This is a genomic window from uncultured Thiocystis sp. (assembly GCF_903866365.1).
Taxonomy (GTDB): Bacteria; Pseudomonadota; Gammaproteobacteria; order Chromatiales; family Chromatiaceae; genus Chromatium.
Map to the genome: position 1 here is coordinate 1 of NZ_CAIPNF010000016.1, position 47,972 is coordinate 47,972.

A 47,972-nucleotide genomic window follows, 5' to 3' on the forward strand; every position below is an offset into this window, starting at 1 on the left:
CCGACGGGTTGACTCAGGTCGAAGGTCTCGGATGGCTTGTCGGGCCGGAAGAAGTCCCGGAAATCGCTGATGGTGGTCGACATCTTGTCGATCAGCCGGTGGGCATCGGCGATTTTCTGCGCCAGGTACTGCGGCGTCAACTCCTGATGTTGTTCGGCATCCTGGAGGTTGCCCAGCACCAGGGCCAGGGCGCTGAGGGGTTGGCGCCATTGATGGGCGATGTTGCCGAGCATCTCGCCCATCGCCGCGAGGCGCGCTTGATGCAGGAGCAGATGATCCTGTTCGCGCACCCGCACCAGTTGCTCGTTCAGCGCCTGGGTTCGGGCCTCCACCAGGGCTTCGAGTTGATGGCGATGTTGGTCGAGTTCCATCTCAGCGTGTTTGCGCTCGGTGATGTCCTGGAAGGTCCCGGAGATCGTAATGGTTCGGCCGCCCTCCCGGACGGCCCGACCCATCGTGTGGACCCACCGGCGATGGCCCTTGGCGGTGACGATCTCCAGTTCCAGGTCATAGGGCTCACCCAGGTCGATGGCGCGCCGCACCGCCTCGCTAATGATCGGGCGTGACTCGGGGGCATAGTAGGCGATGCCTTGCTCCATCGTTGGCATATAGCCCTGGTCCAGCTCGTGGATGTCGAAGATGGCCTCGGTCCAAACGTTTTGACCTGTTTCCACGTCGATTTCCCAGCCGCCAACCAGAGCCATCCGGCCCATCGCGTTCAACAAGTCCCGGTTCTTTTGCAGCCATTCCCGGCTCTCCTTCAGGGCACGCTCGGCCCGCACGAGCTGGCTCACGTCGAAGAAGGTCACCACGATCTGCTCGAGCTGCCCCTGGTCGTCGCGCAGCGGATGGGCCGCGCATTGCACCCAGGTCGGATCGTCGCGGTCGGCCCGCCGTATCCCCAGGATCAGATTCTGCAGCGGGTCGCCGGACGCCGCGACGCGCTCCACCGGGTATTCCTCCTGCGGCATCGGGGTGCCGTCGTCCCGGACGAAACGCCAGGCTGGAGCGACCGCCGCGAGGCCTTGCATCTGCGGCGCGTCCAGACCGAGGAGTTGCGATGCCATGGGATTGGAAAAGCGGATGCGGGTGTCGGGTGCGTGCACCACCACCCCGGCGTTCAGGTTGTCCACCAGGCCCCGGTAATCGCGCTCGCGCTCGCGTAGGGCGGCCTGGTTCTCCAGGCGTTCGATGGCATCGGCCGCGGTGTCGGCGACCGTGCGCAGCATGTCGACCAGCCACGCGGCGTCCGGCCGGCGGCGCCTATCCGCCAGCGCCAGGGTCCCCAACATCCGGGTCCCGAGCGCCATGGGCACGCACACGAAGGTGACGACACCGAGCGCCCGCAAGGCCGCGAAGGCATACTCGGGCCGCGTGTCGGCGGCGGTCTCGACGAGCGCCTCGCCGCGGGTGGCGACCTGGCCGGACAGCGTCTCCCCGACGGGGACGCGCAAGCGGCCGTCGGCGGCGGCGGAGATACCCACGACGCCGGCAAAGACCATGTCACCGCGCACCGCGTCATAGGTCTCCACGGCGACGATCGGGTAGCCGAGCCGGGTCGACAGGAGCGCCGGGAGTGCCTGGCGGAACCCGTCGGCGGAAACGGACGAGACCGCCAAGCGCGCCACCGCGCTCACCGTGTCGCGCACCAGCGTGTCCCGCACCCGCTCGGTGATGTCGGTCATGGCCCCTTGGTAGGCGACGACGGCGCCGGCGGTGTCGCGCACGGCGCTCACATCGGCGGAGATCCAGACCGGCTGTCCGTCCCGCCGCCTGGCCTCGATCTCGAAGCCCAGGACCTGCCCGCGCTCGGCAATCAGTCCGGCGAGGACCTCCCGCTCCCGGGGGTTGGCATAGAGCTGGGCGGCGATGTCGGCGATCTCTGCCATCAACTGTTGCGGGCTTGCGTAGCCGAGAATGCGGGCGAAGGCAGTATTGACATCCAGGTAGCGCCCCTGGGGCGTCGACCGATAAAGCCCCACCGGGGATGACTCGAACAAATCCCGATACCGGCCTTCCGCCTCGCGCAACTCCTGTTCCGCCTGCCGGCGGGCGGCAAGTTCCGCGGCCAGTCGCCGCGCGTGCCGGCGCGCCCGCAAGAACGCGCCGACCAGCGCGGCGAGCAGCACGCTGATCACGATTCCACTGCCGGCGATCAGTGAAACCCGGACATCGTCCTGTGCGAACGCTGACCGGCCGACTTGCGAAAAGCTCAAGGTCCAGCGCTGGCCATTGAAGTCGATGGGGATGTGCAATGCGTTCGCTGACGCCGGGGCGGGTGCTTGCTGGCCTGCGGTCTGACTGTCGTAGAGCAGGGCCGCGGGTGTGACCCGGTCCCCGTCGTAGATCGCGAGACGGATGTGCTTGCCGCCGTCGCGCTCCCCGTTCCCCAACACCCCGTGCATGAGGTCGTTCATCCGGAAGGGGCTGTAGACCCAGGCGAGCAGGGCCGCCCGGCGTTGATCGACCGTCTCCGTCGGCAGCCCAGGGCGATAGACCGGGACATACATCAGGACCCCGGCCTGGACGTCGGTGTCGGTCTCCTGCACCAAGCGGACCTTGCCGGAGAGTGCCACGACGTCCTGGTCGCGCGCCCGCTCCATCGCGGCCCGGCGCACCGGTTCGGTGAGCATGTCGTAGCCGAAGGCGTGCAGGTTGCGGCCCGCAAAAGGCTCCAGATAAACGATGGCGCTGTAGAGCGGACGCTCGCCCTGCGGCCAGACCCGGTAGTCGGGGAAGCCCTCGCCGCGGATCTCCCGCTCGTGCTCGGCGAGTCGGTCCGGGGGGATCAGCCGCGCCACCCCGATCCCCTGAACGCCGGGGAGGTTCAGGTGAATCTGGGCCTGCGCGATGTAGTCGCGCCAGCGTGCGCGATCCAATTCGCCCGACACGCGCAGGAAGGCCGCCGCGTCGCGCAGGACCAAGGCATGGGCATGGAGCCGGGTCTTGATCTTCTGTGCGATCTCGGCCCCGATCGTAGCGAGCGCCTGGCGGTTCTCGGACTCGACCTGCGAGTGGGTGTGCACACTGCCCAGCGTGGTCAGTGCAAGTCCCACGATGAGCGTAACCCAGACGGGCCAGGGCGGGCGAAAGTGGGCGAGGCGATCAAGCACGGTACGAGGCTGGTCCAACGGATGGTGCCCCCTGGGATTGCGAAAGCGGGTCGCGGTCTGCCCTCAAGGCGGCGGGGCCTGCGGTCAGGGCAATAAGCTTGCTCGCGTTAGTTGGTTTGAGCAAGGCAAATCCACCGCCGGGGGCGTCAGTGTGTGTCCCTGCAAGCGCGTCGCGTGAGGTATGCGTTTTTTTCCAGGTTCTCATGGATATCCTGGATCGACGCCTGTGTGCGACTGGCCAGGGTGCGCACCTCGGCCGCGACCACGGCGAACCCACGCCCCTGTTCGCCCGCGCGCGCGGCCTCGATCGCGGCGTTCAGCGCGAGCAGATTAGTCTGCTCCGCAATGCTCCGGATGACGTCGAGCACCGCCCCGGTTTGTCGCTTTCTTCATGGCTCCATACTCTCAAAGGTTGCCAGGGCGAAGCGACACATCAGGTTGAGCCCAATGGCAACCACATATCATAGAGATTGGTGGTTCCGCGTACCTGCCGCTGCGGTTGGATCGCGCTTGCGTCAGGCTCCAAACGCATCGCGGTTGGTCTTGCCGAGAAATGACTCCTGATTTTCTCGCTCTCGCTCGCTATGCTTACTCCTCTTCTTCGGCTATATTGCTGCATAGCAGCATAAACCGCGAGCGCGCTCGTGACCGCCATTTCGGCCGCTGAACCGGCCGCTTCAGAGGCTAACCGATGCTTCGAAAGATTCTGATCGCGAACCGCGGCGAGATTGCGGTGCGCGTGATCCGCGCCTGTGCCGAGATGGGGATCCGCTCGGCGGCCATCTATGCCGAGGCCGACCGTCATTCGCTCCATGTCAAAAAGGCCGACGAAGCCTATAGCCTGGGCAGCGATCCGCTGGCGGGCTATCTCAATGTCCACAACATCGTCAACCTGGCCCTGACGACCGGGTGCGATGCTGTGCATCCAGGTTATGGCTTTCTGTCCGAAAACCCTGAATTGGCCCGCGCTTGTGTCCGACGTGGCCTGGTCTTCATCGGCCCGACCGCCGACGTGATCGCCCGCATGGGCGACAAGACCGAGGCGCGGCTCGCCATGCAGAAGGCCGGTGTCCCGGTCACGCCGGGCAGCCCCGGCAACCTGGAGAGCCTGGACGCGGCATTGCGGTTCGCCGACGAGATCGGTTATCCGATCATGCTCAAGGCTACTTCCGGCGGTGGCGGGCGCGGTATCCGGCGCTGCGACGATGCCTCTGCGCTGCGCAACAACTACGAGCGCGTCATCTCCGAGGCCACCAAGGAGTTCGGTCGCGCCGAGGTGTTCCTGGAAAAGTGCGTGGTCAATCCCAAGCACATCGAAGTCCAGGTGCTGGGCGACCATCACGGCAACTGTGTGCATCTGTTCGAGCGCGACTGTTCGATCCAGCGGCGCAATCAGAAACTGATCGAGATCGCCCCCTCGCCGCAGCTCGACGAGGCCGAACGCCAGTATGTCGGCGGTCTGGCGGTGCTGGCGGCGCGCGCGGTCGGTTACACCAATGCCGGCACCATCGAATTCCTGCGGGATGTGGATGGACGTTTCTATTTCATGGAGATGAACACCCGCATCCAGGTCGAGCACACCATCACCGAGACCATCACCGGGGTTGACCTGGTGGAAGAACAGATCCGCATCGCCGCCGGGCTGCCGCTGCGTTTCCAGCAGCACGAGATCCAGCGGCGCGGCTTCGCCATGCAGTTCCGCATCAACGCCGAGGATCCCAAGAACAACTTCCTGCCAAGCTTCGGGCGCATCTCGCGCTATTACGCCCCCGGCGGTCCGGGCGTGCGCACCGATGGGGCCATCTATACCGGCTACACCGTCCCGCCGCATTACGACTCCATGCTGGCCAAGGTGATCGTCTGGGCGCTGAACTGGGAGGATGTCGTCAATCGCGGCCATCGCGCGCTGCGCGACATCGGCGTGTATGGCGTCAAGACCACCATCCCCTTTTATCAGGAAATCCTGCGCCATCCCGATTTCCGCTCCGGATGCTTCGATACCAGTTTTCTGGAGACCCACCCGGAGTTGCTGGACTATTCCACTAAGCGTCGCCGCGAGGATGTCGCCGCCGTGCTGGCGGCGGCGATCGCGGCGCATGCGGGGCTTTAAAAAGTTGGCAGTTGGCAGTTGGCAGTTGGCAGTTGGCAGTTGGCAGTTGGCAGTTGGCAGTTGGCAGTTGGCAGTTGGCAGTTGGCAGTTGGCAGTTGGCAGTTGGCAAAATGATGGTGTGGATATGGTTGGATTCGTGCAATGGGATTGATACGGTTCGAGGATCTTGATGTTTGGAAACGATCCGCGCGGCTCAGTACCGAGCTGTACAAGACGCTTGTGGGTTTACGTGATTTTGGATTTCGTGATCAGATCACGCGCTCAGGACTCTCCGTCCCCAGCAATATCGCGGAGGGCATGGAACGACGTTCCAGCAAGGATCAGCAACGCTATCTCGACATTGCCCTTGGCTCATGTGGTGAACTGCGCACCCAGATTTATATCGGAATTGAGATTGGCTACATCGAAAAGCACACAGGAAGCCTCTGGGTTTCTGAAACACGAGAGATTTCCGCCATGCTCGTCAGCCTCCGCAACACGCTCGCTGACAACTGACAACTGACAACTGACAACTGACAACTGACAACTTCTTACCAATATGCCAAAGATCAACATCACCGAGGTCGTCCTGCGCGACGCCCACCAGTCACTGTTCGCGACGCGTCTGCGCACCGAGGACATGCTGCCGATCTGCCCCAAGCTCGACGCCATCGGCTACTGGTCGCTGGAATGCTGGGGCGGCGCGACCTTCGATGCCTGCGTGCGCTTCCTGAAGGAAGATCCCTGGGAGCGTCTGCGCAAGCTGCGCGAGGCGCTGCCGAAGACGCGCCTGCAGATGCTGCTGCGGGGTCAGAACTTGCTCGGCTATCGCCATTATTCCGATGACGTGGTGCGCGCCTTCGTCAAGCGTTCCGCCGCGAACGGCATGGACGTCTTCCGCATCTTCGATGCACTGAACGATCTGCGCAATCTCAAGACCGCCATCGAAGCAACCAAGGCCGCCGGCAAGCATGCCCAAGGCACCATCTGCTACACCGTGAGTCCGGTTCACGATATCGCCGGTTTCGTCCAAATGGGACGCGAACTGGCGGCCATGGGGTGCGACTCCATCGCACTCAAGGACATGGCGGGGCTGCTGACGCCCTATGTCACCGCCGAGCTGGTGAAGGCGCTGAAGGACAGCGTGGACCTGCCGCTGCATCTGCACTCGCACGCCACCTCCGGTCTTGCCGACATGTGCCACCTCAAGGCGATCGAGAACGGCTGCGATACCCTGGATACCGCTATCTCTTCGATGGCCGGCGGCACTTCCCATCCTCCCACCGAGAGCCTGGTCGCGGCCCTGCGCGGCACCCAATACGACACCGGCCTGGATCTGGAGGCGATCCAGGAAGTCGGGATGTATTTTTATCAGGTGCGCAAGAAGTACCACCAGTTCGAGAGCGACTTCACCGGCGTGGACACGCGGGTCCAGGTCAATCAGGTGCCCGGGGGCATGATCTCCAACCTGGCCAACCAGTTGAAGGAACAGAATTCGCTGGAGCGGATGAACGCGGTGCTCGACGAGATCCCGCGGGTGCGCAAGGATCTCGGCTATCCGCCGCTGGTGACCCCGACCTCACAGATCGTCGGCACCCAGGCGGTGCTCAATGTGCTGACCGACAAGCGTTACCAGACCATCACCAACGAGGTGAAGCTCTATCTTCAGGGGCGCTACGGACGGGCGCCGGGGGCGATCAACCCGACCCTCCAGCAGCAGGCGATCGGCAACGAGGATCTGATCGACTGCCGCCCGGCGGATCTGTTGAAACCGGAATTGGAGCGGCTCGTCCACGACATCGGCGAACTCGCGAGCTGCGAGGAAGACACCCTGACCTATGCCATGTTCCCCGAGATCGGGCGCAACTTCCTGGAACAGCGTGCCGCCGGCACCCTGCATCCGGAACCGCTGGAGCCGCCGCCCACCGGCACCGGCCCCCGCACCGCGCCCACCGAGTTCAATATCGCCGTTCATGGCGAGACCTACCACGTCAAGGTCACGGGTACGGGCCATAAGAGCCAGGACGAGCGTCACTTCTATTTTGCGATCGACGGTATCCCGGAAGAGGTGGTGGTCGAGACGCTTGACGAAATCGTGCTGACGGGCGGCGCCGAGGGCGCGGTCAAGAAGGCCATCGCCGGCAAGCGGCCCAAGCCGACCCAGCCCGGTCATGTCGCCACCTCGATGCCCGGCAATATCGTCGACGTGCTGGTCAAGGAGGGCGACACGGTCACCGCCGGTCAGCCGGTGCTGATCACCGAGGCGATGAAGATGGAGACCGAGATTCAGGCGCCCATCGCCGGCACCGTCACCGCCATGTTCGTCATCAAGGGGGACGCGGTCAATCCGGGTGAGGTGTTGCTGGAGATCACGCCAGCGGAGGGCTGACCGCCAGGCGTCGGATACACTCGAAACAGCGCATTCCATCGGTTGGGCACACCACGCGGACGCGTCTCACCGCCGCCCTTTGCGCACCGTGCGCTGAATGATCTTGACGGTCTTCACGCCGGCATCGACGGTCTGGATGATCTCCAGCGGATGCTCGTGGAGCTTGAGGCTGGTGCCTGGCTCCGGGATGGTCTCCAGGTATTCGAGGATCAGGCCGTTGAGGGTCTTGGGACCGTCGGTCGGAAGCTCCCAGCGCAGCGCGCGGTTCAGGTCGCGCAGGCCGATCCCGCAGTCGATCAGCAGACTGCCGTCCTCCGCGCGATGGATCTCCTCAATGCTGTCGGACGGATCGGTGGTGAACTCGCCGACAATCTCCTCCAGCAGGTCGGTGAGGGTGATGAGCCCGAGAAAATCGCCGTATTCGTCCACCACCAGCGCGATCCGCCGCTTCAGCCGCTGGAAATTGAGCAGTTGCTGATAGAGCGGCGTCCCCTCCTGCACGAAATAGGGTTCGCGGGCGATCTTGCGCAGATGCTCCTTATCCAGCCCCTTCTCCAGCAGGGCATGCAGGGCATTGCGGGCATGAAAGACGCCGATCACGATCAGGACGAACAGGGCGAAAAACAGGCCGGTCAGGGGAAGGTCGTTCACGGAGTACCGAGATTTGGCGGGCGTTGGCGCTATTCTAACGACATTCCCATGGTCTCACCGAACGCGCGTTCTTGGCGGCTTGTTGTAAAGGGACGCCCGGCTCTGATCGGCGAGTCTCTGTTCACGATTCGACGGCCGCCAAGGCGCTATGACGGCGCGAATAGGTGAAATAGATCACGAGCCCCAGCGCCAGCCATAGCCCGAAACGCAGCCAGGTCACGAGCGGCAGATTCAGCATCAGATAGAGGCAGGAGATCGCGCCAAGCAGAGGAACGACCGGCGACCAGGGGGTCTTGAAAGGGCGCGGCAGATCGGGATGCGTCGCGCGCAGACTGACCACGCCGATGCACACCAGAAAGAAGGCGGCGAGGGTGCCGATATTCACCAGTTCGGCGACCTCGCCGATGGGTGTCAGGCCCGCGACCGCCGCCATCAGCAACCCGCTCACCACGATGACCCGAATCGGGGTGTGGGTGCGCGCATTCACGCGGGCGAAGACCGGCGGCAGCAGCCCGTCGCGCGACATGGCGAGGAAGACCCGCGTCAGCCCGTAATAGAGCACCAGCATGACGGTGGTCAGACCGGCGATGGCCCCGGCCGCGACCAGTCCGGCGGCCCAGGGATAACCGAGTCGCAGCATCACGTCGGCGACCGGGGAGCCGACGTTGAGGCTGGGATAGGCCACGACCGCCGTGAGCAGCCCCGAAACCACGATATAGATCAGGGTGCAGACTCCCAGCGAAACCAGAATCCCGATGGGCAGGTCACGCTGAGGATGGCGCGCTTCCTCGGCGGCGGTCGAGACGGCATCGAACCCGACATAGGCGAAGAAGATCAGGGCCGCTCCGCCCATGACCCCGTTCCAGCCAAAGGGCATGAAGGGACTCCAGTTGGCGGGTTGGACATGGGACGCCGCCACCAGGATAAAAATCGCGATGGCGATCAGCTTGACGACCACCATGATCGCATTGAAGCGTGCGCTTTCGCGCACCCCCAGGCTCAGGAGCGCCGCCAGGATCAACACGATCAGCGCGGCCGGCAGATTCACCAGCCCGCCCTCCAGCGGCCCCTTCGTCAACAGCTCCGGGAGGGCCAGTCCAACCGCCGCCAGGGCGTTGTTGACATAGCCGGACCAGCCGATCGCGACCGCCGAGGTCGCCACGCCATATTCGAGGATGAGATCCCAGCCGATGATCCAGGCGACGATCTCGCCGAGTCCCGCGTAGCTATAGCCATAGGCGCTCCCGCAACCGCCGACGGACGCGGCCAGTTCGGCATAGGCCAGGGCACTGAAGGCGCAGGCGGTGCCGGCCACCAGATAGGACAGGACGATGGCCGGACCCGCTTGGGTCGCCGCCGCGACGCCCGTCAGTACGAAGATCCCGGCCCCGATGATGGCGCCGATCCCGAGCAGGGTGAGGTCCAGCGGGCCGAGCACCCGCCGCAGTTCCCCACCATGCAAGTCGTGACCCGCGTTGATCGTCTTGGTTCGCAATAATTCGGACAACCGCATGGAACCTCCTGAAAACTCAAATGGACTTGGAGATCGCCACCAGTCGAAGCGATATCAAGAATTCGTCGGCGCGGGTTTGCCCGCACCCATCAAGTCCGCGCCTATTTCCGCCAGAACTGCGGCGTAAAGAGGATCAGCAGCGAGAAGACTTCCAGCCGCCCGAGCAGCATGGTCACGCTCAAGACCCAGGTTTCGAAATCGGTGAGTCCGCCGTAATTGGTCGCCGGTCCGACCACGCCCAGGCCCGGCCCGGCGTTGTTGATGCAGGCAATGACTGCGGTGAAGGCCGAGATAAAGTCCAGCCCGCCGAAGATCAGCAGGAAGGTCATGGTCACGATGCTCATGAAATACAGAAAAATGAATCCAAGGATGGCCACGACCACGCTGTTGGGAATCGGCATCCCACCCACCGTCACCGGTGCGGCCAAGTTTGGATGCAGTAGCCGGGTCAGCTCGCGACCGCTCTGGCGGATCAGAATCAGGGTGCGGATCATCTTGATGCCGCCGCCGGTCGAGCCGGAACTGGCGGTGATCGCGGACAGAAACAGCATCCAGAAGGGGACGAAGGTCGGCCAGAGCGCGTAGTCCGTGCTGACGAAGCCGCAGTCGGTCGCGATCGACACCAGATTGAAGCTGACGAAACGCAGGGCAGTCCAGAAGCTGGCATAGACATCGAGAAGCCAGAGATAGGCGGCGCAGCCGACACAACTGAGAAACAGCACGGCCAAGACGCCCTTGGCTTCGGCGTCACGCCAGTAGGGCCGGAAACTGCGCTCGCGCCAGACGGTGAAGTGGGTGGCGAAATTCAGCGCGGCCAGCACCATGAAGACGATCAGCACCGCCTCGATGGCGGGCGAATCGAAGGCGCCGACGCTGGCGTCGCGGGTCGAGAAGCCGCCCAGACTGAGCGCCGCGAAGGCGTGACAGATGGCATCGAACCAACTCATGCCAACCAGCCACAAGCCGAGGATACAGGCCAGGGTGAGCACCAGGTAAATGACCCACAGCACGGCCGCGGTGTCGGCGATGCGGGCGGTGAGCTTGGCGTCCTTGATGGGACCGGGCACCTCGGCGCGAAACAACTGCATGCCGCCGACGCCGAGCATGGGCAGGATGGCGACCGCCAGCACGATGATGCCCATGCCGCCCAGCCAATTGATCGCATGCCGCCAGAGGTTGATGGAGGGGGCGAGGGTATCGAGCCCGACCATGACCGTCGCGCCGGTGGTGGTCAGGCCGGACATCATCTCGAAGAAGGCGTCGGTAAAGGAGAGTTGCTCATGCAGCATCAGCGGCACGGTGGCGATGGCCGAGATCAGGGTCCAGGACAGGGTGACCAGGATGAAGCCATCGCGCGCCTTCAGTTCCATCCGGTAGCGCCGGGTCGCCAGGGTCATGGTGCCGCCCACGGCAACGCAGGCGGCCAGACTGACCACAAAGGTGAGCAGGGTGCCGTCGCGATAGATGATCGCGCAGGCGATCGGCAACAGATAGGTCACGCTGAACACCATCAACAGGTGTCCGAGGACATTCAGGACCGAGAGCAGCGCGCGCATCAGAAAAAGGCCAGACCGACCTGGAAATAGCGTTCGATCCTGGGCACCAGATCCTTGCTCGCCAGGAAGAGAATGACATGATCCTCGGGCTCGATGAGGGTGTCGCCATGGGCGATCAGCACCTGACCGAGGCGCAGGCTGGCACCGGGAATGTCGCGGCTGACCCCGCGCACGATCGCCCCGATGCTGGCGCCCTGGGGAAGTTCCAGCTCATCGATCCGCCGACCGATGACCTTGGAGGTGGTGGGGTCGCCATGGACCACGAATTCCAGCGCCTCCGCCGCCCCGCGGCGCAGACTGTGCACCGCCGCCACGTCGCCGCGGCGCACATGCGCGAGCAATGAACCGATGGAGATCTGGGCTGGGGAGATGGCGATGTCGATGCGGTCGGCCTGGAGCAGCTCCGCGTAGGCGCGCCGGTTGATCAGGGCCAGCACGCGGCGCGCGCCGAGACTCTTGGCCAGTAGCGCGGCCAGGATGTTGGTCTCGTCGTCGTTGGTCAGTGCCAGGAAAACGTCCATGTCGTCGATGTTCTCGGCGGCGAGCAGGGTCTCGTCCGTGGTGTCCCCATGCAGCACCAACGTGTTCGTCAGGGTGGAGCCGAGTTCCCGGGCGCGCGCTTCGTTGGCCTCGATGAGCTTGACCTGATAGCGCTCCTGCGCGACGCCCGCCAGCCGGGAGCCGATATTGCCGCCGCCGGCGATCATGATCCGGCGCGTGGGCTGGTCGCGGCGGCGCAGTTCGCTCAAGATCTGACGGATGTTCTGGGTGGCCGCCAGATAAAAGACCTCGTCGCCCGCCTCGATCAGGGTGTCGCCCTCGGGCGCGAGCGGTTGATCCCGGCGATAGATGGCGGCGATCCGGGCGTCGATCTTCGGCATGTGCCGACGCAGATCGCTGACGGGATGCCCGACCAGCGGGCCGCCCGCCACGGCGCGCGTCGCCACCAGACTGACCAGGCCGTCGGCGAATTTCAGGACTTGCAGTGCCTCGGGAAATTCGATGAGCTTGAGCAGATAGTCGGTGACGATCTGCTCCGGGCAGATGCTGAAGTCCACCGCGAAATTCTTGCCGTCCAGCAGCTCGGGATGCTGGGCGTAGTCGGCCGAGCGCAGCCGCGCGATCTTGGTCGGGATTTTGAACAGGGTGTCGGCGGTGCGGCAGGCACAGAGATTCGTCTGATCGCTCTGGGTCACGGCGATTAAAAGATCGGTATCCTCGGCCCCGGCCTGGCGCAGCACCGAGGGCAGCGCCGCGTTCCCCGCCACGGTGCGCAGATCCAGGCGATCCTGCAATTGGCGCAGACGCCGGGTGTCGGTGTCGATGACGGTGATTTCGTTGGCCTCGGAGACCAGGCTCTCGGCCACCGACGCGCCAACCTGACCGGCACCTAGAATGATGATCTTCACGGCTGATGGCTCCGCGCCAGATCGTCCTCGAAGGCCGGGCTGCCGAAGCCGCGCAGCGTGTCCCCCTCGCGAACGATGAAATAGGCCGCCAATCCCTGGGAGGTCGCGAGCGCTGGCCCCCGCGTCTCTCCGAGGACCATGAAGGCGGTCGCCAGACCGTCGACGACCATGGCGCGGTCACCGACCACCGTGGCCGAACCCAGGTTGCGTTCGATTGGGGCACCGGTACTGGGATCGATCTCGTGAGAATAGCGTTTGCCGTCCTTCACGAAGAAATTGCGATAGTCGCCCGAGGTCGAAATGGCGCGGTCGGAGACAGGGACGATGCGGTGCACGGTGCGCTGGTCCGGCAGCGGCTCTTCGATCGCAATGGCCCAGGGCTGGTTTTTGGCATTGCGTCCCTTGGCGCGAATGGTGCCGGCCACCGCGATCATGTAATGGCTTGCGCCAGACGCGTCCAGCCCGGTCGAGACCCGGTCGGCGCCGACCCCTTCGCCGAGTGCCGAAAGATCGATGTAGAGATCGCCTCGTGCCTTGCGAACGGCCGGCGGCGCAGCGCGCAGTTCCAGCTTACGCCAGCCGACACGCGCTTGGGCCGCCTGGATCTCCGCTGCGGTCGGCAGCGTCTCCGGGCGACCCTCGGGACCGAAGCCCCAGAGGTTGACCAGCGGTCCGATCGTGATGTCGAACGCGCCATCGCTCAGGGCGGCGATGCGCTGGCCTTCGGCGATCGCCGCGTGGAGGTTGGGCGAGAGGGGGATCCAATCGGTGCTGGGATTGCGGTTGAGGCGCGACAACTCGGAGGTCGGCTCATAGGTCGAGAGTTCGGCGATCACCTCGTTGAGCGCCGATTCGACCTGGCGTTTCAGCGTCTCGGCGGTCATGCCGACGGGTGGGCGGGCGACCTTGACCGAGTAATAGGTGCCCATCGTGGGGCCTTCGATCTCGATCAAGGGGGCTGCGCGCTCGCCGCAGCCAGTGAGCAGAAGGGCGCTTAAGGTCATCGCAGGCAGGATCCAGGAACCGCGGCGGCGGTTTTGCCCGGATCGGCGGGGACTGTCCATGACTGTCGGTAGAAATTGCATCGTCCGAGTACGTTTCGCCGTGGTTTAGGTTGGGCGGTCGGACTGCGCATCCTGGGACTGATCTTTCCCAGAGGCGGCCTCGTCCGAACCCGCGAGCCCGCCACTGGTGACGGATCGCCGGAAGTCCCGGATGGCCGCGCCCAGATCCGAGGCGATGGTCGGTAACCGTTTGGACCCGAACAGGAGCAGCACCACGACCAGAATCAACAACAACTCCCCGAAACCGATGCCGGAAAAACCCATGGCCAGGAACCTCAGTAGAGAGAGCGAATACAAGTGTTCGGCGCACGCGTCACTCGAACATGCCCTGGAGCCATCGACAGGTACCCCTCAGGCAATGCGCGCATGATCCTACGGCACGCGCCAATTTGCCAACACCTAATTGATGACGAGACGCCCGCAATGCATTCGCCCAGTTCAGACTCCGGCTGTTCTTCGCGGGCGCTCGCGATCACGCTGACGCTTGGCGCCGCATGCGCGCTGCTGTATCTGCTGCTGTTTCTGTTCTCTGACCGGCATACCGGCATACCGGCATACCGGCATACCGCAAGTCCATTTCCTTCGATAGAACAGATGCCCAGTATATTCATGGCATCCGCATGATGATGCTTGGCCGCGAGTTCCAATCAGGGCGAGCGCGCATAAATCCTCAGCCAAACACCACCTTGGCTCGGTAGTCATCATTCCACGCGGCCTTGCGGCGCTTTTTGGCCAAGCTGATCGCCGACCCCTCCTGATCGAACAGGTTCATGCTCAGGTGGCGCACCGAGGTCATGATGGCGGGGGCCTGACCCTTGCGGATGTGGCTCGCATCGTCACCGAAGACCACGTCCAGGCGCCAGTGCAGACAGTTTTCCACGCCCCAGTGCTCGCGCACGGCGTGGGCAAAACGGGCGGCATCGGCGGCTCGATACGAGGGTCTTCCAAGGACGTGAAATGCTCAAGAATACTCGCTGACATGAGAAACTCCGATCATCGTTTCTCGCTAGGGAGTGTCATCAATTCTCGTCGTGTGGGATTCGCACGGAGATCAAGTGCGCCTCGATTATTTGAGCAGGATGCAGGCCGAAGCCAAGTGGATTCCCGCGAGGAAGTTGCGGGCCAACTTGTCATCGCGGGTGGCAATCGCTCGGAATTGTTTGAGTTTTTCGAAAAAGTTCTCGCTGAGGTAGCGCGCTTTGTACAACGCTTTGTCATCCTCCCGCGCCACGACGCGGTTGCGCTGCGGCGGAATGACCGCGATCACGTCGGCCGCTTCCAGCACCTCCAACACGCGCGCGTCGGCGTCAGACGCCTGATCGGCCAGCAGGGCGTCCGCCTCCAGGCCCGGCAACCAGCGATCGGCGCCCGCCAGATCCGAGGCCTGGCCGCCGCTGAGAAAAAAGCCGGTGGGATTGCCCAAGGTATCCGTAAGGGCGTGGATCTTGGTGCCGAGGCCACCTTTGCCGCGCCCGATGGCTTGGTCGCCCCCGCGCTTGTTGAGCGCGCCCGCGCGGTGTTGATGTGCCCGTAAGAGGGTGCTGTCGAGCATGGCGTACGCGTGGTCCGCGTCCTCTGCCAAGGTCTCGAACACCTGCTGCCAGACCCCGGTGCGCGCCCAGCGCGTAAACCGGGTGTGCACCACGCGAAAATCCCCAAAGCCTCGCCTGCGCTGCGCGAATGCGCCTTGCAGGCGGGATTCTATGTCGTGCGCATCCACGACTCCGTGTTCGAACTAGACGTGCCGCCGGATTTTCAGCCCAAGGCGTTCTGATCCGGCGCCAATAGCCCGGTAGCGAGCCCCGTTGCGACCGCGGTCAAGACCCGGCGTGTCACTGCCATTCTGAGTCCGGCCTTCTGACCGTGTTGAGGAGGAAGTCCGCGATCGCGTCCGCGTCATCGAGCGGCAGGATCGGCGGGTGTCCGTCAGCGGGCAGCGCGTCGGGGGTCGCCACCGCGATGATGTCGTCATCGCCCGGATAGAGCGGGGCCTGGCCGAGAGCGGCGCGATAGATCTCGATCTTGGGATAACGGGCATGCTTGAAGCCCTCGACCAGAATCAGGTCCAGTCGATCCGGCGCGAAGCGCGCAAGCATCGCGTCGAGGTCGGGATCCTCACCCTTCACGGCATTCTCGACCTGCAAGGCCCAGCGTTCGCGCGAGGCCAGAAGGGTCTGGGACGCGCCGGCGGCACGGATTTCGAAGCTGTCCTTGCCCGGCACGTCGAGGTCGAAGGAGTGATGGGCGTGCTTGAGATAACCGACCCGCAGCCCCCGTTCGCGCAGGACCGCAACGAGCCGTCGCAGCAGGGTAGTTTTGCCGCTGCCGCTCGGGGCGACGAAGCCGAATACCGGAAGATTAACGCGCATCGTCTGTTTTTCGTTCCTGTCAAGCGCACTTGAAACGCAAAGCGCGCAGAGAATTTCGATCGTTTCAGCCCGGTCGGTCGCTCGCCACGACGCCTGCCGCGACGGTCGCGGTTCAGGCGCTCCCCTTGAGCATCCCGATCACGGCGGCGAGTTCCTCGCTCGCCTCCGCGATCACATCGACCTTGCCCGCCGACTCGGAGAACCCCAGGCCCAGCTTAAAATAGGCCGGCACTTCGTCATAGCGCGGCACCGGACCCCGCGACTCGGACTGATTCATGCGATAGAGCCGGGCCACCAGCACGATATCGCAATCGTCGGGCCGGTTGCCCTTGTCGCGATGCCAGTGGCCCGATTCGCGCACCACCTCGACCAGCTCGGGGCCAAGCCCCCAATAGCTCATCACCAGTTCGCCCACCATGTCGCGCAGCTTGAGGATGGCCGCGTCCAGTTCGTCATCGTCGATCTCGCGATAATGACGGCTGACAAAATCCAGGATGGGAATCTCGCCGACATCGTGCAGCAGTCCCGCCAGCAGAGCCTCCTCGGGGTTGAGCCCCTTGCAATGCCGGGCAATCACAAAGCTCAACGCGGAGATATGGACACTGCGATTCCAGACCGCCTTCATCCGCTGCTTCATGAGCGGCGATTTGGTCTTGAAGATCTTTTGCATGGCCATGCCGACCACGGCCCCGCGGGTGAGATCCATGCCGAGCCGGATGATGGCGCTGCGCAGGTCCGCGGTCGGCTTGGCGCCGCGGTAGACGGGACTGTTGGCGAGCCGGATCAGCCCCCCGGTCGCGGCCGGATCCATCTGCACGATACGCGCCAGCCGCGCCGAATTGATGTTCGGGTCGCTCATGGCCTCCTGGATCGCCCGCGCCACCTTCGGCAGCGAGGGCAGCGCGAGACTGCCGCTTTTGCAGGCCTGATAAAACCGCATCAGCAGGGCGCTCTCGGCCTCGCTGAGATCCAGATCGTCGAGCGAGCCGCCCGGCGTGGGGCGGTCGCCGCTGAGCGTCTCGTAAAGCTGTCGATCCAGACGCAGCAGTTCGGCCTCGCCGAGGGCGACGGCGGAGTCGCGCAAACGTCCCGGCTCGAACACCGGACGACAGGCCCGCAGCGAACCCGCCTCCACGATGTCCTTCTGGTCGCCCTTGAGCAGACAGAGCTTGCCGGCCAGCACATAATCAAGCCAGGGATATTCCTGGGTCGCGACGAGTTTTTTGCCCGCCGGGAGCGACGCGATCTGACCGCCTCGGGCAAGACGCGCGCGCTGCTCCCGCGTCAATCGATGCACTGGAATCAGGTCTTCCAGGGTCTCCGCGGACAAGCCGGGGGTGGCGGTCAATCCAACATCTCCGCGAGCCGGATCGTCACCTTTGGCAACAGAATCGGCGACAGCGTTTCGTTCATCGTCGGTTTGCGGATCAGAGAGTACTGACCCTCCGCGAACTCGCGATGGACCGTCAGTTCGCCTGACTGCGCGTCCAACAGCCAGACTTCCGGGATGCCGACACGCGCATAGAGCGGAAGTTTCACGTCGCGATCATAGAGCAGCGTGGTGTCGGAAACCTCGACGATCAACCGTATGTCGCTCGGGCCGGGGTGCCGGTCGCTGTAATTGTCGCGGTTGACCAGGGCGATATCCGGCTGGGGCTCGCTGCGGGTGTCGAGCGCAACGGGATTCTGGACACGCACCATATAGTTGGCGCACGGCCCGCCGCCCAGCAGTTCCGCCAGGCGATCAACAAGGAAAGCGTGTTTGCAACCGATCGGCGCCATGTCGATCAACTCCCCTTCGATCAGTTCGACACGGTCGGTCGCGTCCAGCAGACCGGATTGCGCCATCCGCCGATAGTCCGCCACCGACCAGCGGTGGCGCGACGGACTGGGCGCGGTTGCTCGCGAAGACAGCACGGATGACATGCAATACTCCCGACCCTTGGTTGTCAGGGGAAAAGATGCCTGAAGTATATTCGGCGCCGGCTTCCCATTTTGGACATTTCACCTTCGACAGCGCAGAATGCCCATCGACAGCGGGGCGCAATGCCTCCTCCCTGGCATCCGTCGATGCGCATCCCTGACGACATCCCCCAAGCAACCAAACCGCAAAAACCATGGCTCAATACATCTTTACCATGAACCGGGTCGGCAAGATTGTGCCGCCCAAGCGCGTCATTCTGCGCGACATTTCGCTCTCGTTTTATCCCGGCGCCAAGATCGGCGTGCTGGGTCTGAACGGCTCGGGCAAATCCACGCTGCTCAGGATCATGGCCGGTCTCGACACCGAGATCGAGGGCGAGGCCCGTCCGCTCGCCAATATCAAGATCGGTTTTCTGTCGCAGGAGCCGCAACTCGATCCCGCCAAGGATGTGCGCGGCAACGTGGAGGAGGCGCTCGGTCACATCAAGGACGCGCTGACCCGGCTGGATGAAGTCTACGCCGCCTACGCCGACGCGGACGCCGATTTCGACGCCCTGGCCAAGGAACAGGCGGATCTCGAAAACCTGATCGAGGCCACCGACGGACACAACCTGGAGCGCACCCTGGAGGTCGCCGCCGACGCGCTGCGCCTGCCGCCCTGGGACGCCGACGTCACCCGACTCTCCGGCGGCGAGCGCCGCCGCGTCGCGCTCTGCCGGCTGCTGCTCTCCAAGCCCGACATGCTGCTGCTCGACGAGCCGACCAACCATCTGGACGCCGAATCGGTCGCCTGGCTCGAACGCTTCCTGCTCGAATATCCCGGCACCGTGGTCGCCGTCACCCATGACCGCTACTTCCTGGACAATGTCGCCGGCTGGATCCTGGAACTCGATCGCGGCCACGGTATCCCCTGGGAAGGCAATTATTCCTCCTGGCTGGAACAGAAGGAACAACGCCTGGAGCTGGAACAAAAGCAGGAACACGCCCGCATCACGGCCATGAAGCACGAGCTGGAGTGGGTGCGATCCAACCCCAAGGGGCGTCACGCCAAGAGCAAGGCGCGCATGGCCCGCTTCGACGAATTGCAGTCGCAGGAATTCCAGTCCCGCAACGAGACCAACGAGATCTACATCCCGCCGGGGCCGCGTCTCGGCGAACTCGTCATCGAAGCGACCGGACTCAAGAAGGCGTATGGCGACAATCTGCTCTACGAGGATCTGACCTTCAACCTGCCGCAGGGCGGTATCGTCGGCATCATCGGCCCCAACGGCGCCGGCAAGACCACGCTGTTTCGGCTGCTCACCGGACAGGAACAACCCGACGCCGGCACGCTGCGCATCGGCGAGACGGTCCAGATCGCCCATGTCGATCAGAGCCGCGACGCGCTCGACGACAACAAGACCATCTGGCAGGAAATCTCGGACGGCTCGGACACCATCGTGGTCGGTCGTTATGAGATGTCCTCGCGTGCCTATTGCGGGCGGTTTAACTTCAAGGGCGGGGATCAGCAGAAGCGCATCGGCGACCTCTCCGGCGGCGAGCGCAACCGGGTGCATCTGGCCAAGCTGCTCAAAAGCGGCGGCAACCTGCTGCTGCTCGACGAGCCGACCAACGACCTGGACGTCGAGACCCTCCGCGCCCAGGCGCTGCTGACCTTCCCCGGCTGCGCGGTGGTCATCAGCCATGACCGCTGGTTCCTGGATCGCATCGCCACCCACATCCTCGCCTTCGAGGGCGACTCGCAAGTGACCTGGTTCGAGGGGAATTACGCCGACTACGAGGCCGACCGCCACCGCCGTCTGGGCACCGACGCGGATCAGCCGCACCGGCTCAAGTATCGGCGGTTGTCGGCCTGATCGGCGGTCAATTCAGACCAGCGTCCCGCGTCGATCAACGGTTGTTGTTTGACCGGCTTCCAGGCATCCGCCGATCCCGCCTGCTCGGCCACGACCCGGTCGAACGCCTGCGTGATCTTGCCCAGCCCGGAAAGGATGACATGGGCGCTGGATTCGCGGATCAGACGCCAGGCATCGGCGGCGAGCTTGATGAGCACCCTGCCCCAGCGCCCGCGACGAGGACATCATGGGGCGCGTCTCCACAGCACGAAATGCCTGGAAGGTCTTGTCGTCGGAGTCGTTGGCGAGGTCAAGACGGCCGATGGTCTCGCATAGGCCACGCCTTCCATCTGCTTGGGTCAAGCGTCGGTTTTGGCATCGAGCGCAGGAGACGCCTGGCACCTTGACGACCGCCGCGAGGCGTTCTCGCCCGGCTCGCTGCCGAGCGAGATGACCGAAGCGTCGACGCGCGGTCCAAATCTTTCGCTGTACATCGCACCCTGACGGGAAGACCCGCACAATAGCGCATGGGCGGGCGTGGTTTTGTCAGCGCACCTCATCACCTATCAGTTACTCACGGGCATGAAAGGCGGGCAACGGGAGATCGTTTTGGAGACACCGCTTCAGACGACGCAGGCCGCGGGTAAACCACGAGACCAGGCTGCGATCGAGTTTCCGGAAGCTCCAATGCCCGGGGTCACTTTGCGCCTGGGTTTTTTTCTATGGCGGCAAACTCAGCTTAACGAGCCGCTCCTCCAGTGGATGTCCCGTGCCGCGGGTTGGAGCGGCGCCGTTTGGACCGTGCGCAGTTCTTGCCCGACCAGCGGGCCGCCATCATAGGCATTGACCTCTGGCGGCCGAAGGCCGGACGCTCATCGCCGCTCCTTGATCTCGATCCCGAGCGAGCGCAGCTTGCGATAGAGGTGGGTGCGTTCCATGCCTGCCTCCTTGGCCATCTTGCTGACGTTGCCGGCGTGCTTTTCCAGCTGATAATCCAGATACGCCTTCTCGAACTGTTCGCGCGCGGTGCGCAGTGGCTGGTCGAAGGACACCAGACCTTCCAGCGCCTGAACCTGAATCGGCGGCGGCGCGCCGAGCGCGGTCTCGACTTCTTTCTGCCCGATCTCGTCGCCGGCGCCCAGAATCAGCACGCGCTGGACCAGGTTCTTCAGTTCGCGGACATTGCCCGGCCAGCCGTAATTGCGCAGAAAGTTCTGCGCGCCGACGCTGAAGCGACGGTAGGGCAGTTTTTCGTGGGTGGCGAAATAGTCCAGATAAAAATTCAGCAGGTCCGGCACGTCCTCGGCATGTTCCTGCAGGGACGGGACCGTGAGCGGGACGACGTTGAGATGATAGAAAAGATCCTCGCGGAAGCGTCCGGCGCGCACCTCGTCTTCCAGGTTGCGCTGGGTGACGGCGACGATGCGCACGTCGATGCGCACCGGTTCGTTGCCGCCCACGCGCAGGAAGGAACCGCTGTCCAGGGCGCCCAGCAGTTTCAACTGCGCCTCGAGCTCCATGTCGGCGACTTCGTCGAGCAGCAGGGTGCCGCCCGCGGCCTTCTCCAGACTGCCGTAATGGGTATGCTCGCCCTCTTCGGTTCCGAACAGTTCGCGCGCGGCGTTGCCGCCGGCCAGCGAGGAGACGCTGAGATCCACGAAGGGCCGTTCGCGCCGCGCGCTTTGGGAGTGCAGATAGCGCGCGAAGGTCTCGCGCCCGCTGCCGGCCTCGCCCATGATCAATACCCAGGTATCGTGCTGGGCGATACGCTTGACCTGTTCGCGCAGTCGCTGCATGGACGCGCTGCGCCCGATCGGTTCATGGACCTGCGGCGTGCGGCGCTTTAGCCCGATGTTTTCCTGCTGGAGTTTGTCCGCCTCCAGCGCGCGCTCGACCGTGAGCAGCAGCTTGGCCATGGACAGCGGTTTTTCGAGAAAGTCGTAGGCGCCGAGCCGGGTGGCCTCCACCGCGGTCTCGACCGTGCCGTGACCGGACATCATGATGACCGGGCAGGGCAGGTTGTCGTCTTCCGACCATTCCTTCAAGAGTGTGATGCCGTCGATGTCGGGCATCCAGATGTCCAGCAGAATCAGGTCCGGGCGCCGGTCGCGCAGGGCATGACGCGCGGTCTCGCCGTTTTCGGCAATGGCCACGGTATAGCCTTCGTCCTCCAGAATTTCCTGGACCAGGCCGCGAATGTCGGGCTCGTCGTCCACCACCAGGATGTGTGTTGCGCTCATGGGTGTTTGTCTTGCTCCAGACCTTGGTTCGTCCGCGGGGCGGCTTGCCAGACCGGCAGCCGGATCCTGATCAAGGCGCCCTCGCCGGTGTTTTCAGCCGCGATCATACCGCCGTGCTCCTCAATAATCTTCTTAACGATGGCGAGCCCCAGCCCGGTCCCCTTGGCTTTGGTGGTGACATAGGGCTCGAAGAGCCGTTCCAGCAGGTGAGCCTCGAAACCGGGACCGTTATCGGTCACGGTGAGCTGAATCGCGGCGCCGGCGTCCCTTTGGGAAGCCTCTGGGGCCAGGTCGTCGATCACTGTCGTGGTCACGCCGATGCGTGCATTGGCGCGGCCATCCAATGCCTCCTGCGCGTTTTTGATCAGATTGTGGATCAGTTGCCGCAGTCGCAGCGGATCGCCGCGAACCTGAACCCCCGCCGCGTTCAGACCGATGTGCAGCGCGGGCGTCCCGGCGCTGCGATAAAGATCCAGAACCTCCTGAATCAACTGGTCGAGAATCAACGGCTCCTGCTGAATCCGGGGCGCCCGCGCATAGTCCGAAAAGTCGTTGACCATGGCCTTCATGGCCTCCACCTGCGCGATGATGGTGCTGGTGGCGCGGTCGATGATTTTGGCGTCCACCTCGTCGGCCTTGGACAGTAGCTTGTGACGCAGCCGTTCGGCGGAGAGTTGGATGGGGGTGAGCGGATTCTTGATCTCGTGGGCCAGACGTCGCGCCACCTCGCCCCAGGCGGCGTTGCGCTGGGCGGTGATGAGCGAGGTGATGTCGTCGAAGACCACCACATGACCGCGCTGCTCGGAGTCCGGCAGGGGTAGCGGGCTGCCGCGACACAGGAGCGTCTGGTTGCTCTCGCCGCGTTGCAGGATCACCTCGGCGCGCCATGCCTCGCCGGCGGCGAGGTGACGGCGGACGGTTTCGGTCCAGGGGGTGAGACAGGGCTGCTCGCGCTCGATCCGTTCGAGCGTCGGACCCGCCTCCTCGGCGAAGCTCAGGGTCAGAATGTTGCGCGCGGCGGGATTCGCGGTGCGCAGACACTGGCTTTCATCGAAGGCCACGACACCCGACGAAAGACGGCCAAGCACGGTCTCCAGATAATTGCGTTGGGTCTCCACCGCCAGTTTGCTGCGCGCGGCATCGTCGCGCGCCCGGGCGATCCGCCGCGACATGGCATTGAAGGAGGCGACCAGAAAGGTGATTTCGTCGTCATGCGCCGGTAACGGGATCTGCTGCTCGTAGTCGCCCGCGGCGATGGCGCGGGTGCCGCGGGCGATGTCCGCCACCGGCGCGACCAATCTGCGCGCGGTATGAAAGGCCGCGATCAAGGCCGCCATGAGGCCGAACAGGAGCACCAGCGACAGGGTCAGCGAAAAGCTGAATTTGAGCGACTGGCGCAGATAGGCCAGCTCGGTGTAGCGATTGTAGGCATCTTCGAGACGCGCCGAGAGTTCGCTGATGCGCGCGGAGGTCGGGAAGATCGCCTGCATCTGCATCTCGCGTCCGCCGGGATCGTTGACCAGCGCGCGCACCACCAGTTCGTCGCCGGGGCCGCTTTCCAGTCCGACATAATTGTTACCGGCGCGCACGCTCTGCTGAATCTCGCGCTCGGCGTGGTCGGGGACCAGTTGCGTGGGATCCTCGTTGGCCGTGCCCAGCACCTGGCCGCCGGGTCCATAGACGGTCAATTCGATGGCGCCGGCCTGACGGCGCCGATGATTGAGACTGAGCGCGATCGCGGTTGCCGAGCGGTCCTCGATGCCGGCGAGCAATTGCTCGGTGTATTTGCCGAGCACCCGTTGGTTGAGATCGAGCGATGCCTGATTCAGCAGCAGCGCATCCTGCATGGCGCGTCCGATTTTGACATCGAACCAGCTATCGATCCCGCGCAGGAGAAAGCCGAGCGAGAAATAGTAGACCACGCCCACCGGCAGCAGCGAGATGAGCGCGAACAGGGTGACGATGCGCGCGGTCAGTCGCGATCCAGCCGCCTGGCGGCGATGACGCCGCACCAGCTTGACCACGTTGACCGCCACCAGCACGGCCAGCACCAGGAGTCCGGCCAGCACCGCGAACAGCAGCGGCACGAAGGCACGGCTGAGCGCCTCGGAGTTCTGTACCGCGTCGCGCATCAGCACCAGCACCACGAACAGTCCGACGATCAGGCCAGCGACGGGCAGGATTCCGAGTTCGCGCAGTTTCATCAAGGGCTTAGCGGCCACTTATTCCACTCGCTGGAGAGCTTCCAGGACGGTTTGAGATAGGCCATGGGGCGCAGCGGCAGGGGCAATTCCTCGATGTCCAGAAAGACCTTGATCTGGAGTTCGTAATCCTCTTCCTGGTCCAGTTTGTCCTGCGCGATCAGCTGCACGTTCTGAAGTTCGCCCAGCGCGCGGATCGCGGCCTCGCGGGTCTCGAATCCGCGCCCGCTGGTGCCCGGCAGGCGGTACACCTCGTAGCGTTCGGACAATGGCTTATAGCGGATGGCGTAGCGCATCTGCCGATCCAGCAGACTGTCTTCCCACAGCCAGGCGTTGACGCGCCGGATTTGCAGGTGGATGACGATCGTCAGGGGAACCCCGTTGTTCAGCGCTTCCAGGGCCTCTTCACTGAACGAGGAGTCGATGGTGGCGTCCAGATAATAAACCCCATCCTCCAGCCGAATGCGGGACTGCCGGAACGCGAAGTCGTCCCCCGCGAGGGCGGACGACAGGATGATCCAGGTCAGGAGCGCGAACGCCAGACTCAGTGTCAGCGCTTGCCGAATCCGTGTTGCGTGTCCCCCGCTCATGCGTCCGCCCGTTCGATGAGCGCATAGTAAAAGCCGTCGCTCCCGCCGGGCGTTGGCAGCCACTGACGCCCGTGAGGGCAGGTCTGGCCTGAAGCGGTCGGCAGATCCCGTTCGCGCGCCTCGGGCTGACGGGACAGATAGGCGGCGATCTGCTCGTGGTTCTCCTCGGCCAGCAGCGAACAGGTCGCATAGAGCAGGCGTCCGCCGGGCGCGAGCAGGGGCCAGATGGCGTCGAGCATCGCTGCCTGCGCCGCGGCGAGTTCGGGAATGTCGCGGTCGCGCCGCAGCCATTTGATGTCCGGATGGCGGCGGATGACGCCAGTGGCGGAGCAGGGGACATCGAGCAGAATGCGGTCGAAGGGGCGTTCGGTCCAGGTGCCCAGGGGAGCGGCGGCATCGGCCTGGATGACGCTGGCCGTCAGACCGAGCCGGGCGAGGGTCGCGCGCACGCTGTCGAGCCGCGAGGCGTCGCTGTCGATGGCGATCAGGTCGAGTGCGTTGTCGGCCCGTTCCAGGATGGCGGCGGTCTTGCCGCCGGGCGCGGCGCAGGCATCGAGGACGCGCTGTCCCGGGGTGGCGTCTAGCCATTGAGCCGCGAGTTGGGCGCCGCTGTCCTGCACCGACACGAGCCCGCGCTCGAAACCGGGGAGATCCCGGGTGGCGCGGGGGCGATCGAGGATCAGGCCCGTTCCGCACTCCGGGACGGGGCGCGCGGCGATGCCGGCGACGGCGAGCTGGTCGGTGTAGTCGCTCAGGCTGACGCGCAGTCGATTGACCCGCAGGGCCATTGGCGGACGCTCGTTGCTGGCGTCGACGATGCGCTCCCAGTCCGCGGGCCAGTCGCGGCGCAGGCGGGTCAGCAGCCAGTCGGGAAAGAGCCAGCGGGCTCCAGGCTCATGCTCGATCTCGGTCAGCAGGGTCTCACGTTCGCGCAGGAACCTCCGCAGCAACGCGTTGACCAGGGGCGCCTTGTCCGGCTTGCCGAGGAGTCGGCTGGCGTCGACGGTGGCCGACACCGCGGCGTGCGCCGGAATCTTCATCGCGATGAGCTGATACAGCCCGACCAGGATCAGCGCCTCCAGATCCCGGTCGGATGTCTTGACGGGGCGATTGAGCAAGCGTCCGGCCAGCGCCTCCAGCCGGGGCAGGAGGCGCAGCGCCCCGTAGGTCATCTCCTGGATTAAGGCTTGATCGGCGGGTGTGCGCGCGGCCTGGGGCTGCTGGAGAACCCGCGTCAGCGACTGACCCTGATCGCGGACCCGATGCAGGTTGAGCGCGGCGGCCGCGCGCGAGTCGGCGCCGGCGGGAGTGGCTGGACTCGCGGCGTGCTGTCCTGGATCAACCAAGCCGCCGCCCGTCCAGGTGTCGTGCATTGAGGAAATCCGTTGCGCTCATGGGTTTTTTTCCGGCAGGCTGAAGACGGACGATGCGCAGCGTGCCCCGACCGGTCGCCACGACGATGCCGGTCTTGCCGGTGGCGACGACCTCTCCGGGCGCGGCCGGGATCGCCGCCCCCTCGTCGGCTTCGGCATCCCAGACGCGCAGCACGGCGCCGTCCAGGCTGGTCTGCGCGACCGGCCAGGGATCGAAGGCGCGCACCTGACGCTCGATGGCGTCGGCGGGCTGGGTCCAGTCGATGCACGCCGCTTCCTTGGTGAGTTTGTGCGCATAGGTGGCGAGCGCGTCGTTCTGGGGCTCGGGGACGGACGAACCGTCGAGAATTCCCGGCAGGGCCGCGAGCAGCGCGCTGGCGCCCAGGATGGCGAGTCGGTCGTGGAGACTGCCGCCGGTTTCGCGCGGGCCGATCGGCGTCTCGACGCGATGGTAGACCGGACCGGTGTCGAGACCGGCTTCCATCCCCATGATGCAGACCCCGCCGAGCGTGTCGCCGGCGAGCACCGCGCGCTGGATCGGCGCCGCGCCGCGCCAGCGCGGGAGCAGCGAGGCATGCACGTTGAGACAGCCGAGGCGGGGCGCTTCCAGGACCGCGACCGGGAGGAGCAGTCCATAGGCGACCACCACCATCAGATCGGCATCGAGCGCGCGCAGTTGGGCGACCGCGTCGGCGTCCCGTTTCAGGCTCTCGGGCTGAAAAACCGGGACAGCGTGTGCCTGGGCCAGCGCCTTGACCGGGCTCGCCTGGAGCTTTTGGCCGCGTCCGGCGGGGCGATCCGGCTGCGTGTAGACCGCGACCACCTCCAGCCCGGCGGCGCGTCCGGCGTCCAGCAGGGCGGCGAGACTCGGGACCGCGAACTCGGGCGTTCCCGCGAAGATGACTCGGGTGCTATTCATCGCTGGGCCATCGCATCGTCCGAGCGCCGGAACCCCGACCGACCTCCCGACCCGGAGCGCGCCGGCGAGGGATACGCGAAGGCGCGCTTCGCGCCGACTGCCCGCGCTGACCGGTCCGCATCAGAGGATGCCCCGTCGCGGTTCGCCGGCGGGTGCCGCGGACTGTCGCAGATCTTTCTCCAGTTTGCGGCGGATGCGCTGGCGCTTGAGCATCGAGATGTGGTCGACGAAGAGTTTGCCTGCCAGATGGTCGATCTCGTGCTGGATGCAGACCGCGAGCAACCCATCGGCGTCCAGGGTAAAGGACTCGCCCGCGCGGTCGAGCGCCTGGACGCTGACTCGCTCGGCGCGGGTGACCGTTTCGTAAAAACCCGGTACGGAGAGGCAGCCTTCGTCCATCTGTTCCGTGCCTTCCAGCGACAGGACGCGGGGATTGATCAGGCACAGTGGCGTGTCATGGTGTTCGGAGGTGTCGATCACCAGCACCTGGAGCGGGACATCGACCTGGGTGGCCGCCAGGCCGATGCCCGGCGCGGCGTACATGGTGTCCAGCATGTCGTCGACCAGGCGGCGGATCGCGGCGTCGACGTGCTCAACGGGCCGTGCTTTTTGGCGCAGCCGCGGATCGGGAAAGGTAAGAATATCGAGCTTAGCCATCTTTGCAAGTTTGCAGTAAACGAGTGGAATAGAGAGAGTCGCGTGCGCTACTATCGTTAAGAATACTACACCACCTTAATGGGGGCGGGTGAATCCCGTTTCGACCACCCCGGAGGGTTCGTCGCGCCATGATCAGCCGTTTCGCCATCACTACCCTGCTTGCCGGCACCTTGCTGCTGCTAGCCACCTTGGCACCTGCCGTCGAACTTGCGCCCGACGCGCCGGAGACCTATGTCGTTCGCTCGGGCGATACGCTCTGGGAGATCGCCGGGCGGTTTCTGCGCGACCCCTGGCGGTGGTCGGAGGTCTGGCAGGCCAACGCGGGTCTGGACGATCCGGATCTCATCTACCCCGGCGACGTGCTCCAGTTGACGATGGTCGACGGTCAGCCGCGCGTGCGCGTGGCGCGTGGCGGCAGTGCGGCGGCAGGATCCCGCGACGGCATGCGGGTGGTGCGACTGAGTCCGCAGGTTCGCGCGTCTTCGCTCAAAGAGGCCGTACCGACGATCCGGATTGCCTCGATCGCACCTTTCCTGACCCAGCCCTATGTGGCGGACTCGGATCAGATCGAGCGCGCATCCTATGTGGTGGGGTTCCCGGACGAACATATTGTGGCGGGTTTGCACGACTCTATCTACGTGCGCCGAATCCATTCCAACCAGCAGACGAATTTCCAGATTCTCCGGCCCGGAGACGCGCTGCGCGATCCCGACACCAACGAAATCCTGGGCTACGAGGCGCTCTTTGTCGCCAACGCCGCGCTGGAGCGTATCGGCGATCCGGCCAAACTCCAGGTCGTGCGCTCGGAGCGCGAGGTGTCCATCGGTGATCGCGTGATCCCCGCGAGTGCCGAGAAACCGCTCGAGAATTTTTACCCGCGACCCGCGCCGGCGGGAACCCGAGGCCGAATTCTGTCGGTGCTCAACGGCGTCTCGCAGATCGGTCAATTCGATGTCGTCGTCCTCAATCGCGGAACCCGTGACCGCATCGCACCGGGCCATGTCTTCGAGGCATTCGTCGGCGGCACCAAGCAACGCGATCAGGTGCGCGGCGGCAGTGTCTTCTCCAACTGGCGCAGCGAGAGCCCCTTGTCGACCGAATTCTGGTACGGTCGCGATTTCGAGAATAAGGGCTGGCGTCGCGACGAACCATCCCCGAACGAACCCTTGCCGCTCCACGCGGATTTCCGCCGGAAGAATGCGCAGTTTTTCAAACCCTTTGAGCGGGCGGGCGTCCTGATGGTCTTCCGGACCTTCGAGCGGGTGAGTTTCGCCCTGGTGTTGGATGCCCAGCGCGCCTTCACGGTTGGCGACCAGGTCGCGCCACCGCCCTCCTGATCGCATCTTGGGTCCGCGCTCGAATCCGCTGGACGCGCCGCTCGACGCCTGGCTCGCCTTGGTCAATGCGCCAGGGATCGGGCCGCGTGCCGTCGCTGGACTGATCGAACACTTCGGCAGTCCCGTCGCGGTTCTGCGCGCATCCCCCGAACGGCTTGCCGCCGCGGGCCTGAAGCCGGCAAGCGTGTCGGCCCTCAAACAGCCAGACCCGGACGCCCTCGCGGCCGCGCTGGACTGGTCGGCTCAGCCCGATGCCCATATTCTCACCCTTGCCGATTCCCGTTATCCACCCCTGCTCGCCGAGATTCACGATGCGCCGCCGCTGCTCTATGTGCGCGGTGACGTCGGTCTGCTCGCCGAACCACAGCTCGCCATCGTCGGTAGTCGCAATCCCACGCCGGGCGGACTTGAAACCACCCGGGAGTTCGCCCGGCAACTGGTCGGTTTCGGCCTCATCGTGACCAGCGGTCTGGCGCTCGGCGTCGACGGCGCCGCCCATGCCTCCGCCCTGGCGGGAGGGGGGCGAACCATCGCGGTGCTTGGAACCGGCCCTGATCGCGTCTATCCCGCGATCCATCGGGATCTGGCCCGTCGGATCGCCGACGCGGGCGCGCTGGTCAGCGAGTTTCCGCCGGGGCAGGGGCCGCTGGCCCGGAATTTCCCACGCCGCAACCGGCTCATCAGCGGGTTGAGTCTGGGGGTGCTGGTCACCGAGGCGGCACTGAAGAGCGGATCCCTGATCACCGCCCGTGCCGCGCTCGAACAGGGGCGCGAGGTGTTCGCCGTGCCGGGGTCGATCCGCAACCCGCTCGCGCGGGGCTGTCACGCACTGATCCGCGATGGCGCCAAGCTGGTCGAATCCGCCCAGGACATTCTGGTGGAACTGGCGCCGATGCTGCGTTGCGCGCTGGCGGCCCCAGTCGCGGCGACCGCGGACCTGGCGGACGCGGAAGCAGCGCCTGCGCTGTCGGCGTCCCTTGACGCGGAGTCACGGCGGTTGCTGGATGCCATGGGGTTCGATCCGGTTGCCCCGGATGAATTGATCGAGCGCAGCGGGTTGCCCGCCCAGCGCGTGGGCGCCATGTTGTTGGTCCTGGAATTGAGCGGTCATGTATCATCGGCGCCTGGAGGACGCTATCACCGTTCTCGCACCTAACCCGCGTCAGCGATGACGCCTACCGGTTCATGCCACCGCATGTCATACCGGTCGCGGTCCAGTCATGGCCGGTCATGGCATTGTGTGGCGATTGTCTCCGTCAGCCTGACGGCCGACGCCCTCCACGAGGTTGGTTGATGTACGAAAACATGGTCGATGTGTTGATCTATCTCTATGAGAATTATATGGACGGCGAGAGTCAGCCCCCGGTCGACCAAAGCGATCTGGAAGACGAGCTGTCGGAGGCGGGTTTCAGCAAGACCGAGATCGACAAAGCGCTGCTCTGGCTCGACGAATTGGCCGTTGGGGTCGACGCCCCTCAGTCCCACGATCACGCCACGGGTTCGCTGCGTCTCTACTGCGAGATCGAATGCGCCAAGCTGGATTTGGAAGCGCGCGGACTGCTCCTGTTTCTGGAACAGAGCGGAATCCTCGATCCGGCCAGCCGCGAACTGGCGATCGACCGTCTGCTGGCGATCGATCACCCGCTGGTCACGGTCGATGAAGTCAAATGGGTGGTGCTGCTGGTGCTCATGAATCGCCCAGGCCGGGAAGATGCCTTCACTCAGATGGAGGACATGGTCTATAACGAAGAGCCCGTGTATCTGCATTAAATTGCGTCCGCTAGGGCATGCCTTGTTGCGCGCATGAATCGATTATTGAATCGCTGATGCCGCGTTTCGCCGCTCGCTTTGACCGATCGGCGAGGCTGAATTTGCGCGCGGCAAGGCAGATCGCTCTGGACGCGGCTTAAAATCGGTTTACCCTAGGAAAATCGCGCCACCTCCGACCAGAAGACCACATGAATCTCGTTATCGTCGAATCGCCCGCCAAGGCCAAGACCATCGAAAAGTATCTCGGACCCGATTTCGAGGTCATCGCCTCCTATGGCCATGTGCGCGATCTGGTGCCGAAGGAGGGCGCCGTCGACACCGCGAACGGCTTCGCGATGAAATACCAGATCATCGACCGCAACGAGAAACACGTCCAGGCCATCGCCAAAAAGCTCAAAGGGGCCACGGCGCTCTATCTAGCGACCGACCCGGATCGCGAGGGCGAGGCGATCTCCTGGCATCTGTATGAACTGCTCAAGGGCCGCAAGCAGTTGGGCGACCGACCGGTGCATCGGGTGGTGTTCAACGAGATCACGAAACGCGCGGTCCAGGAGGCGGTCGCGAATCCCCGCGAACTCTCCTATGACCTGGTGAACGCCCAGCAAGCGCGGCGCGCGCTGGACTATCTGGTCGGTTTCAATCTATCCCCGCTGTTGTGGAAGAAGATCCGCCGCGGACTCTCGGCCGGGCGAGTCCAGAGTCCGGCGTTGCGTCTGATCTGCGAACGCGAGAACGAGATCGAAGCCTTCGTCCGGCAGGAATACTGGACCATCGAGGCCGATGCCGCGAAAGACGCCAAGTCATTCAGCGCCAAGCTGACGACCTTCGGCGGCGACAAGGTGGAGCAGTTCACGATCACCGACGAGACCCGCGCCACCGAGGTGCGGCAGACGCTGGAACAGGCCGCCAACGGCACACTCAAGGTCGAGCAGGTCGAGCGCAAGCAACGCAAGCGCCATCCCGCGCCGCCCTTCATCACCTCGACCCTCCAGCAGGAGGCGGCGCGCAAGCTCGGTTTCACGACCCAGCGCACCATGCGGGTGGCCCAGCAACTCTATGAAGGCGTTGACGTGGGCGGCGGCGCGGTCGGTCTGATCAGCTATATGCGGACCGACTCGGTCAATCTGGCCCAGGAGGCGGTGGAGGAGATTCGCGCCTATGTGACCGATCGCTATGGCGCCGCCGATCTGCCGGATCAGCCCCGTCTGTTCAAGACCAAGGCCAAGAACGCCCAGGAGGCGCATGAGGCGATCCGCCCGACCTCGATCCTGCGCGAGCCGGCGGTGGTTAAGGCGCATCTGAGCCCCGAGCAATTCCGGCTCTACGAGCTGATCTGGAAACGGACCCTGGCCTGTCAGATGGCGCATGCGCTGATCAATCAGGTCGCGGTCGATCTCAGCGCGGGAGCGGGCAATCTGCTGCGCGCGACCGGCTCGATCATCGCCGAACCGGGCTTCATGCGCGTCTATCTCGAAGGACGCGATGACGCCAGGAGCGCCGATGACGACGAGGAGCGCATGCTCCCGGAGATGCAGGTCGGGGATCTGGTCGATCTGCTGGCCATTCGGCCCGAGCAGCATTTCACCGAGCCGCCGCCGCGCTATTCCGAGGCTTCGCTGGTCAAGGAACTGGAGGAATTCGGCATTGGCCGGCCATCCACCTACGCGTCCATCATCTCCACCCTGCAGGATCGCGAATACGTCATCCTCGACAAAAAACGCTTTTCGCCGACCGACGTAGGACGGGTGGTCAACAAATTCCTCACCGAGTATTTTCCTGCTTACGTGGACTACGATTTCACCGCGCGGCTGGAAGACGAACTGGACGCGGTTTCGCGCGGCGAGGAGGAGTGGGTTCCGCTACTCGAACACTTCTGGAAACCCTTCAAGGAGTTGGTGGATTACACTCAGGAGAACGTCAAGCGCAGCGACGTGACGCAGGAAAAGCTCGATGAACTCTGCCCCAAATGCGGCGGGCCGCTGTCCATCCGGCTCGGGCGTAACGGACGCTTTATCGGCTGCACCAATTATCCCGACTGCGATTACACCCGCGACCTCAACGCCGACAAGGCGGAGGCCGAGGCGCCGGAGATCGTCGAGGGCCGAACCTGCCCCGAGTGCGGCTCACCGCTGGAGATCAAACGCGGTCGTTACGGCAAGTTCATCGGTTGCAGCGCCTATCCCAAGTGCAAGCACATCGAGCCGCTGGAGAAGCCCGAGGATACGGGCGTGGTCTGTCCCAAATGTCAAAAGGGCACGTTGCAAAAGAAAAAATCGCGGCGGGGCAAGATTTTTTATTCCTGCTCCACCTATCCCAAGTGCGATTATGCGGTCTGGGACGAGCCCATCGCCGAACCCTGTCCAAAGTGCGGCTGGGCGGTGATGACCATCAAGACGACCAAGACCAAGGGCGCGGCCAAGGTTTGTCCGCAGAAGGAATGCGGTTATCGCGAGCCGCTCGATCAGCCCGAGACGCAAGAGGCCGACTCCTGAGCGCATCCAGGGGAGGGTGCTGGCGTCAGCGCCATCGGCTTCTCCAATCGCCGTGGGTGATCGCTGATGTGCGGTTTGCCGAATGGCCATTTAACCCGAATATTTCATGAATTCACCACAAAGGCACGAAGAACGCAAAGGAAACAATACCTTGAGGATTTCCATGCGGCTTGTCTCCTGGTCGAGCCAGCCTCGGCCAAGCTTCCGCCAAACATCCTTGATTCAATCCTTTGCGGCCTTCGCGTCTTTGCGGTGAGAAATCCGGGTTAACTTCAACGAATTTCCAATCGACGTCTAACGCTTCCGAGTGCTTCCGCCCGCTAAGGAACCCATGATTCCCCGCACGAGCTGACGCCCGATCTGACTGCCCAGCGAGCGCATGGCGCTGGTGGCGAAGGCTTCAATGGGGGTCTGGCGGTTGCTGGTTCGCCCGGCTGCGGGATTCCTGGCGCCGCGACCGCCACCGAAAGCGTCGGAAAGGTCCGCTTCAGCCGCGGCCGCTTGCGTCCGCTGTTCCAGAATCTCATGGGCCGAGACGCGGTCGATCGGGATGTCATAAATCCCCTTGACCAGCGATTGCTCCAGGATGGCGCGACGTTGCGCCTCGCTGATGGGTCCAAGCTGGCTGCCGGGGGGCGCGATGTCGACTCGCTGGACGATGCCGGGGATGCCCTCCGCATCCAGGGTGGAGACCAGCGCCTCGCCGACCCCAAGCTCGGTGATGACGGTCTCGGTGTCGAGCGCCGGATTCTGCCGGAAGGTCTGGGCCGCCACCCGCACCGCCTTCTGATCCTTGGGCGTGTAGGCGCGCAGGGCGTGCTGCACCCGGTTGCCGAGCTGACCGAGCACCGATTCGGGCACGTCGAGCGGATTCTGGGTAACGAAATAGACGCCAACGCCCTTGGAGCGGATCAGCCGCACGACCTTTTCGATATTGTCCAGCAGCACTTTGGGCGCGTCGTCGAACATCAGGTGCGCCTCGTCGAAAAAGAGCACCATCTTCGGTTTCTCCCGGTCGCCGACCTCGGGCAGTTCCTCGAAGAGTTCGGACAGCAGCCAGAGCAGGAAGGTGGAATAGAGCGCCGGCGCATGAATCAGCTTGTCGGCGGCGAGCACGTTGATGTAGCCGTGGCCGTGCTCGTCGGTCTGCATCATGTCCTGGAGCGCCAGCGCCGGCTCGCCAAACAGGATGTCGCCGCCCTGCTGTTCCAGCGCCAGCAGGCGGCGCAGGATGGCCCCAACACTGGCGCTGGAAACATTGCCATAGCGGGTCTGAAGGTCGGCCGCGTGCTCCGAAACATGGCCGAGAAGCGCCCGCAGATCCTTCATGTCGAGCAGCAGCCAGCCGTTCTCGTCGGCGACCTGGAAGACGATGTTGATGACGCCCTCCTGAACTTCGTTGAGATTGAGCAGCCGCGCCAGCAGCAGGGGGCCAAGCTCGGTGAGCGTGGTGCGCACCGGATGACCCTGTTCGCCATGGATGTCCCAGAACATCACCGGGTTGGCGGCGTAGACGAAGCCGTCTTCGCGTTCCAGATGCATGCCGGCGACCCGTTCCGCCACCCGCCGATTGTCGCCGCCGGCCTGGGCGATGCCCGCGAGATCGCCCTTGATGTCGGCCAGAAACACCGGCACGCCGATCCGGCTGAACTGCTCGGCGAGCCGTTGCAGCGTGACCGTCTTGCCGGTCCCGGTCGCGCCGGCCACTAATCCGTGACGGTTGGCCATGCGCGCGAGGAGGGAGACGGACGCATCGCCGTGTTTGCCGAGGAGGATGGACGATGTCATGAAAGGCGCTCCGTGTAATTTGGGCGATGCGGACGTGTCGGCGAGTATACCCATTGCATTCGGAGCGATCATGCCAAATCATGGAGGTCGATAAAAAACCCCTTTGGACCATTTGAATCCGGACATGATCAAGATGTACAACCCTCTTCGCCAATTCGCCTTCCTGCTCGGCGCGGCGTTTCTGTTGATCGGCTGTTCGCAGGCGGCCGGACCGACGCTGACGGCGCCGGAGGCGCTCGCCAAAGCCCAAGCCGCGGAGCTGACGCTTATCGATATCCGCACCCCCATGGAATGGCGCCAGACCGGCGTTGCACCGCTCGCCCTGCGCATCGATATGCAAAATCCAAAGGGGCCAGAGGGCTTCGCGGACAAGGTGCTGACGGCGGTGCAGGGCGACAAATCGGCCCCGATCGCCATCATCTGCCGCACCGGCAATCGCAGCGGTTACATGCAGCAGGAACTGATGGCCCGCGGGTTTTCCAACGTCTACAACGTCTCGGAAGGCATGGTCGGCAGCAAGGCCGGTCCTGGCTGGATTCGGCGCGGTCTGCCGATCGAATCCTGCACGAACTGCTGACGATGGAGCGGACCCCGGCATTGCCGCGTCGCCGGGGCCGCCAGATACAGATCGCCCTGGAAAGAGCGGTTGAACCACGAAAAACACGAAAAACACGAAAATTTTCAAAGGGTCGCCAAGCCGCTGGATTTAGGACCACTGGCCACTCTCAACCTCAACCTCAGGAGTTAGCATGTCCAACCCTTCAGCTTATCTCGCCAGTGTCCTGCTCGCCGCCACCGCCACGCCCGCATTCGCGGAAAACCCCAGGGTCGCGCTCGACGTGACCATCGGCGGCCAGCCCGCCGGGACCATCGTCATCGAACTCTTCGCCGATGTCACGCCCAAGACGGCGGACAATTTCCGGGCGCTCTGCACCGGCGAGAAAGGCAAGGGCAAGAGCGGCAAGGATCTGAGTTACGCCGGCAGCCCCTTTCACCGCATCATCCCGGAATTCATGATCCAGGGCGGCGACTTCACCAACGGCAACGGGACCGGCGGCGAATCCATCTATGGCGAAAAATTCCCGGACGAGAACTTCCAGCTCAAGCACACCGAGGCGGGCACGCTCTCGATGGCGAACGCCGGACCGAACACCAATGGTTCGCAGTTCTTCATCACGGTCGCGCCGACGCCCTGGCTGGACGGCAAGCACGTCGTCTTCGGCAAGGTGGTCGACGGGATGGATGTGGTGCGGGCGATGGAAGCCCAGGGCTCGCGCTCCGGGCGTCCGCTCACGGAGGTGGCGCTGGAGGCATGCCGTCAGCTCTGAGGTCGGAAGCGCGTGGAGGCGGTTCCCGAATCCGGTTTGGGACCGCGCTCCATCAGGGCCATCCTCGCGGTGTCCTGGCATCGGCTCCTGACTTGGGGCGATGCCGCCCGCATCCTGGAAGTGCCCGGTGCGGTCGTTAAATAACGAGTAAAAAGATAAGTTAAACAACGACAGCGACTGCGACGACACTGACGCCAAAGGTATTCGTTAAAGGGCTTCCATGGTTGCGCTATTCCAGCGCTTTATACGCCTTGAGGAGCTTTGGGATTTCATATTTCCACTCCAGTTCGTTTTCGACCCGGCGCCGGCCAAACGCGCCCATGGTGCGTCGTCGGTCTGGATCGTCAAGCAGCTCGACGATTTTGCGACCCATGTCTTTGGGGTCATTTTGCGTGGCGTAAAGCGATGACTCTTGCGCCGAGAAGCGACCTTCGGTCAGTTCGAACTGGACGATGGGCTTGCCGAGCGCCATGTATTCCATGATTTTGTTCATGGTCGATTGATCGTTCATGGGATTGGCCACATCGGGATTCACGCAGATGTCCGCAGTGTTCAGGACTTCCAGAAGCTGCTGATCCGAGACACGACCCGTAAAGGTGACATACTCGTCGACCCCGAGCGTTCTCGACAGATCGATCATCTCCTCCAGCGAGGTTCCGCCGCCGATCAGGCAGAATTGAATGTCGTGGCGCCCAAGATCCCGGACGATGAAATCCACCGCCTGAAGCAAGAGATCGATCCCCTCCTGTTTGCCCATCACCCCAACGTAGCCGACAAGAAATGCGCGCCCCTTTTTCCAGGAGGGGACGGGCGGAACGATCTTCAGGCGTTCAAGCATCGGCCCGCTGCGAACCACGAAGACGTTGGCGGGATTCATACCGCCACGTTCGATCGCAATTTTTCGGTAGGACTCATTGGTGGCAATCGAAACGTCGGCGGTGCGAAAGGTCATGCGTTCAAGCCAGACGAGAAGCTTCCAGTAGAAATTCCGTTTGCCGAATTTGGCTTCGTAGAGTTCGGGATTGATATCGTGATGATCGAAGAGAAATTTTGTGCCGAAGATCGCTTTGAAGAGTCCGCCGATCACAAAAAAAAGATCGGGAGGATTACAGGCGTGAATGATGTCCACGCCATGCTTGCGCCGCACCTTCAGCGCCAGCCATAGCGTATGAAAGAGGGCGACGGAGTACTCGACGAGATACCCTTTGGCACCCTCCGCTTCCAGCGGAAGTCGGTAACGGTAGAGATGAATTCCCTCGATTTCCTCGTAGCGGGCTTCATAGCCTTTTCCCGTTGGGCAGATGATCGAAACGGCATAGCCATTGGCGGCCAGTGTCGTGGCCTCCTGCCAGACCCTTCGGTCAAACGGAGAAGGTAAATTCTCGACGAGGATCAGAACACGGCGAAGGGTTTGATTCATGGGTTCGCTCCAGGCAGGTCTGGCTAATACAAGGATTTCCGAAACAATCCGGGAGTTTATCCCAGGCTCGCTTGCCAGTCGCTGACCCGGCGGCAGGCGATGGCGGCGCGTCAGGGTCGCCAGCGCAACCCTCAAGCCGCCGCGGGTCGCATCTCAGTGGTGGGTGGCGTTGTCGTCGGAGGGTGGCGGATCCTCGCTCTGCGCATCCGTGGGATCGCTGATCCGGTGGTTCTCGTCCAGCCAGTCGCCGAGGTCGATCAGTCGGCAGCGCTTGCTGCAGAAGGGACGCCAGGTCGAGGTGTCGGTCCATTCCACTGGCTTTCCGCAATGGGGACAGGCAACGGTGATCGCCATGGTTACAACACGCAACAAGTGAGTCTGAAGTGAACGTCATCGGCACGCTGGGAGGGGCGCCCGTTGGATTCAACCGCCATGAACCGGATGCTGAAGCGGTTTTTGTGTCCACTGATCTCGGGGTAGCTCGCTTCGGAGGCGTCGAGTCCGACGCGCAGCATCTGTGCTGGAGCAGCGGGATTCAGCGCCTCTTGAAAAAAGCCTCCCGTGGCCAGGGTGCGTCGAGGCGAAGCGCTGCCGCGCACCAGGGAGAGCGCGATCTGGATCGCGCTGACCGCTGGCGTGAGGTCATGCCGCCAGTGATCGAACCGCGCCTGCCGTCTCTCTGGCGGCTGGATCAGCCAATAATGGTAATGCGGCAGATCGAAGCTGCAGGTGCCGCCTGGAATGCTGCTGCGTTGGGCGATCGCCTTGAGGAATTCATCTTCGCGGGCGGTTTGACCAATGGGGCCGTTCATACCTTGTACCCCATCGACTGCATCGTCGAGGTCGCCCAATACCTGCGTCAGTGCGTTCGGATCGACGCCGGGTTTATCGGCGAGTCGGCTGAGTGTGCCGAGGTGGCGGTCCAGCTCCTTGAGAATCTCGTTCTTGATATCCGAACGCGCCGTGATGGCGGCGATCTCCAGCAGCGCTTCGATCGCGACCCGGGTGGCGGAGGGATCGAACTGATCGGCGAAGTGCTGAAGTCGCTCGAACAGATGCTCAAGCCGCAGAAAGGTGCGGATGCGTTCGTTCAGCGGATATTCGAAAATGATCGATGTCGACACGTTGATGTCCCAAAGCTAGGCGGGAGGCTCGTCGAGTTGACGCGGGCCGCACGGCGAGTGCGGCATGGTGCTCCATAGGGCTAGCCCACGCGCGGTTCGGATACTTAAATTCTCCCGGTTTTCCCGCGCGATGTCACGAACCACATCAGCCCAGACGCAATGTCCGTTTATAGAACTCCGGGATGGCGTCCGGGTCGGTCGTCATCAGAATGTGGTCGAGCAGTCGGGCCGGCACCCGGCCCTGTCGACCCATTTCAGCGAGTTGCAGGCGCAGCCCCTCCCAATAGAAAGCGCCGCCGGAGCCGTCGAAAAAGACCACCGGGCTGGTCTCGATGACACCGAGCTTCATGTCGGTGAGGGTGAGTCCGACCTCCTCCAGCGTGCCGACCCCGCCCACCAGAAAGAGATGAAAGCTGGCAATCTCGAACCAGCGCTGGCGGGCCTGACGGCTGCGTGCCTGAAAGGTCTGATAGAACTCGGCGGTCTGGTTGAGTTCCTGGTCGATGGTCTCGATGAAGCTCGACCCCACCATGAGTCCAAGTTTGTGGGCGGCGTCCGTCACCTGTTGCATGGCGCCCGGTCCGCCGCCGGTCAGGATGCCGATGTCGCTGCCGAACAGGTTTTTCAGATTGCCGAGCAGACGTTCGATCTGGTGGGCGGCGGCGTCGTTCAAGGGCTTGACCGAGCCATAGATCGCAAAGATCAGACAGGAGCGGAAACGATCGACCTTGTCCGGCGTGGTGAAATAGCCGCGCAAGCCCCGGAAGACATGCCGGACCACCTGGCCGCGCGATTCGTTGCACCAGAAGACCTCCAGTCCCAGGCCCTCGTAATCGGCGAGCCGACCATGGTCGCGGGAGGAGAGAAAGGGGCCGTGCTCGAAGGATGCGCGCCGGAAGACGATGCGGGCGACGCGCTGGCGTAGGGCGGCGGCGCAGATCTCGGTGTGTTCGATCAGATTCGGGAAATAGCCGAGCAGCAGGGTCGCGCGCGCGCCGTCCGGCAGATCCGCCAGGATCCGCGTCCCGTACTCGGTGTGCAGGTGCAGATCCAGCCCTTCGGCGACCAGACCCGCCGCCAGATCGGTGCCCCCGCGCGGATCGCGCGGAACCCGCGGCTGGGTCCACACCTGATCGGGGTCCGCGCCATCCAATAAGGCGCGCGGCGCGCGGGTCACGGCCATCATCCGATGCGAATAGCGGTCAGTAACCGGGCTTGCCTCCAGCCGGTCGAAAATCGCCAGCAGCGACTGGCAGGCCATGTCGCCGCTCCCTTCGCTGGGGCAGGGCAGGTCGTTAGCCGCGCTGGCGGGCGCGGTCTCGGCCGGCTCGGAGAGCGGCGGCGCGGGGAGGTTGTGGCCATGCCAGTACCGCGGCTTGGGTTTGAGCAGGATCGCCTCATGCACCGAGGCCGCGACGCTCGGATTGATGATGAGCTGCTCGGTGCGATTGACGAATTCCAGATAGACGTTGGTTCCGCGCGTGGAGACCGGGTCGAGGACCGTGGCCTGGAGATGGAAGCCCAGCGAATCGTCCAGGTTGCGCAGCACCACATAGTGACGGTGCAGGAACATGGAGCAGGCGGTCACCAGGCCGTCCTTGGGCAACAGCTCGATATGGTCGACCGCTTCGCGGATTTGCAGCCGGTTGAGCAGATCCTTGCCGTCCGCGTGGGTCGCGATGGCGGTGACTTCCTCGGGGGTCAGGGGTTTCTGGAAGCGAAAGATCTGACGCTGCGGACGCAGGATCAGATAACCGTTGCCGTCGAGCGAGAACCCGGCCGGGACTTGCAGTGCGTTCTCGCGAATCAATTGGTGGATGGCGGACGAACCGAGCCGGTTGTCCGTCGGGCAGAACACCAGCCGTCCGACCCGCAGTCCAGGTACCACGATGCGCTCCAGATGTTGCGCGATGCCATAGGAATGGATCGCGGCGGCGATGCGCAGTCGCAGGTCGCAGTGTCGACCGTTGAATTCGGATGTCCCAAGCGGAAGGATGTTGATGCCCATGCGCGCCAGCCGGCTGCGTGCCGCGAACACCAGGTCCGCTTCGCGATCGCCGACGAGGTCGCGAAAGGCCGTCGAGATGGCGAAACGTGCCGTGACGACGAAACCTTCGTCGTCCGTGTCGAGCAGAGCGGTGATCCAGCCGTCGTCGGTTTCGGGTGTCGCGTACATCGTGGGTGTCTCGGAAGCGCGGTTGGTTATGGGATGCTCATGGAGCGGGCTGCCGAGCGTATCACAGGGCGTCTTGAAAATGCCCCGTAACCCAACTGCCGCCGAGTCAGCCCGCAAAAAACCGTGCCAACCAACTCTGGTTCTGTCTTCCTGCATCCTTCTGTCGTGTCGGCCGCCGCAGTGCGGGAGGAAGGGGAATATCCATGGGCGCCAGGTTTGCGATGATGGCCTGCGGGCGACCCAATACCAGCAGATGAGCTTCCTCGGCACCGATCCAACGCTCGGCGGCGACTCGCCCTTCGTCCAGGAGCGGTGCGCGATGCTTGGTATCATGCGCATCCGTGGCGAGGATATGCACCAGGCCATCGTCCAGGAAGCGCTCGGACCAATAGGTTGGGTTGCGTCCGAAACGGCCCGTCAACGCCCCCGCGGTCAGTTGGATCCAGGCACCGCCACGGACGGCGTCGACGAACCAATCATAGTGATCGTCATCGAGCCAGGTGAGTCTTTCGGGGTGCGTGATCACCGGGACATAACCGGCCGCCAGCACATCGAAAAGCAAACTGGCGAAACCCGCGGGGACCGTGTGGTGGGGAGGTTCGAAGAGGCAATAGCGGGAGCCGTGCAGTGTGGGCATGTGCCCCGAGCGAAGGCCGTTGACCATTTCCGGAACGATTTGTATGTCCGCGCCGTAGGTGATCTCAAGCGCAATGTCGGCCTCCTGGAGTTCCCTTTGCAGCTTCTCGACATGGTGTTTGATGGCTTCGCCGGTATTGTCGAAGAGACCCGGGTAAATGTGCGGGGTACAGGCGGTCATGGTGATGCCGTCAGCGACTGCAATGCGCGCCATGGCAAGCGCCGTTTCAAGATCCCTCGCGCCATCGTCGATGGCGGGAAGCAGATGGCAGTGAAGATCGATCATATGTTCTCATCAACGGATTCGCATTCAGGGATGGCTGCCGCGTCCTTGATAGAAAAAATCAAAGAACACCTCGGAGAATCCAAGCGAGGACGCCCATGTCCAAGTCTACGCCGGTGCCGTTGCGATTTCCTCCCGCCGACGGCAGCAATGCTTCAAGCCGGACGGGGCATTCGCCCCATAAGCGCCAACTTAACCGCACCGTTGACGCTCTTGTGCATTCATCATCTGAATGACCCTGGCCGGAAGGGTTTGCAAGCGGCGGCGGCGCGGACGTTCCTTGAGCACGTCGAGGCAGGCGTTCCATTGCTCGGCGCACCACTGTTGAGCGTCGAGAATCCAGCCATCGACCTCTTGGCGAACGATCGCCAGCCGCCGCCACGGGGTCAGGCGACGCGGTCGATCCAGCGGGTCGATGCCGCCCGTGGCATGACGCTGGGCGCGTCGCTCGATGACCCGTGCATCAAGCCATTTTCCCCGGATCCAGACCTCGCCTCAGCGACTGTTTTGCGGGGTGCGCAGGGTATCGAGATCAAGCCGCGACTGGAGCCGCTTGAACGCCAGCGCCACTGGCCAGCGGCAGCGGGACAACGCCAACACCGTGGGGCCATCCAAGGTCTCGGGAGCCACCGTGGTGAAGACCATGACCCAGCCGGCCAGAAACCGGGTGGCGTCACTCGGGGTTCGCCCGTTGCGTTGAGCCGTTTTTCGGCACCGCCGCCGGGCGGCCTCCGCCGCCTCCGGCGGGAGACGCACCGCGTACCGCCAACCCGGTCCGCTCGCCTGCGGCGCGCGCCGCCACACCGGGAGACGGATCGTGTCGTCCGTGCAGGCGCGCAGAGACGCCGCGACCTCCAACCGCACCGCCGCCGGATCGAACACGTCCGCCTCCCCTGAGCGGGCAAACACGGGCATCGCCGTGGGGTTCACGCGCACGATCGCCTCCACGCCACGCGCGCACCGATCGAGAATCACCTGCGGCTGATGGTCGCCTCGGTCCACGAGTACGCTGTCTCCGGCCTGCCACGGATACCGCGCCAGGCTTTCCCCGCCATCCGCTCCGGTCACGTCCACCGCGTGCACGGTCATGTGGGTTCAATCCAGTGCCAGATGCACCCGATCGTCCGTTCCCTGCGCACCTGACCCTTGCCGCGACGACCCATCGACGATCGGCAACCGCCATCCGGTCAAGGGGGTCTGCGTGGCGGGGAACATCGTGTGCAGCAACGCCTTCAGCCAGGGGCCGCAGGCTCGCAAGCGCTGGTGGATCGCGGTCTCGGCGAGGCGTTCCTCCAGCCGCGTGAAGCTCCCGGCGGTGGTTCGCAGGGCTTGGTCGAGCCCGCAATACAGCATCACGACCTGCAGCAGTTGCGCCGGCGTCTTGAGCTTGCGCGGGCGTACGAATGCCTTGAACTCACGCGCCATCGTCGCGTACTCGGGTGGCAATTCCTTCAGAAAGGCTTCAAACGCAAGATCGACGGGCTGGGAGGCGCGGAGCATGGCGGCAAAATGCCCAACAGATCGCGCCTCTCTACGGATTTTCAAGGGCTTTCCGGCTATGTTGGCGCCTATGGGTGAATACCCCGTCCCGCCTGGAAAGAAGAACATCGCGCCTAGTTCGCCAGAATGCAGAAAACAATTCGAGCCTGGAGCCTTTTCTTACAACCGAGGATTTTTGATGAAAGGTGAATTCACAGCGATTATCGAGGCGGCCCCGGAAGGTGGATTTTGGGCGATTTGCCCGGAGATACCTGGCGCGAATGGACAAGGAGAGACGCTAGAGGAAACCAAGGAGAGTCTGCGACAAGCCATCGAAATGATCCTGGAGGACCGCACCTCGGATATCCTGCGTGGACTTCCACAGGATGCCATTCGCGACACAGTCGCCATTAGATGAAACGGCTTTTCCTGGAGAGAAAGTTGCGAATCGCCGGACGCCAATCAAGCGAGCAGGGAAACGTTAAATTCCGCCGCTCGCTGTATTTCGTCAAGGATTTGAAGGCCGGCGATATCATTACCCCAGAAGCGATCCGCAGCGTCCGCCCAGGATTTGGCGCCGCGCCGAAGTATTTGGAGGAGATTGTGGGGCGACGGGTGACGTTGGATGTGGGGGCGAATACGCCGGTGCGGAGATCGAATATTGGATAGTGCGTTCCTGTATAGAATCGTCGGATGGGCAAAGTGCGGCGTGCCCATCTTTGACGCGCCGTAGGCATGCGATGGGCTACAATGCAGTCCGTCTTTGTCACGAAACATTGATCTGAACGCACCTTGAAAACCGCCGCGCCGATGAGCCACGATCAGAATTTCAAGAATCTCATCCTCGACTACCCACGCGAGGCCGTGCGTTTTTTTGCCGCCGCGGAAGCCATGCAGGTCGATCAGAACGCACGGATCATTCCCATTCGCGAGGAACAACTCAAAGCGCGTTTGAGCGAACGTTTTCGCGAACTGGACACCCCGCTGCTGGTGGAATGGCCCGATGGACGAAGGGAGGCGCTGCTGTTCGTGTTCGAAGAAGAAACCGACCCCCGCCGGTTCTCGATTCATCGGCTTGCCCATTATTGTCTGGATCTCGCCGAGCTGTTCGCCACCGACCGCGTCGTCCCGATCGTCATTTTTCTGCATCCGGGCTGTTTTCCGACCCAACTCAGTCTGGGCGGCGACGCCCATCGCTATCTGGAATTTTGCTATCTCGCTTATGCGCTCTTCCAAACGCCCGCGCGGGCCTACTTCGACAGTCCCAATCTCGTCGCCCGTCTCAATCTACCCAACATGGCCTATGCCCCGGCGGACAAAATCGAGGTCTATGCGCAGGCCGTGCGCGGCCTGCTGGAACTGGAGCAAGACCCGGAACGACAGCTCAAATATCTCGATTTTATCGACATCTACGCCCACCTGGATGAGAATGAGCGCGTCATTTATCAGCAACGTTATGCCCGGGAGGCAGCCACGATGAGCGGATTTGCCGAGCGTTTTATTCAACAAGGCGAAGCGAAAGGACGTCAGGAAGGACGCCAGGAAGGACGCCAGGAAGGACGCCAGGAAGGACGTCAGGAAGGCCGCCAGGAAGAAGGCGCGTTGATCCTCACGCAGTTACTGACACTCAAATTCGGCCCGGTCAGCGATGCCGTGCGGCAACGTCTGCAAGGCGCCGATCCTGACACGCTGCTACGCTGGTCGGCACGGGTACTCGCGGCAAGCGGTTTAGAGGACGTTTTCTCTGAGACCGAGGATCTGTCGGATGGATAACGGTTCCCACTCGTTCCCACGCTCCCGCGTGAGAATGCCGTCGCACCGCTCCAGCGGTGCGTGTCGGCAACGCGACGCTGGAGCGTCGCGACCTGCTCCCACGCCGGAGCGTGGGAGCGAGCAAAAATTGTTTCTGACAAACCCGGTGTCAATTCGTGTTGACCGGAAAGTGCCAAGACGCAAGCGGTCAAGTCGACATCTCCTTAACTTCTTGAAAAGAAGTCGGAAAATATGTTTTTAGGCTTAACTTAATGGCAGTGACGCCGGAGCGTGGGAGCGAGAAAGAGAAGGAAAACGTGGTCTGTCCCGGTTTCTCCCGCGAAACAGGATGACACACCGATGAATGCAATCGAATTTCAGGCCGTTGCCCACGACGGTGTTCTCGACATTCCGCCTGAGCATCGCCGTTTACTGGATGGCAAAACGGTGCGCGTTGTCCTGGTGGATGCCGAGGTCCAGGGCTCCGGCGGCCACCAGACCCTCTTTACGCGCCTGCGACAGGTGCGCGTCCAGGGGCCGATTGACCTCTCGGCCAACCATGACGCCTACATCGTTGGCGAACGGGATGTCTGAGTCTGTTTTCGTCGATACCGGCTACATCCTCGCGCTGGTCAACGAAAACGATCAACATCATGCCGAGGCGCTGGCGTTTTCGGAACGGTTTGACGGACAGCCGGTTGTCGTGACGGATGCCGTGCTGCTGGAGATCGGCAATGCGTTATCCCGAATGGATCGCAACGCCGCTGTACAGATCATCCAGGATCTCCGCGACGCTCCAGGCGCGACCGTGGTGAACCTGAACCCCGAGTTGTTAGTCGGCGCTTAATCTGTATCGGCGCCACATCGATAAGCAGTGGGGACTGGTCGATTGCGTCTCCTTCGTTGTCATGCGCCGTTTAGGTTTGACGACCGCGCTCGCCTTCGACCAGCACTTCGTCCAGGCTGGGTTCCTCTCACCTCGATTCTGACGCTGGAATACTTGGGAATATGCAATGGGAGACCTGACCCGTTCCTTCCAACGAATAGTTTCGTAGGGTACGCATCGCGTACCGTTCAGCGAATAAAAAACCGCCGTGTTTCGGGAAGAAACACGGCGGTTGAATCAAGCGATCCGTTTATCCAAGTGGCGTCCGTGCCGTTTGCGAGGGTGTAAGGTACGCGATGCGTACCCTACCTGGCTGATAAGCCCCGGTTTTCCCACTTCAGGAAACAAAATCATGCAAATCGCCATCAACCTACCGAATGATTTCGTCGAAATGCAGACGGCGAGTGTCATCGAACGCGAAATGCGCGCAAGTTACGCCCTCGCGCTGTTCAAGGCGGGACGGATAACATTGTCTAAAGGTGCCCAACTGGCCGACTTGACGGTCCATGACTTCATGAAGTCATGTAAGGATAGCCAGATACCAGTCATCGACATGACCAGGGAAGAACTGATGGAGGATCTTGAATCCATGAGGCAAGCATGATCCTGGTCGCCGACTGCTCAGCGTTGATCGCGCTGGCATCCTGCAATGGCCTGCGCTGGCTGGAGGCGCTCTTTGCGACGGTGATCGTCCCGGAGGCCGTTTACCGCGAGGCGATTGTGAGCCACAAGCCGGAAGCGCAACAGTTAAAAGAATTTCTCAAGGATAAAGTCAGAAAGATCGATCCCGGCAGCGCCGTCTTGCTGGATGGATTTTCTGACCTTGGCGAAACCGAGGCCATGGTTTTATACAAGCAATGCTCGGCTGATAAGTTGTTGATTGACGACAAGCGTGGACGAAGGGTCGCGCGGATCAATCACATCAGCACGATTGGCTCGCTTGGCATCCTGTTGGCCGCGAAACAGGCGGGCCTGATCGACCGGATTTCACCGTCTCTGGCCAAGCTCGACGACGCTGATGTGTTTATCTCAGCCGATCTCATTGCGACAGTGATGGATCTGGCGGGCGAGGAATGGCCGTTGTGAGATCCTATCTCGAACGAATAGGCAAAAGAGAGAAGGAAAACGTGGTCTGTCCCGGTTTTCTTATATAATTTATATTGCACAACTGAACTGAACCAGTGCCGCAATGGGAGACCTGACCCGTTCCTTCCAACGAATAGGCAAAAGAGAGAAGGAAAACGTGGTCTGTCCCGGTTTCTCCAATATTTTTATTCGCCACTCTTGATTCCGTTGAGATACTGACTAATGAATGATCAGCCATATCCGCCGCTACACACATTTGCGCAAAATATATATTCCCAGAATGGAGAGGACGGAATCATTGCTGAAGTTTTAAAGAGGATTTCGCGCTCAAGTGAACTTGATCACTGGTGCGTTGAGTTTGGGGCATGGGACGGGGTGTATCTTTCAAACACCTATAATCTAATCAAAAACAAAGGTTACAAAGCGGTTTTAATCGAGGGTGATCAAAAAAAACACAACGAGCTTTGCAAGAATATCCCTCAGTGCGATGTGATTAAGCTCAACGCGTTCGTTACGCTTGACGG

43 protein-coding genes and 3 pseudogenes are annotated in these 47,972 nt (G+C 63.2%); 18 read left to right on the forward strand and 28 right to left on the reverse strand.

What is annotated here, in order from left to right; translation table 11 throughout:
• Both QZY07_RS00540 and QZY07_RS00545 read right to left on the reverse strand, forming a co-directional pair.
• Window positions 1-3,131 (reverse strand): CHASE domain-containing protein (locus QZY07_RS00540; protein WP_295398932.1); only part of this gene is annotated, 3,131 nt, incomplete at its 3' end.
• Window positions 3,132-3,316: 185 nt separating this feature from the next.
• A pseudogene (locus QZY07_RS00545) lies at window positions 3,317-3,481 on the reverse strand (methyl-accepting chemotaxis protein); the annotation flags it as partial.
• A gap of 323 nt (window positions 3,482-3,804) precedes the next feature.
• Here QZY07_RS00545 and QZY07_RS00550 point away from each other — a divergent pair.
• The 3 genes from QZY07_RS00550 to oadA all read left to right on the forward strand — a co-directional run bounded on the left by QZY07_RS00550 (window position 3,805) and on the right by oadA (window position 7,591).
• Window positions 3,805-5,223, forward strand: coding sequence for an acetyl-CoA carboxylase biotin carboxylase subunit (locus tag QZY07_RS00550; protein WP_295398934.1), 1,419 nt, complete (start codon window positions 3,805-3,807; stop codon window positions 5,221-5,223).
• Between the two features lie 141 nt (window positions 5,224-5,364).
• Window positions 5,365-5,718: a four helix bundle protein gene (locus tag QZY07_RS00555; RefSeq protein ID WP_201096150.1), complete on the forward strand. Its 354-nt coding sequence runs from the start codon at window positions 5,365-5,367 to the stop codon at window positions 5,716-5,718.
• 43 nt (window positions 5,719-5,761) lie between these two features.
• Window positions 5,762-7,591, forward strand: a complete 1,830-nt coding sequence (gene oadA / locus QZY07_RS00560) for a sodium-extruding oxaloacetate decarboxylase subunit alpha (RefSeq protein ID WP_295398938.1) — start codon at window positions 5,762-5,764, stop codon at window positions 7,589-7,591.
• A gap of 66 nt (window positions 7,592-7,657) precedes the next feature.
• Here oadA and QZY07_RS00565 read toward each other — a convergent pair.
• From QZY07_RS00565 to QZY07_RS00615, 11 genes and pseudogenes are all read right to left on the reverse strand, one after another.
• A pseudogene (locus tag QZY07_RS00565) lies at window positions 7,658-8,191 on the reverse strand (transporter associated domain-containing protein); the annotation flags it as partial.
• A gap of 172 nt (window positions 8,192-8,363) precedes the next feature.
• Entirely contained in the window at window positions 8,364-9,755 is a 1,392-nt protein-coding gene (locus tag QZY07_RS00570; protein WP_295398940.1) for an amino acid permease, read from the reverse strand.
• 101 nt (window positions 9,756-9,856) lie between these two features.
• Complete coding sequence (locus QZY07_RS00575; RefSeq protein ID WP_295398941.1) at window positions 9,857-11,311, reverse strand: potassium transporter TrkG; 1,455 nt, start codon at window positions 11,309-11,311, stop codon at window positions 9,857-9,859.
• The gene (trkA, locus tag QZY07_RS00580) at window positions 11,311-12,720 is read right to left on the reverse strand and encodes a Trk system potassium transporter TrkA (protein ID WP_295398944.1); all 1,410 of its coding nucleotides are present in this window, start codon (window positions 12,718-12,720) and stop codon (window positions 11,311-11,313) included. Before trkA ends, QZY07_RS00575 begins: the two co-directional genes overlap by 1 nt.
• Window positions 12,717-13,724: an FAD:protein FMN transferase gene (locus tag QZY07_RS00585; RefSeq protein ID WP_295398946.1), complete on the reverse strand. Its 1,008-nt coding sequence runs from the start codon at window positions 13,722-13,724 to the stop codon at window positions 12,717-12,719. The genes trkA and QZY07_RS00585 overlap by 4 nt, the downstream gene beginning before the upstream one ends.
• Before the next feature lie 105 nt (window positions 13,725-13,829).
• The gene (gene tatA, locus QZY07_RS00590; RefSeq protein ID WP_295398947.1) at window positions 13,830-14,048 is read right to left on the reverse strand and encodes a twin-arginine translocase TatA/TatE family subunit; all 219 of its coding nucleotides are present in this window, start codon (window positions 14,046-14,048) and stop codon (window positions 13,830-13,832) included.
• 406 nt (window positions 14,049-14,454) lie between these two features.
• A pseudogene (locus QZY07_RS00595) lies at window positions 14,455-14,700 on the reverse strand (ISAs1 family transposase); the annotation flags it as partial.
• A 150-nt stretch (window positions 14,701-14,850) separates the two neighbouring features.
• Entirely contained in the window at window positions 14,851-15,504 is a 654-nt protein-coding gene (locus QZY07_RS00600; protein ID WP_295398948.1) for an IS5 family transposase, read from the reverse strand.
• Window positions 15,505-15,616: 112 nt separating this feature from the next.
• On the reverse strand, window positions 15,617-16,153 hold the full coding sequence (gene mobB / locus QZY07_RS00605) for a molybdopterin-guanine dinucleotide biosynthesis protein B (protein ID WP_295398950.1): 537 nt from the start codon (window positions 16,151-16,153) through the stop codon (window positions 15,617-15,619).
• Between the two features lie 112 nt (window positions 16,154-16,265).
• Window positions 16,266-17,501, reverse strand: coding sequence for an HDOD domain-containing protein (locus tag QZY07_RS00610; protein WP_295398952.1), 1,236 nt, complete (start codon window positions 17,499-17,501; stop codon window positions 16,266-16,268).
• On the reverse strand, window positions 17,498-18,079 hold the full coding sequence (locus tag QZY07_RS00615) for a Uma2 family endonuclease (RefSeq protein WP_295398954.1): 582 nt from the start codon (window positions 18,077-18,079) through the stop codon (window positions 17,498-17,500). The genes QZY07_RS00610 and QZY07_RS00615 overlap by 4 nt, the downstream gene beginning before the upstream one ends.
• Window positions 18,080-18,270: 191 nt before the next feature.
• On the opposite strand from QZY07_RS00615, the gene ettA reads away from it, so the two are divergent.
• Window positions 18,271-19,932: an energy-dependent translational throttle protein EttA gene (ettA, locus tag QZY07_RS00620; protein ID WP_295398956.1), complete on the forward strand. Its 1,662-nt coding sequence runs from the start codon at window positions 18,271-18,273 to the stop codon at window positions 19,930-19,932.
• On the opposite strand, the gene QZY07_RS00625 is transcribed toward ettA, so the two are convergent.
• The 7 genes from QZY07_RS00625 to def all read right to left on the reverse strand — a co-directional run bounded on the left by QZY07_RS00625 (window position 19,893) and on the right by def (window position 27,891).
• Entirely contained in the window at window positions 19,893-20,129 is a 237-nt protein-coding gene (locus QZY07_RS00625; RefSeq protein ID WP_295398958.1) for a hypothetical protein, read from the reverse strand. The genes ettA and QZY07_RS00625 overlap by 40 nt on opposite strands.
• 654 nt (window positions 20,130-20,783) lie before the next feature.
• A complete protein-coding gene (locus QZY07_RS00630) occupies window positions 20,784-22,151 on the reverse strand; it encodes a sigma-54 dependent transcriptional regulator (protein ID WP_295398960.1) in 1,368 nt (455 codons plus the stop codon).
• Window positions 22,148-24,355, reverse strand: coding sequence for an ATP-binding protein (locus QZY07_RS00635; protein WP_295399004.1), 2,208 nt, complete (start codon window positions 24,353-24,355; stop codon window positions 22,148-22,150). The genes QZY07_RS00630 and QZY07_RS00635 overlap by 4 nt, the downstream gene beginning before the upstream one ends.
• Complete coding sequence (locus QZY07_RS00640; protein ID WP_295398961.1) at window positions 24,355-24,942, reverse strand: DUF4390 domain-containing protein; 588 nt, start codon at window positions 24,940-24,942, stop codon at window positions 24,355-24,357. The genes QZY07_RS00635 and QZY07_RS00640 overlap by 1 nt, the downstream gene beginning before the upstream one ends.
• Complete coding sequence (gene rsmB / locus QZY07_RS00645; protein ID WP_295398963.1) at window positions 24,939-26,315, reverse strand: 16S rRNA (cytosine(967)-C(5))-methyltransferase RsmB; 1,377 nt, start codon at window positions 26,313-26,315, stop codon at window positions 24,939-24,941. Before rsmB ends, QZY07_RS00640 begins: the two co-directional genes overlap by 4 nt.
• Entirely contained in the window at window positions 26,281-27,234 is a 954-nt protein-coding gene (gene fmt / locus QZY07_RS00650; RefSeq protein ID WP_295398965.1) for a methionyl-tRNA formyltransferase, read from the reverse strand. The genes rsmB and fmt overlap by 35 nt, the downstream gene beginning before the upstream one ends.
• A gap of 120 nt (window positions 27,235-27,354) precedes the next feature.
• Window positions 27,355-27,891: a peptide deformylase gene (gene def / locus QZY07_RS00655; protein ID WP_295398966.1), complete on the reverse strand. Its 537-nt coding sequence runs from the start codon at window positions 27,889-27,891 to the stop codon at window positions 27,355-27,357.
• A gap of 128 nt (window positions 27,892-28,019) precedes the next feature.
• On the opposite strand from def, the gene QZY07_RS00660 reads away from it, so the two are divergent.
• The 4 genes from QZY07_RS00660 to topA all read left to right on the forward strand — a co-directional run bounded on the left by QZY07_RS00660 (window position 28,020) and on the right by topA (window position 33,490).
• Window positions 28,020-29,228 carry a LysM domain-containing protein gene (locus tag QZY07_RS00660; protein WP_295398968.1) on the forward strand — a complete coding sequence of 403 codons (1,209 nt, stop codon included), beginning with the start codon at window positions 28,020-28,022 and terminating at the stop codon, window positions 29,226-29,228.
• Window positions 29,229-29,235: 7 nt separating this feature from the next.
• A complete protein-coding gene (gene dprA, locus QZY07_RS00665; RefSeq protein ID WP_295398970.1) occupies window positions 29,236-30,384 on the forward strand; it encodes a DNA-processing protein DprA in 1,149 nt (382 codons plus the stop codon).
• A 137-nt stretch (window positions 30,385-30,521) separates the two neighbouring features.
• Complete coding sequence (locus QZY07_RS00670; RefSeq protein WP_295398972.1) at window positions 30,522-30,998, forward strand: DUF494 domain-containing protein; 477 nt, start codon at window positions 30,522-30,524, stop codon at window positions 30,996-30,998.
• Window positions 30,999-31,186: 188 nt separating this feature from the next.
• Window positions 31,187-33,490, forward strand: coding sequence for a type I DNA topoisomerase (topA, locus tag QZY07_RS00675; RefSeq protein WP_295398974.1), 2,304 nt, complete (start codon window positions 31,187-31,189; stop codon window positions 33,488-33,490).
• Between the two features lie 294 nt (window positions 33,491-33,784).
• Here topA and QZY07_RS00680 read toward each other — a convergent pair whose 3' ends face one another.
• Window positions 33,785-35,278 carry a helicase HerA-like domain-containing protein gene (locus QZY07_RS00680; protein ID WP_295398976.1) on the reverse strand — a complete coding sequence of 498 codons (1,494 nt, stop codon included), beginning with the start codon at window positions 35,276-35,278 and terminating at the stop codon, window positions 33,785-33,787.
• A 133-nt stretch (window positions 35,279-35,411) separates the two neighbouring features.
• On the opposite strand from QZY07_RS00680, the gene QZY07_RS00685 reads away from it, so the two are divergent.
• Both QZY07_RS00685 and QZY07_RS00690 read left to right on the forward strand, forming a co-directional pair.
• Entirely contained in the window at window positions 35,412-35,855 is a 444-nt protein-coding gene (locus tag QZY07_RS00685) for a rhodanese-like domain-containing protein (RefSeq protein ID WP_363183505.1), read from the forward strand.
• A gap of 172 nt (window positions 35,856-36,027) precedes the next feature.
• Window positions 36,028-36,606: a peptidylprolyl isomerase gene (locus QZY07_RS00690; RefSeq protein ID WP_295398980.1), complete on the forward strand. Its 579-nt coding sequence runs from the start codon at window positions 36,028-36,030 to the stop codon at window positions 36,604-36,606.
• Between the two features lie 229 nt (window positions 36,607-36,835).
• Here QZY07_RS00690 and QZY07_RS00695 read toward each other — a convergent pair whose 3' ends face one another.
• The 7 genes from QZY07_RS00695 to QZY07_RS00725 form a co-directional block, all read right to left on the reverse strand.
• A complete protein-coding gene (locus QZY07_RS00695) occupies window positions 36,836-38,026 on the reverse strand; it encodes a glycosyltransferase family 4 protein (RefSeq protein ID WP_295398982.1) in 1,191 nt (396 codons plus the stop codon).
• Between the two features lie 153 nt (window positions 38,027-38,179).
• Complete coding sequence (yacG, locus tag QZY07_RS00700; protein WP_295398984.1) at window positions 38,180-38,380, reverse strand: DNA gyrase inhibitor YacG; 201 nt, start codon at window positions 38,378-38,380, stop codon at window positions 38,180-38,182.
• Window positions 38,381-38,382: 2 nt separating this feature from the next.
• A complete protein-coding gene (gene zapD / locus QZY07_RS00705) occupies window positions 38,383-39,150 on the reverse strand; it encodes a cell division protein ZapD (protein ID WP_295398985.1) in 768 nt (255 codons plus the stop codon).
• Between the two features lie 145 nt (window positions 39,151-39,295).
• Window positions 39,296-41,326 (reverse strand): LOG family protein, encoded by a 2,031-nt coding sequence (locus QZY07_RS00710; RefSeq protein ID WP_295398987.1) that lies wholly within the window; start codon window positions 41,324-41,326, stop codon window positions 39,296-39,298.
• A gap of 106 nt (window positions 41,327-41,432) precedes the next feature.
• Window positions 41,433-42,248, reverse strand: a complete 816-nt coding sequence (locus QZY07_RS00715; protein WP_295398989.1) for a CpsB/CapC family capsule biosynthesis tyrosine phosphatase — start codon at window positions 42,246-42,248, stop codon at window positions 41,433-41,435.
• A 492-nt stretch (window positions 42,249-42,740) separates the two neighbouring features.
• Window positions 42,741-43,334: a hypothetical protein gene (locus QZY07_RS00720; protein ID WP_295398990.1), complete on the reverse strand. Its 594-nt coding sequence runs from the start codon at window positions 43,332-43,334 to the stop codon at window positions 42,741-42,743.
• Between the two features lie 6 nt (window positions 43,335-43,340).
• Window positions 43,341-43,745 (reverse strand): hypothetical protein, encoded by a 405-nt coding sequence (locus QZY07_RS00725; protein ID WP_295398992.1) that lies wholly within the window; start codon window positions 43,743-43,745, stop codon window positions 43,341-43,343.
• Between QZY07_RS00725 and QZY07_RS00730 the strand changes: the two genes are divergently transcribed.
• From QZY07_RS00730 to QZY07_RS00765, 8 genes are all read left to right on the forward strand, one after another.
• The gene (locus tag QZY07_RS00730) at window positions 43,744-44,142 is read left to right on the forward strand and encodes a type II toxin-antitoxin system HicB family antitoxin (protein WP_295398993.1); all 399 of its coding nucleotides are present in this window, start codon (window positions 43,744-43,746) and stop codon (window positions 44,140-44,142) included. The genes QZY07_RS00725 and QZY07_RS00730 overlap by 2 nt on opposite strands.
• A 23-nt stretch (window positions 44,143-44,165) precedes the next feature.
• Window positions 44,166-44,393, forward strand: a complete 228-nt coding sequence (locus QZY07_RS00735) for an SAF domain-containing protein (RefSeq protein ID WP_295398995.1) — start codon at window positions 44,166-44,168, stop codon at window positions 44,391-44,393.
• A 141-nt stretch (window positions 44,394-44,534) separates the two neighbouring features.
• On the forward strand, window positions 44,535-45,497 hold the full coding sequence (locus QZY07_RS00740; protein WP_295399006.1) for a hypothetical protein: 963 nt from the start codon (window positions 44,535-44,537) through the stop codon (window positions 45,495-45,497).
• Window positions 45,498-45,836: 339 nt separating this feature from the next.
• Window positions 45,837-46,070 carry a hypothetical protein gene (locus QZY07_RS00745; RefSeq protein ID WP_295398996.1) on the forward strand — a complete coding sequence of 78 codons (234 nt, stop codon included), beginning with the start codon at window positions 45,837-45,839 and terminating at the stop codon, window positions 46,068-46,070.
• Window positions 46,063-46,323 (forward strand): PIN domain-containing protein, encoded by a 261-nt coding sequence (locus QZY07_RS00750; RefSeq protein WP_295398998.1) that lies wholly within the window; start codon window positions 46,063-46,065, stop codon window positions 46,321-46,323. Before QZY07_RS00745 ends, QZY07_RS00750 begins: the two co-directional genes overlap by 8 nt.
• Before the next feature lie 391 nt (window positions 46,324-46,714).
• Window positions 46,715-46,966: a UPF0175 family protein gene (locus tag QZY07_RS00755; protein ID WP_201095862.1), complete on the forward strand. Its 252-nt coding sequence runs from the start codon at window positions 46,715-46,717 to the stop codon at window positions 46,964-46,966.
• Window positions 46,963-47,448: a DUF3368 domain-containing protein gene (locus QZY07_RS00760; protein ID WP_295399001.1), complete on the forward strand. Its 486-nt coding sequence runs from the start codon at window positions 46,963-46,965 to the stop codon at window positions 47,446-47,448. The genes QZY07_RS00755 and QZY07_RS00760 overlap by 4 nt, the downstream gene beginning before the upstream one ends.
• 222 nt (window positions 47,449-47,670) lie before the next feature.
• Window positions 47,671-47,972: hypothetical protein (locus tag QZY07_RS00765; protein WP_295399002.1), on the forward strand; the 302-nt coding region annotated here is incomplete at its 3' end.

What these genes read in the sequence shown, in the direction of transcription:
- QZY07_RS00670 (WP_295398972.1), top strand. Translation starts at nt 30,522, where the DNA reads ATGTACGAAAACATGGTCGATGTGTTGATCTATCTCTATGAGAATTAT.
- QZY07_RS00570 (WP_295398940.1), bottom strand. Translation starts at nt 9,755, where the DNA reads ATGCGGTTGTCCGAATTATTGCGAACCAAGACGATCAACGCGGGTCAC.
- QZY07_RS00720 (WP_295398990.1), bottom strand. Translation starts at nt 43,334, where the DNA reads ATGACCGTGCACGCGGTGGACGTGACCGGAGCGGATGGCGGGGAAAGC.
- QZY07_RS00740 (WP_295399006.1), top strand. Translation starts at nt 44,535, where the DNA reads ATGAGCCACGATCAGAATTTCAAGAATCTCATCCTCGACTACCCACGC.
- QZY07_RS00760 (WP_295399001.1), top strand. Translation starts at nt 46,963, where the DNA reads ATGATCCTGGTCGCCGACTGCTCAGCGTTGATCGCGCTGGCATCCTGC.
- fmt (WP_295398965.1), bottom strand. Translation starts at nt 27,234, where the DNA reads ATGAATAGCACCCGAGTCATCTTCGCGGGAACGCCCGAGTTCGCGGTC.
- QZY07_RS00745 (WP_295398996.1), top strand. Translation starts at nt 45,837, where the DNA reads ATGAATGCAATCGAATTTCAGGCCGTTGCCCACGACGGTGTTCTCGAC.
- QZY07_RS00585 (WP_295398946.1), bottom strand. Translation starts at nt 13,724, where the DNA reads ATGACCTTAAGCGCCCTTCTGCTCACTGGCTGCGGCGAGCGCGCAGCC.
- ettA (WP_295398956.1), top strand. Translation starts at nt 18,271, where the DNA reads ATGGCTCAATACATCTTTACCATGAACCGGGTCGGCAAGATTGTGCCG.
- rsmB (WP_295398963.1), bottom strand. Translation starts at nt 26,315, where the DNA reads ATGCACGACACCTGGACGGGCGGCGGCTTGGTTGATCCAGGACAGCAC.
- QZY07_RS00755 (WP_201095862.1), top strand. Translation starts at nt 46,715, where the DNA reads ATGCAAATCGCCATCAACCTACCGAATGATTTCGTCGAAATGCAGACG.
- tatA (WP_295398947.1), bottom strand. Translation starts at nt 14,048, where the DNA reads ATGGGTTTTTCCGGCATCGGTTTCGGGGAGTTGTTGTTGATTCTGGTC.
- mobB (WP_295398950.1), bottom strand. Translation starts at nt 16,153, where the DNA reads ATGCGCGTTAATCTTCCGGTATTCGGCTTCGTCGCCCCGAGCGGCAGC.
- QZY07_RS00690 (WP_295398980.1), top strand. Translation starts at nt 36,028, where the DNA reads ATGTCCAACCCTTCAGCTTATCTCGCCAGTGTCCTGCTCGCCGCCACC.
- topA (WP_295398974.1), top strand. Translation starts at nt 31,187, where the DNA reads ATGAATCTCGTTATCGTCGAATCGCCCGCCAAGGCCAAGACCATCGAA.
- QZY07_RS00575 (WP_295398941.1), bottom strand. Translation starts at nt 11,311, where the DNA reads ATGCGCGCGCTGCTCTCGGTCCTGAATGTCCTCGGACACCTGTTGATG.
- def (WP_295398966.1), bottom strand. Translation starts at nt 27,891, where the DNA reads ATGGCTAAGCTCGATATTCTTACCTTTCCCGATCCGCGGCTGCGCCAA.
- QZY07_RS00615 (WP_295398954.1), bottom strand. Translation starts at nt 18,079, where the DNA reads ATGTCATCCGTGCTGTCTTCGCGAGCAACCGCGCCCAGTCCGTCGCGC.
- QZY07_RS00685 (WP_363183505.1), top strand. Translation starts at nt 35,412, where the DNA reads ATGTACAACCCTCTTCGCCAATTCGCCTTCCTGCTCGGCGCGGCGTTT.
- QZY07_RS00680 (WP_295398976.1), bottom strand. Translation starts at nt 35,278, where the DNA reads ATGACATCGTCCATCCTCCTCGGCAAACACGGCGATGCGTCCGTCTCC.
- yacG (WP_295398984.1), bottom strand. Translation starts at nt 38,380, where the DNA reads ATGGCGATCACCGTTGCCTGTCCCCATTGCGGAAAGCCAGTGGAATGG.
- QZY07_RS00550 (WP_295398934.1), top strand. Translation starts at nt 3,805, where the DNA reads ATGCTTCGAAAGATTCTGATCGCGAACCGCGGCGAGATTGCGGTGCGC.
- QZY07_RS00710 (WP_295398987.1), bottom strand. Translation starts at nt 41,326, where the DNA reads ATGTACGCGACACCCGAAACCGACGACGGCTGGATCACCGCTCTGCTC.
- QZY07_RS00730 (WP_295398993.1), top strand. Translation starts at nt 43,744, where the DNA reads ATGGCGGCAAAATGCCCAACAGATCGCGCCTCTCTACGGATTTTCAAG.
- QZY07_RS00635 (WP_295399004.1), bottom strand. Translation starts at nt 24,355, where the DNA reads ATGAAACTGCGCGAACTCGGAATCCTGCCCGTCGCTGGCCTGATCGTC.
- oadA (WP_295398938.1), top strand. Translation starts at nt 5,762, where the DNA reads ATGCCAAAGATCAACATCACCGAGGTCGTCCTGCGCGACGCCCACCAG.
- QZY07_RS00725 (WP_295398992.1), bottom strand. Translation starts at nt 43,745, where the DNA reads ATGCTCCGCGCCTCCCAGCCCGTCGATCTTGCGTTTGAAGCCTTTCTG.
- QZY07_RS00640 (WP_295398961.1), bottom strand. Translation starts at nt 24,942, where the DNA reads ATGAGCGGGGGACACGCAACACGGATTCGGCAAGCGCTGACACTGAGT.
- QZY07_RS00695 (WP_295398982.1), bottom strand. Translation starts at nt 38,026, where the DNA reads ATGAATCAAACCCTTCGCCGTGTTCTGATCCTCGTCGAGAATTTACCT.
- QZY07_RS00630 (WP_295398960.1), bottom strand. Translation starts at nt 22,151, where the DNA reads ATGAGCGCAACACACATCCTGGTGGTGGACGACGAGCCCGACATTCGC.
- QZY07_RS00660 (WP_295398968.1), top strand. Translation starts at nt 28,020, where the DNA reads ATGATCAGCCGTTTCGCCATCACTACCCTGCTTGCCGGCACCTTGCTG.
- QZY07_RS00750 (WP_295398998.1), top strand. Translation starts at nt 46,063, where the DNA reads ATGTCTGAGTCTGTTTTCGTCGATACCGGCTACATCCTCGCGCTGGTC.
- QZY07_RS00715 (WP_295398989.1), bottom strand. Translation starts at nt 42,248, where the DNA reads ATGATCGATCTTCACTGCCATCTGCTTCCCGCCATCGACGATGGCGCG.
- QZY07_RS00555 (WP_201096150.1), top strand. Translation starts at nt 5,365, where the DNA reads ATGGGATTGATACGGTTCGAGGATCTTGATGTTTGGAAACGATCCGCG.